Consider the following 56,551-nt stretch of genomic DNA (forward strand, 5'->3'; position numbering starts at 1 on the left):
GCGAATAGTTTAACGGTCTTGATATTGGTGATCGTGTCGACAACTTGCCCGGACACCATCGCGCGGGCGCCTGCCCGGGCCGCCGAGCGAATTCGAATGCGCGGCAAATACCAGCGCACCAGCAGAAAATACACCACCAGCCAGGCCGCGAACGGCAACATCACCAGCGGATGAATAGACCCTAACAAAAGTAAAGACCCCGCAAGTGAGGCCAAGGCAAACACGATCGCACTGATTGTCTCGGACACCACCGACGCCATCGCATTGGATGTTTGCATCTGCTTCTGCGCAATGCGACCGGCGAAATCGTCGTCGAAATAGGTGACCGACTGACCCAGGGTCCACCGGTTCAACTTGGCCAGAACCAGCGGCGTGATGTTGGGCATGACGATGTAGTTGTTGGTCAGCGACGAAAGCCCGAACAGGGCCGGACGCAGTAGCATGAAAAACGCAACGACACCAAGGATCATCCACACGTTTCTAGCAGTCAAAAAATTGCCGGGTCCGCTGGTTGTTGCCGCGTCAATGACCAGACCTAACATCCATGCTGTACCGGCTTCCATCGCGCCAGCCGTGGCCGAAAAGAAAGCAGCAACGAAAATCATTGGCCATGCACCCGACAGGCACCAGCGAATGAACGCCCCCAGCGTTTGCGGCGGGGGCGTTTCGATGTTTCTGAACGGATTTATGAGGTCGGCAATCCTCATTCAGCGGCCTCCGGATTCAGGAAGCCCCCAGATTGCCGTGCCCAGAACTGGGCGTAAAGCCCACCTTGCGCCAACAGTTTGGAATGGCCGCCTTCTTCGACGATCCGACCGCCATCCATGACCAGAATACGGTCCATCTGCGCGATGGTACTTAGCCGGTGGGCAATGGCGATCACGGTTTTACCTTGCATCATGCCGTAAAGAGTTTCCTGAATTGACGCCTCGACCTCGGAATCTAGGGCAGATGTCGCCTCATCCAACAGCAAGATTGGTGCATCTTTCAGGATCACCCGCGCCAGCGTGACGCGCTGCCGCTGACCGCCAGACAGCTTCACGCCCCGCTCACCCACATGCGCGTCGTAGCCGGTGCGCCCCTCGGGATCTTGCAGATCAAGAATGAACTCATGGGCTTCGGCCTGCTTGGCGGCGGCAATCATCTGCTCTTCTGTGGCTTCGGGACGGCCATAGAGGATGTTGTCGCGCACCGAACGATGCAGCAGAGCGCTGTCCTGTTGAACCATACCGATATGGCTGCGCAAACTATCCTGCGTGACCTTGGCGATGTTCTGTTCATCAATCAGAATCGCACCCTGCTCGACATCGTAGAACCGCAAAAGAAGCTTAACCAGGGTCGATTTTCCCGCACCGGATCGCCCGATCAAGCCGATCTTTTCGCCCGGTTGGATAGTCAGATTGATGTGATCCAGACCACCGGTTTTGCGACCGTAGTGGTGCGACAGATCGCGAATGTCGATCTGACCGCTGGTCAGTTGCAACGGCTTGGCATCCGGAGCATCCAGCAGGTCAATGGGCTGCGCAATCGTCTGCATCCCCTCGGCCACAACACCAAGCTGGCGGAAAAAGCTGGTCAGCGCCCACATGATCCAGCCAGTCATTGCATTCAGGCGCAAGGTCAATGCGGTTGCTGCCGCGACAACACCCACCGATGCGCTGCCCTGCATCCAAAGGGAAATGGCCCAACCCACAACCCCAACGATCAGCAAACCGTTCAGCGTGACCAAAACCGCGTCCATGATCGTGAAAATCCGCATCTCGACCTGGAAGGTGCGGCGCGTTTCCTCAATAGCTTCGCGGGCATAGTCCAGTTCCTGCGCGCCATGAGCGAACATCTTGACCGAGTGGATATTGGTATAGCTGTCCACCACCCGGCCCGTGACAGCCGAACGTGCATCCGATGCCGCCTGCGAGGCCGGGCCAACCCTTTTTACCGTCCAGCGAACCAGAACCGCGTAAAGCGCAAACCATGCCAGCAGCGGCAACAGCAACCGTGGATCGGCCGCCATCAACAGGACGGCGGCACCAATCAGGTACGCTATTGAGAATGAGATCGCATCAAACACCTGAAACACGGCCTCACCCGCAGCGGGTGGTGTTTGCATGATCCGGTTGGCAATGCGACCGGCAAAGTCATTCTCGAACCACCCCACGGATTGGCGTAGTACATGCTTATGCGCGCGCCAGCGGATCAGGGTGCCAAAATTCGGCAGGATCGTATTGTTCAAAAGCAACACGTCGACGACATGCAGCAGCGGGCGCAGGAACAGTACAAACAGTGCCAGCAGGATCAGTTCGGTCCCGTGGTCCTGCCATACTTCGGTGGGCGTACCGGATAACAGGTCAACTACGCGACCCATATAGTAGATAAGGCCAACCTCAACCGCCGCAACGACGACGGAAATCAAGCCAGCCCAGAAGAACACCCGCATGAATGGCTGCGAGTAGTCCAACATGAACGGCCACAACCGCGTCGGCGGTGTGTCGGTTTCCTTGTAGGCAACAAAAGGGTCAACGAGGTTTTCGAAATAGCGAAACATGGAGAGTGCTCCGGTTGAGCAGAAAATTAGTCATGCGAAGAAAGATGGCGTCAGAACACCACCCTTACGGGTCAAAGTGTTCCAGCCTTAGCTGTCCCAGATCCCGTAATACATTCGCATCCCTCCATTCATGTGACAGGGGCAAGTAACCATAAACTTATTTACTTGTCATCCCCTTTTGAGACTTCCTTTATTCACCTAGCAGGTCTTCGCGACCCAGCGTGAAGCCCGAGGCAATCCACTGCGCCTCAAGCTCAGCCAGTTTCTTGCCCAGCGCGGGGCCGGTGAATTCAGGGATCAGATCTGTTGCCTTGACCGGAAAGATCGCAGCGGCACCAGCGTGAAGATCGCGTTTGATAGTGTCTGACCAGGGCTGCTCCAGAAAGGCACAACGCAAAAGCGATTCATGCAGCCCGTCTGTTTCGCCGTATCGAAACCCCAATTCGGCAAAGCTGGCCGGGCTGGATGCTTCATCGCGCATACGGGCCAGGCGCTGCAATTGTGCACGACTAAGACGCAACGATTTCGCGACCTCGGGCGGCGCAATGGCCGCCAGTCGCCGCACCGTTTCCGGATCGGCGCCGGCCTGCTGTTCCAACGCGATCAATGGTGCCAATGCACGATCGTCTGCGCCCGGCAATAGTTGCACCATAACTCCGGCACTGCGCATCGCTGCAACGGAGGGCGCGGGATCAGGTGCCCCCAACAGTTTCAATAGCTCGGCCCCAACGCGTTCGCGGGATAAACCCGCCAGACCGTCCAGGTTGGACGCAATGGCCGCCAGAGCGTCGGGATCAAACCCAGCCTCGGCATCCCCATACCAGGCGTGAAAGCGGAAATAGCGCAGCGACCGCAGGTAATCCTCACGAATTCGGTTCGCAGCAGTGCCGATAAACCGGACGCGACGCGCCTGCAGATCAGGCAAGCCATTCAAAGGGTCCAGAACGATACCGTCAGGCCTCGCATAGATCGCATTCATCGTGAAATCGCGACGTGCGGCATCCTCTTCGACTTTGCCCGAAAAAGCGACGACTGCGCGACGGCCATCCGTTTCAACATCACGGCGAAAGGTAGTGATCTCATGCGGGATACCCTGACTAACCACGGTGATTGTGCCGTGATCAATCCCGGTGGGTATGGCCTTAAGCCCCGCTTTCTGCGCCAGCTCGACCACTTTTTCAGGCCGCGCGTCGGTAGCGATATCGATATCTGATACCGGAGATCCCAATAGCGCGTTGCGGACACATCCGCCGACAAACAAAGCCTGGAAACCAGCGTCGGTCAGGGCGGCGCAAACCCGTTGCGTTGCAGGTTCGGACACCCAGTCTTCTGTGATGTGAGTCATTCGTTAATCCGTGCTGCCAATCCCCGCAAAATTCGGGCTGTTGCACCCCAGATGTAATAGGGGCCGAAAGGTACCGTGAAATAATACCGCCTTTGTCCGCGCCAGCGACGCGATTCAACGATATAATTCGCAGGGTTGAGCACATGTGCAAGAGGAACTGAAAACACCTCGGCCACTTCGCCCGGCTCGGGCGCGGATTGAAAAGTTTCCCGCAAGATTGCAACTACAGGCGTTACGGTGAAAGACGTCACCGTTTCATGCGTCGGCAAGTGGCCAAGAATTTCCGGCAACTCCTGTGGAAGGCCGATTTCTTCCTGGGCTTCGCGCAAAGCGGTGGCGGTTACATCCGCATCGCCTTTGTCCTGTTTGCCACCCGGAAAAGCAATCTGTCCGGGGTGATGTTTAAGGGCCGAAGATCGTTTTGTAAGGATCAGGCGGGGCACACCACCTACCAGCGAAATCGGAACCAAAACTCCGGCGGGACGGAGTTTGCGGCCTTCGGGAAGAACAAAATCGGGGTTCAGGTCGAAATCGCTTGAACCTTCGCCAGGGCGGCGCAAGGCCGCCCGCAGCTGATCAGTTGGATCAGGCGTTGTCCGCATCAAACCCAACCGTAGAAGGATCAAGCACGTAATGCGCACCACAGAACTGGCAATCGGCGGTCACGTCACCCTCGGGCGTGGTCATCTTCTCGATGTCCTTGGCCGAATAAATCGACAGACTTTGCCGCACACGATCTTCGGAACATGTGCACCCAAATTGCACCGACTGCGCATCGTAGACCCGAGGCTGTTCTTCGTGGAACAGACGGATCAATAAATCCGTGGGTGCAATTGACGGGCCGATCAGTTCCAGGTCATCGACCGTGTCCAACAACACGTTGACGCGACCCCAATTTTCGCCTTCTTCACCATCGACAAGATCATTTGCAGTCAGGATGTTCCCTTCGCCCTCACCGGAGGCCACAAAGGGCGAAGCTTTTGGCATGTGCTGCAGCATGACCCCACCTGCACGCCAGTGTTCGCCTACGCCCGGCTCGGTCGATTTGCCAAAGCTTAGCGAAAACCGGGTCGGTAACTGTTCTGACTGGGCGAAATACGCCTCGGCACAAGCGCTAAGCGATCCTCCGTCCAGAGGGGTGATGCCTTGATAAGGTTGGGTTCCCTCACCCTGATCAATCATGATGGCAAAATACCCCTCGCCCACCTGATCGAACGGAGCACCGTCTGTCAGGCGGTCGCGGTCAAAGCTGGCATAGGCACGAATACGGGCCGGCTCACCCTCGGTCTTTGGGGCATAGTAATCGGTCGCAATCATGCGCACAGCACCCTTGGACTGAACCTGCAGAGACAGCTTCCAGCGCAGCGCAACTGTCTGGCCGATCAGCGCAGTCAGAAGGGCCATTTCGGCCACCAACGCCTCGACCTTTTCGGGGTAGTCATGCTGTTTCAGGATGCCGTCAAGCACACCATCCAGACGGGCTACGCGGCCGCGGATGTCCGATACATCGAGTTGAAAGGGCAGGACGGTATCGTCCCACGCGATTTTTGTTCCAAGAGACATGGGGTTTCCTTACACGCCACAGGTTGGCATACCGCCAGCATATAGGTCGAACTATTCGGGTTTTAAGGGGCCATACATGATCAGACGGTTTGGTGAAACCCCTCAAGCCGGGCGGACATACACGCGCCGGGTGGGAGTTTATGCGTTGCTGCCCCGTGGCCAAAGCCTTTTGCTGACCTGCCAGACAGAACCCGGGCCTGATCTACAATTGCCCGGCGGTGGAATTGATCCGGGCGAATCACCGATCACGGCCCTGCACCGCGAAGTGTTCGAAGAAACCGGCTGGTTGATCGCATCGCCGCGTCGCATCGGTGCCTTTCGTCGGTTCACTTATATGCCCGAATACGATCTGTGGGCTGAAAAGATTTGCCACATCTATCGCGCCCGTCCTGTTCGGCGAATGGGACCGCCATCTGAACCGTTCCACGAAGCCCTGTGGATGCACACTGCCGATGCGGTTCAGATGCTGGGCAATGGCGGCGATCGCCACTTTGCCGCGCTGCATGAACAACGGCTTCAGTGACCATTATATTCAAAGAATACGGCCGAAATATCATCATCCATTCCCTGACCGGGCGACATGGCCTGCGTCAGCCGCCAGAACATATCGTCCAGGAATTCAGTTCCGCTTCGGCACGACCCGCAATCCAGTGCCATCTTTAGCAAGCCGTCCTCTTCCAGCAAGCCGCCATCGGCAAGACTGCATTCCGTAAAGCCATCGGAATACAGCAATAGCCGGTCACCGGGCTGCATATAAAACTCGGTCCGTTGAAAGGTGACGTCCGGCAGCAATCCGATGGGCAACCCGCCCTCACCCAGAAATTCAGTTCTTCCGTCCTGACATAGCAACAGCGGATGTGGGTGCCCTGCCTGCACCATTTTCACATGCCCGTTGCGCAGGTCCACGATGGCATAGACCATCGTAAAATACTCTTCGATCCCCGTGTCTGCCATCAGCCGCGAATTCAGAGTTTCCGCGACCTCTTCAGGTGGCAGCAACGCGTAAAATTTGTCGAACCGCCGCGCCATCGCAACGTTCTGATCAAAGTGATTGCTGGACAGGTAGCCCCCCAATCGCGCCGTCATCATGGCCGACGTGATGCCATGTCCGGATACATCGATACTGTAAAACCCCAGCCTGTTCACACCCGGAGAGAACATCCCCACCAGATCGCCTCCTATATGACCGCAGGGTTTCAGCAGCATACTCACCCGGGATTTACCAAACTCGCGCGTCAGTTCCGGGACCAGTGATTCCTGTATTTTTCGCGCCTGTATCAGGTCTTTGTCGATCGCATCGTGGGCAACGCGCAGTTCCTCAAGCGCAGATTCGATCAACTGGTTTTTCCTAGACAACTCGCGCTGCATATCAAGAATACGCGCACCCGCCGAGATGCGCGCCCGCAGTTCATCCGCCTCCAGCGGTTTGATCAGAAAATCATCCGCACCAGCATCCAGGCCGCGAGCCACTTCTTGCTTTTCACTTTTGGACGTCAGCAGAATAAAATAGCTGTATTGCTTGCTGTCCAGGGCGCGAAACGCCTTGCAAAAGTCCAACCCGCTCATTCCCGGCATGACCCAGTCACTAAGGACCAGATCCGGTGGATCCGACGCACACATTTCAATTGCGACGTCACCACTGTCGGCCTCAAGCACGTCAAAGCCCCACTTCTTGAGTGAAGCGACCAGAATTCGCCGCTGCAGGCGGCTGTCATCGACAACAAGCACCTTTTGGATCGCACCAAAGTCCAGTTCTGATCCGTTGTCTGCCTGACTGACCTCTGCCACCTTAACCCTCTACCCAGCAACGCTTATCGGAATGGGATGACCTTATCGCGAGGCTGTTTAACAATGGGTGAAAAGCGAAACCCTTGCCGCTTAACCCGCTCTTTACTCATTCTGCGCTACCAAATCCCCAAGCAGATACGGTGAGGATGGCATGATCAACTGGTCCAGGGTTCGACAGCTAAGGGACGAGGTCGGCGCCAGCGAATTTAATGAGGTGGTGCATATCTTTCTTGACGAAGTGAATGAGGCGCTTACCCGGCTTCGCAACGACTCCGCCCGCACAGAGCTCGAACAAAACCTACATTTTGTAAAAGGAAGCGCGCTGAGCCTTGGGTTCGAGACCTTAGCCAAGCTTTGTCAGGACGGGGAAAGGCAATCGGCACAGGGGGACGCCCAAGTGGTCGACGTTGCCAATATCCTTAGCGCATTCGAACACTCTGCCGTTGAATTCAAGGCAGGGTTAAGCAGTCTATTGCGGCCAGCGAAGCCGGTAGATTGACCGACGGGTTTCCGTTCATCGCTGTTCCAAAGTTCGCGTCAATCTGGCAACCTTGGCAACCCGATCAGTTCTGAGGTGGTTGATCTAGACCTACCCCAAGCCGAGCCACACGGTCAGATCACGAATTGGACAAGCGTTTCATCTTCGGTGATGTCGGTATAGGTAAAGCCCGCATCGTCAAGATGCGCAAAAAGGCGCACGAAGTTCTCGGGCTTTCGCGTTTCGATACCGATCAAGACCGACCCGAAATTGCGGGCCGACTTTTTCAAGTATTCAAAGCGAGCAATATCGTCCTCGGGGCCGAGGATGCCCAGAAACTCTTTTAGTGCACCCGGACGTTGTGGCAGGCGCAGGATGAAGTACTTCTTGACGCCGGAATAACGCTGCGCCCGTTCTTTAACCTCAGGCAATCGTTCGAAATCGAAGTTGCCGCCCGAGGTGACACACACAACGGTTTTTCCCCGGATAAAGCTTTGCACGTCGCCCACAGCCTCGACCGCCAAGGCCCCAGCTGGTTCCAGAACGATGCCCTCGACGTTCAGCATTTCAATCATGGTTGTACAAATGCGGTCTTCGGACAGCGCGATAACGTCGGACAGGTGGCGGGATTTCAACAACTCAAACGGCTTTTCCCCAATCCGGCCTACGGCAGCGCCGTCGACAAATGTATCCACATGGTCCAAAGCCACCGGATGCCCCGCCGCCAAAGCCGCCCGCAGACAAGCCCCACCCGCCGGTTCTACGAACAAACAATGTGTGCGATCCCCGAACCACGTTGCCACACCGGAAGACATGCCGCCGCCACCCACCGGTAAGATGACATGATCGGGCACCTGTCCCAGCTGTTCCTCGATCTCGACCGCCAGCGAAGCCTGGCCTTCGATCACATCTTCATCGTCGAACGGCGACAGGAAGTATCCACCTTGCTGGGCACACCAGTCCTGCGCCGCAGCCAGAGTATCGTCAAAATAGTCTCCGGTCAGGTGGATCTCGATATTGTCGCCACCGAAAATCCGGGTCTTTTGGATTTTCTGCTGCGGCGTCGTCACCGGCATAAAGATCACACCCTTCACACCCAGATGCTTGCACATAAAGGCCACACCCTGTGCGTGATTGCCCGCACTGGCACAGACGAACAGTTCCTGCCCCTGCTGCTTGCGCATGGCATTGAATGCGCCACGGATCTTGTAGGACCGCACCGGGCTTAGGTCTTCGCGCTTGAGCCAGATGTCCGCGCCATAGCGGTCGGACAGATGGGCATTCCGTTGCAACGGCGTCGCAGGAAACACAGAGCGCATTGCCTGTTCGGCAGCACGGGCGCGGGTCATGAAATCGGTCATGAACGCTTCACTGGCTTATCCCGACTAAAAGAGCAAGGAATACATATGTGTACGGCTCAAGAGAGCTCGCGTTTCTCGATATAGACGCCATAGATCGTGGTCAGGATGCTGACATTGATCAATGGGATTACCAGCATACTTGCAAACAACACGATCAAGACACCAATAACCGGGACAAAGAGCAATAGTGACGCCAGCAGTTGAAGCAACAACTGGAGGAGTATGGACAAAACGACCAAAAGCGCAATTGCACCACTGGCGCCCGAAGTTGCCTGCCAAGCCTCAGAAAGTTTTATTGGTTTTCCGATGGCTGCGCCGGGCAAAATAGGGGATGCCCGATAAAACCCGATAGTGAGAAAGATTACCAAAGCCACCCAGACCAAAATTCCCAACGCTGCTGAAGCTTGCGCCATCAATCCCATGACCAGCATCGCTGGTAACATTATCACAAGAGCTATGAGGCAAAGCATAAGAAGACGCCCAAAATAGGCGAGAACCCGGTCGAACCGGAAGGGTGGAACCAGCCCGGTCGGGTATTCCTCAAGCAGGACAAATCGGTGCCACGACACGATAATCCAAAGCATAACCCCCAAGACAACCACCATTAAACACAACATAAACCCTGTGAAGGAAGCCGCTGTTACACCTTCGGGGAAGCCGGTTGTTTCACTGTCGAATTCTTCAAAAGGGATGCCGAATAGAAAAAACAAAGCGATGGCCAGAAGACCACCGATAAGCGCAGGCACAACTGAAATCTGCAGCGCTTGTTTAAGGTTCCTTAGAACCATCTTCACCGAATGCACCAAAATCTCTAGTCCCAGCACGAAAACCGCCCTCTCAACCAATCCTTGTTCTCTTTCCGAACGTTTCACCCCAATTCCGGGCCTGCGTCAATCCACACAGCTTGCCCCCGCGTTCAAAACCCGCTAGGGGCCAGTCGTTCTACGCATAAAGGGAAGTCAGATGTCCGCGCCCAAGAAAGTTGTTCTGGCCTATTCCGGTGGCCTTGATACCTCGATCATTCTGAAATGGCTGCAGACCGAGTATGGCTGTGAGGTTGTGACCTTCACCGCCGATCTGGGTCAGGGTGAGGAACTGGAACCCGCCCGCCAAAAGGCCGAGATGCTGGGGATCAAGCCCGAGAACATCTATATCGAGGACATCCGCGAAGAGTTTGTCCGCGACTTTGTTTTCCCGATGTTCCGCGCCAACGCGCAATATGAAGGCCTATACCTGCTGGGTACCTCGATCGCGCGGCCGCTGATTTCCAAGCGCCTGGTCGAGATCGCTGAAGAAACCGGTGCCGACGCTGTGGCGCATGGTGCCACCGGTAAGGGCAACGATCAGGTTCGCTTTGAACTGGCGGCCTATGCTCTGAACCCAGAAATCAAAGTCATTGCGCCGTGGCGTGAGTGGGACCTGACCAGCCGGACGCGTCTGTTGGAATGGGCCGAAGCCCATCAGATTCCGATCGCCAAAGACAAGCGCGGTGAGGCGCCCTTCTCGGTCGACGCGAACCTGCTGCACACGTCGTCCGAAGGTAAGGTTCTGGAAGACCCCGCCGATATGGCACCCGATTATGTCTATCAGCGCACCGTCCACCCCGAAGACGCGCCGAACGAGCCGGAATTCATCGAGATCGGCTTTGAAAAAGGCGACGCAGTCAGCATCAATGGCGAGGCGATGAGCCCGGCCACCATCCTGACCAAGCTGAACGAATATGGCGGCAAGCACGGTATTGGCCGTCTCGATCTGGTTGAAGGTCGTTTCGTGGGTATGAAGTCGCGCGGTATCTATGAAACACCCGGCGGCACCATTCTGCTGGAAGCGCATCGCGGCATCGAATCCATCACCATGGACCGCGGCGCGATGCATCTGAAAGACCAGTTGATGCCGCAATATGCCGAGCTGATCTACAACGGCTTCTGGTACTCGCCCGAACGCGAGATGTTGCAAGCCGCCATCGACAAGTCGCAGGAACACGTTACCGGCACCGTGCGCGTGAAACTGTACAAAGGTCTGGCCTCGACCGTTGGTCGTTGGTCGGATCATTCGCTCTATTCCGAAGAGCATGTAACATTCGAAGACGATGCAGGCGCTTACGATCAAAAAGACGCTGCAGGCTTCATCCAATTGAATGCCCTGCGCCTGAAACTGCTGGCTTCGCGCGAGAAGCGTCTGTCCAAGTAATTCTTGCCATCGCTGCAACGACGAACCCCGGTGCCCGAAATGGTGCCGGGTTTTTCTTTATCTTCACTGGCCTGTTAGTTCCAGTAGCGTCACCCTTGCCAGTTTCGCCCTTTTGTCTTTACGCAAAGGTCAACAGGGAAAGGGTAAAACATGCTTCAGGACATCGCCGACGGGATTCAAAAAGGTCTGAGAGATAAGACGTTTGACGGCTCTCTCAAATTCGACTGCGGCGATGACGGGGTGATCGTGCTGATCGACAACCAAGCAACGACGCAGGATCAGGATGCCGACTGCACGATCCGAATTTCCCAGGAAAACCTTACGAAGCTGCTGACCGGCAAACTGAACCCGATGACCGGCGTGGCGCTGGGTAAGCTCAAAATTTCAGGCAACATGGGTGTCGCTATGAAATTGGGCCAACTGCTGGGTTAAGAGCTGATAAACTCGTCTCACCAGCGCGTGACAAACCATGTCAGCGGATTGCAACGGCAGAAAAGTCCGGGCAGCCTGATCTCAGAAGGAGATCTGCTATGACACGGACCGCATACCTCGATTTCGTTAAACCGTCGCTTCTGTTTGTCCTGATCACACTGGCGGCAATGCTGCGCGCCTTGCCCGCACCGGCTGCCGGCACCGAAACCCTGACCGTCGCTGGAGGGTGTTTCTGGTGTGTTGAATCCGATTTTGAATCCGTTCCCGGCGTGATCGGTGCCGTCTCTGGCTTTACCGGCGGCAAGACTGCCAATCCGACTTATGATCAGGTGACAAAGGGTGGCACCGGTCATTACGAGGCCGTGCAAATCACCTTTGATCCCGCGCAGGTTTCCCGTGAAACACTACTGAGTATGTTCTTCCGTTCCGTTGACCCAACTGATGCAGGTGGTCAGTTCTGTGACCGCGGCGACAGCTATCGCACTGCGGTTTTTGTCTCTAACGCGGGGGAAAAGGCGCTGGCACAGCAAGCTAAGACCAACGCGCAGAATGCCCTGGGTCAAAAGGTTGTCACACCTATTCTGCAGTCGGGCGCATTTTATCCGGCCGAGGCCTACCATCAGGATTACTACAAGGGCGATAAGCTGGTGCTCACCCGTTTTGGACCCAAGCGCCAGAAAAACGCATACAAAGCTTACCGCAAGGCTTGCGGTCGGGACGCACGCGTCAAACAGCTCTGGGGTAGCGACGCACCTTTCGCCGGATCCTAATCGAACCGGGCCTCCAGCACCTCTTTGAGGTCAGGAATAACATCCGCCGTACCGTGCCGCGTGACCATCAGGGCCGCGGCACGATTTGCTTGTGCAATCGCCTGCGGCATCGGCAACCCGCGTTCCATTCCAGCCAGAACATAACCGGTGAAGGTATCCCCTGCGCCAGTGGTGTCCACCGCATTCACCTTATGCGCTGAAATCTGTAGCATCTCGCCATCCTTGGGAAGATAGCGCGCGCCTTTGGATCCCAGCGTGACCAGAACATGTTTCACGGGCAAATCGGCGACGGATTGGCCGGTGCTTTCACAAAGCTGTTCCGCCTCAACCTCATTCAGGATCAGAAAATCCAAGTATGGCAGCACCGCCTGCACGGCATCCGCCTGAAACGGCGCGGCAGCGTAGCAGATCGTCAGACCCAGATCACGACCCATGCGGGCGGCTTCGACCTGGGAATTGGTTTCGTTCTGCATGACCAGCAGATCACCCCGAACGGCCTGCGACAGCGCCTGTCGCAGCTGATCCTCGGTGATGGCGTGGTTTGCGCCGGGATACAGAATAATCTGGTTCTCACCTTGCGCATCGACCGCAATAATCGCGTGACCCGTAGGCACGTCGACCTCAGCGGTGAACCGGGTGTCGACGCCATATTCCGTCATGCGATCCCGCGCCCAGCGCCCGTCTGGTCCGACGCCACCGATATGCGCCACACGCGATCCAGCACGCGCCGCCGCAACGGACATATTGGCGCCCTTGCCACCCAGAAAACGTTCAAAGTTCGTGGCAGCCAGTGTTTCACCGGCAGTGGGCAGATGCGGCAGGCCATAGACCATGTCCGCATTGATCGAGCCAAGGTTCCAGATCGTCACAGCTTATCCAATATCGCAAGCGGCCAGAATGGCCATGTTCAGGATGTCGTTTGCGGTCGACACGGTCGAGCAGATCTGGATCGGTTTATCGATTCCCGACAGAATAGGACCAATGACCGTTGCCTCACCCATTTCTTGCATCAGTTTTGTCGAGATTGAGGCCGAGTGGCGCGCCGGTACGATCAGGATATTTGCCGGACCGGTCAGGCGCGAGAACGGATAGGCCTCTTGTTGATCGACGTTCAGAGCGACATCCACAGTCATTTCGCCTTCGTATTCGAAATCGACACCGCGCTTGTCCAGAACTTCGGGCGCGACGTGCATCTTTTCGGCGCGTTCGGAGACCGGGTAGCCGAAAGTCGAGAAACTGACAAAGGCAACGCGCGGTTCAAGTCCCATGCTGCGCGCGACGGCCGCGGACCGCTCAGCGATGTTGGCCAAATCGTTTTCGTCTGGCCATTCATGCACCAGCGTATCACCGATCAGAACGATCCGTCCCTTGTGCAACAGAGCAGTCACGCCAACGGCACCATGTTCGGCATCTGCATCGAATACATGGTTGATCCGGTCCAGCACGTGCGCAGACTTACGCGTTGCCCCAGAAACCATACCATCGGCATGACCGTGGGCCAGCATCAGCGACGAGAACACGTGGCGGTCACGTGCTGCAAGGCGGTGAATGTCCTTACGGTCAAACCCGCGGCGCTGCAGGCGCTTGTAAAGGAAATCTTTATACGTATCGAGATGCGTGGTGTTGGCGGCGTTGACGACCTCGAGCTCACGCACGGCATCGCCCAAGCCGGCTGCTTCCAGCTTTTCTTTCACATCCTCGGCACGACCGACAACCAATGCTTTGCCGAAGCCCGAGCGCTGATACATGACTGCGGCGCGCAGAACGCGTGGATCGTCGCCCTCGGCAAAAATCATCCGACTTTGCGCGGCACGGGCACGGGCGTTCAGGCCGCGCAGGATGCTGGCCGTCGGATCCATACGGGATTTCAGGCTCAGCTCGTAAGCATCCATATCGATGATCGGACGACGGGCTGCGCCGGTGTCCATCCCCGCCTTGGCAACGGCGGGCGGAATACGGTGGATCAGGCGCGGATCAAACGGCGTCGGGATGATGTAATCACGGCCAAAAGTCAGCGTCTTGCCATAGGCCAGTGCAACCTCATCCGGCACGTCCTCGCGCGCCAGACGTGCCAGCGCGTGGGCACAGGCGATCTTCATCTCATCATTGATGGCGCGGGCGTGGATATCCAGCGCGCCGCGGAACAGGTAGGGGAATCCGAGTACGTTATTGACCTGATTGGGATAATCGCTGCGGCCGGTGGCAACGATCGCATCAACCCGAACCTCATGCGCCTCTTCCGGCGTGATCTCGGGATCCGGATTCGCCATGGCGAAGATCACCGGATTATCGGCCATGCTAGCGACCATATCCTGCGTCACAGCACCCTTCACCGACACACCAAGGAAGACGTCCGCGCCTTTCATGGCCTCTTCCAGAGTACGCAGATCCGTGGTGATCGCATGCGCCGATTTCCACTGGTTCATACCCTCAGTACGACCTTGATAGATCACACCCTTTGTGTCGCAGACGATGCAGTTTTCATGCTTTGCACCCATCGACTTGAGCAGCTCGATACAGGCGATACCTGCGGCACCCGCGCCATTGAGGACGATTTTCACGTCTTCGATCTTTTTGCCCGAGATATGCAGCGCGTTCAGCAGACCCGCCGCGCAGATCACCGCAGTTCCATGCTGGTCATCATGGAAGACCGGGATGTCCATCTCTTCCTTCAGGCGCTGTTCGATAATGAAACATTCGGGCGCCTTGATGTCCTCAAGGTTGATTCCGCCAAATGTCGGCCCCATCAAACGCACGGCACGGCAAAATTCATCCGGATCTTCTGTATCCAACTCGATATCGATTGAGTTCACATCAGCGAACCGTTTGAACAGGACCGATTTGCCTTCCATTACCGGTTTCGAGCCCAGCGCGCCCAGATTGCCAAGACCCAGAACGGCTGTGCCGTTTGAAATCACCGCAACAAGGTTACCCTTGTTGGTATAGTCATAGGCCGTTTCCGGCGCTTCGGCGATTGCTTCACATGGAACAGCGACACCGGGGCTGTATGCCAGCGACAGATCGCGCTGCGTGGTCATGGGAACGGTGGCCTGCACCTCCCACTTGCCTGGGGTCGGGTCGAGGTGAAAGGCCAGCGCCTCTTCTTTGGTGATCTTCGCTTTGGGCATGTGATGGGTCGTTTCTTTACATCTGCGGGACTTTTGCCTCATAGCGCAGGAGAACGCGCGCCTCAACGAGAATGAGTTTTCGGCTTTTACAGAAGATACGGGATTTGTAAGGTCGCGCTCGGAATACGCCAGAAGGGATCTGCCTTGTCCACAGTCACGCCGATGATGGCGCAATATCTCGAGATCAAAGAGGCCCACGCCGAAGCCCTGCTGTTTTATCGCATGGGCGACTTTTACGAGATGTTCTTTCAGGACGCCGTCAACGCCGCTGAGGCGCTGGACATCGCCCTGACCAAACGTGGAAAGCACAATGGAACTGACATTCCGATGTGCGGAGTCCCTGTGCACGCGGCCGAAGGCTATTTACTAACGCTGATCCGCAAAGGGTTCCGTGTCGCCGTCTGCGAGCAGATGGAAAGCCCGGCTGAAGCAAAGAAAAGAGGCTCAAAATCAGTCGTAAAGCGCGATGTCGTACGTTTGGTGACGCCCGGCACGCTGACCGAAGACGCCCTGCTGGAAGCCCGCCGCCACAACTTTCTGGCCGCATATGCCGAGGTCCGGGATGAGGCAGCATTGGCCTGGGCCGATATCTCGACCGGGGCGTTTCACGTGATGCCTTTGACCTCTGTCCGGCTAAGTCCCGAACTTGCCCGTCTGGCACCGTCCGAATTGATCGTGGCCGATGGGGTGCAAGACAAGCTGAATGAACCCGTGATGGATCTGGGTATCTCGCTCACCCCGATCGGGCGCGCAAGCTTTGACAGCACTGCGGCGGAAAAGCGCATCTGCGGGTTGTTCCACGTAGGCGCCTTGGATGCCTTCGGCAATTTTGGGCGCGCCGAGATTTCGGCCATGGGCGCATTGATCGACTATTTGGAGATAACACAGAAGGGCAAACTGCCCCTTCTGCAGACGCCTCTCAAAGAGTCCGAAGACCGCGTCGTCCAGATTGACGCTGCAACTCGGCGCAATCTGGAACTGACCCGGTCTCTTTCCGGCGGTCGGGCCGGGTCGTTGCTGTCCGTTGTGGATCGCACCGTTACACCGGGCGGTGCGCGACTGTTGGAGCAAAGGCTGTCCAGCGCTTCCCGCAATCTGGACGTCATCCATGGGCGGTTGGACGCGGTGAGTTTTGCGGCCGAAGACAGCCTAATTGCCGAAGACCTGCGCGAGGCGTTGCGCAAAACCCCTGATCTGGACCGCGCCCTGTCCCGCCTGTCACTTGATCGCGGCGGGCCCCGTGATCTGGCCGCCATTCGCAACGGCCTGACACAAGCAACTTCGATTGCCGAGCTTTGCGCAGATAAGGACTTACCCGTCCTTCTGGCGACCGCGTTGCAAAATCTGGTTGGTTTCGACGACCTGTTGAACCTGCTTGATGAAGCCCTTGTTGCCGAACCTCCGCTGCTAGCCCGCGACGGCGGATTCATCGCCCCGGGTTATGACACAGAGCTGGACGAAGCCCGCACCCTGCGCGACGAAGGCCGCTCGGTCATCGCAGGGTTTCAGCAGAAATATGCGGAACATACCGGAATCACGTCTCTGAAGATCAAGCACAACAACGTGCTGGGCTATTTCATTGAAACTACTGCCACCCACGCCGAGAAAATGCTGAACCCGCCGTTCAGCGAAACCTACATCCACCGCCAGACCACAGCCAATCAGGTGCGGTTCACTACAGTCGAGCTTTCGGAAATCGAAACCCGCATTCTGAACGCCGGAAATCTGGCGCTGGAGATCGAAAAGCGGCTCTATCAAAGGCTTTCTGATGAAATTCTGGGAAAAGCCGCCCGCCTGAACCAAGCCGCACGCGGGCTGGCCGAACTGGATCTGACCACCGCTCTGGCCGATCTGGCGCGCGGTGAGAACTGGTGTCGCCCACAAGTCGACGCCTCGCGCGCATTCGATGTTCAAGGCGGTCGTCACCCAGTTGTCGAACATGCCCTGCGACAGCAAAGCGGCGATGCCTTCATCGCCAACGACTGCGATCTCAGCGCGAATGATGGTGCGGCGATCTGGTTGCTCACCGGTCCAAACATGGCGGGTAAATCGACGTTCCTGCGCCAGAATGCACTGATCGCCCTGCTGGCTCAGATGGGCAGCTACGTCCCGGCAGAGCGGGCGCATATCGGCCTTGTCAGCCAGTTGTTCAGCCGCGTCGGAGCGTCGGATGATCTGGCGCGCGGACGCTCGACTTTTATGGTGGAAATGGTCGAGACCGCTGCCATCCTAAATCAGGCGGATGACCGTGCCCTCGTCATTCTGGATGAGATCGGCCGCGGCACAGCCACTTATGACGGGTTGTCCATCGCCTGGGCCACACTGGAACATCTGCACGCCTCGAACAAATGCCGGGCCCTGTTTGCCACGCATTATCACGAACTGACGGCGTTGGCGGGCAAGCTTGAAGGCGTCGAAAACGCCACTGTCGCAGTGAAAGAATGGGAAGGCGAAGTGATCTTCCTGCACGAAGTCCATAAAGGCGCGGCCGACAGATCCTATGGCGTACAAGTTGCCCAATTGGCCGGACTGCCGGCATCTGTGGTCGAACGCGCGCGTATCGTGCTGGATCAGCTGGAAAAAACCGAACGCGAAGGCGGTAAGCAAAAAGCCCTGATCGACGACCTGCCTTTGTTTTCGGCTGCGCCCCCTCCGCCACCACCTGCGCCCAAGGCATCACCTGTCACCGATATGCTCGATGAAATCCTGCCGGACGAGTTGACCCCACGTGAGGCATTGGATCTGATCTACAAACTGAAAGAGGCGGCCAGAACCTGACCGCCTCAATATTCGTTTGAACTGAAATCGTTCAGCTTGCCGGGGTCGAAGATACCCCAACCTGCGCCGGGCGCAGCAGGCGGTCGTGCAGCATGAAGCCTTCGGCCGAAACCTGAATGATGTCACCGGCGCGAGTACCAGGAACAGGTGCCTCAAACATCGCCTCATGCACATTCGGATCAAACCGGTCACCAACCTCGGGCGTGATCACTTCGATCCCGTGCTTTTGGAACACGTCTTTCAAAGCACGCATGGTCAGCTCAACGCCTTCCAGAAGTGGGCCTGCCACTTCTTTCTGCTCGTCAGTTGCGGCTTCGAGTGCACGTTTCATGTTGTCGTAAACCGGCAGCATGTCCCGGGCCAGTTTCGATCCGCCGTACTGCTCAGCATCCCGGCGGGCCTTGTCGCCACGCTTGCGCGCGTTTTCGGCATCCGCCAGTGCACGCATGAACTTGTCCTTGAAATCGTCCCGCTCAGCACGCAGCGCATCAAGTTCCAGCGCCTCTTCGCTGATCTCGGCAAATTCCTCGGCCAGCTCTTCCGCCTCGGCGGTTGCGATATCGTCCAGAAAATCTTCGTTCTTGGGCTCTGCCATCTCTTACCCTCTAGCTCCGGTCGGAAATCAGCTTGCCGACCAGTTGCGCCGTATAATCCACGATCGGCACGATCCGTCCATAATTTAAACGCGTGGGCCCGATGACCCCAACCGCACCGATTATCTTTCGATCAGCGTTCATATATGGAGACACCACCAAAGAGGAACCCGAAAGTGAGAAAAGTTTGTTCTCAGACCCGATAAAAATGCGCACACCCTCACCTTCCTCGGCCAATTCAAGAAATTCCGCTATGTCCTGCTTGCGCTCAAGGTCATCAAACAGCGTTCGGATTCGGTCCAGTTCCTCTGCTTCCCCTGGTTCCCCCAGTAGATTCGCTCGCCCTCGCACGATCAAACGGGCTGAGTCGGTGCCATCCCCATCCCAAGCAGCCATGCCACTTTCCACCATCTCGCGCGCCAACACGTCGATTTCCTGCCTACGCGCAGTGATCTGGGTCTGCATCTGACGACGCACTTCACTCAGCGTGCGCCCTTCGATAAGCGCATTCAGGAAATTCGCCGCTTCGCGCATCGAACTGGGTGTCTGTCCCGGCGGAGGCGTGAACAGGCGATTTTCAACATGACCGTCCGCAAAGACAAGAACGACCAAAGCACGGTCATGGGCCAACGAGACGAACTCGATATGCTTGATCTCGGACTCCTGCTTGGGAGTCAGAACCAGCGAAGCACCATGTGTCACGTGTGACAAAGCCGAGCCGATACGATCCAGCATTCCGCCCACATCGCCTGCGTTAGAGCCTAGTGTCTCGTCCAGTTTCTGCCGGTCGTCAGCACCCAGATCGCCAACTTCAAGCAATCCATCCACGAACATCCGCAACCCTTGCTGCGTTGGAATCCGCCCTGCACTGACATGAGGACTGTCGAGCAGGCCCAGGAACTCCAGATCCTGCATGACGTTTCGCACGGTCGCGGCGCTGACCTTCTCCGACAACGTACGCGTTAGCGTGCGACTTCCGACCGGTTCACCACTGTCCAAATAACTCTCGACGATCAGCCGGAACACTTCACGTGACCGGTCATTCATTTCGTCCAGAACTCTACTTGCTTTGCTCATCGGCAATCCTCTGCTGGATCGGCATTAAATCGCAGGCATATGAAAGGTCAATCGGGGTTGCATCCTAAGGCACGGGGACGTTATCCCCAACCCAGCAAACAAAGGATTTTCCATGCGACCCTCAGGACGTGATTTAAACGAAATGCGCGCCGTTTCAATCGAGACGGGCTTTACCAAACATGCCGAAGGTTCCTGCCTGATCAAAATGGGCGACACCCATGTTCTGTGCACCGCCACTATCGAGGATCGCGTGCCACCGTTCATCAAAGGCTCGGGCCTGGGCTGGGTCACTGCCGAATACGGCATGCTGCCCCGTGCAACCAACACCCGCATGCGGCGCGAGGCGGCCTCGGGCAAGCAAGGTGGTCGCACCGTGGAAATCCAGCGCCTGATTGGTCGCGCCCTGCGCGCCGGTGTGGATCGAGTTGCATTGGGCGAACGTCAGATCACCGTGGACTGCGATGTGATTCAGGCCGATGGCGGCACTCGCTGCGCCTCGATCACCGGCGGTTGGGTTGCGCTGCGTCTGGCGGTGAACAAATTGATGAAGGCTGGCGATGTGATCTCTGACCCGCTGGTCGATCCGGTAGCAGCGGTCTCTTGTGGCATCTATGCCGGTCAACCGGTGCTGGATTTGGATTACCCCGAAGACAGCGAAGCTGGCGTCGACGGCAACTTTATCATGACCGGATCAGGCAAACTGATCGAAGTGCAGATGAGTGCTGAAGGCTCGGTCTTTAGCCGCGCTCAGATGGATCAACTAATGGATCTGGCCGAAAAAGGCGTCGGTGAACTGGCCGCAGCGCAAAAGGCCGCCACCGCATGACCCGCAAGTTCGACGGTGACAGGCTGCTGGTGGCCACACACAACAAGGGCAAGCTTGACGAGATGAAACATCTCCTCGAAGCCTTTGGCGTGAAGGTTGTTGGTGCGGCAGAAATGAACCTGCCAGAGCCGGAGGAAACCGAAGATACGTTCGTCGGTAACGCCCGGATCAAGGCCCATGCCGCTGCCAAGGCCACCGGCCTGCCTGCCCTGTCGGACGATTCCGGGATCACCATCGACGCACTGGACGGCGCGCCCGGCGTATACACAGCCGACTGGGCCGAAACCGGTAATGGTCGCGATTTCCTTATGGCAATGACCCGAGCCCATGATGAGCTGGAGGCCGCACAAGCACCCCATCCACGCACCGCACAGTTTCGCTGCACTTTGGTTTTAGCCTGGCCGGATGGACATGACGAAGTGTTTGAAGGCGTGATGCCCGGACAACTTGTCTGGCCGATCCGTGGGGAAAATGGGTTTGGCTATGACCCTATGTTCCAACCGGACGGGCACGAACTGACCTGTGCGGAAATGGTTCCAGCAGAGAAACACAAAATCAGCCATCGTGGACGCGCCGTAACGGCCTTTGTTCAGGGTTGTTTCGGTGGATGACTGGCAGCATGGAGGCTTCGGCCTCTATGTTCACTGGCCTTTTTGCGAGGCCAAATGCCCATATTGTGACTTTAACAGCCATGTAACCAGGAATATTGATCAAAAACAATGGCTTAAGTCCTATTTGTCTGAACTGAATCGCGCGGCGGCCGAAACACCGGATCGGGTTCTGAACACAATCTTTTTTGGCGGCGGCACCCCGTCCCTGATGGCGCCGGAAACCGTCGCTGCCATTATCGACGAGGCACGCAAGCTTTGGCGCCCTGCCAATGACATGGAAATCACGCTTGAAGCCAATCCCGGATCGGTCGAGGCAGGCCGCTTTGCCGCCTATCGCGATGCGGGCGTGAACCGCGTTTCCATGGGCGTTCAGGCCCTGAATGACGAAGATCTGCGTCGGCTGGGCCGCATTCACACGGTCGCCGAAGCCCGCGCAGCGTTTGATATCGCCCGCAACTGTTTCGACCGCGTCAGTTTTGACATGATCTATGCGCGTCAACATCAAACCCCGGATGCCTGGCAAGCGGAGCTGACTGAGGCGCTGTCGATGGCTATCGACCACCTGTCGCTCTATCAGCTGACGATCGAGGAAGGCACCGCCTTTGGGGACCGCTATGCAGTCGGCAAGCTGCGCGGACTACCCGAAGACGACCACGCCGCCGATATGTATCTTGCCACGCAAGAGATATGCGAAGCCCACGGGCTGCCCGCCTATGAGGTTTCAAACCATGCACGACCAGGGGCGGAATCCCGGCACAACCTGATCTACTGGCGCTACGGAGATTACGTCGGTATTGGTCCCGGCGCGCATGGGCGCATTACGCTGAACGGCCAGAAAATTGCTACGGAAACCTATTTGTCTCCCAACGCCTGGCTTGCCGCAGTTGAACAAGGAAATGGCGAGAAAGAGAGATCATCGCTGGTCGCGCGAGATCAGGCCAGCGAATACCTTATGATGGGTTTGCGGATCACTGAAGGACTAGATGTTGATCGTTTCAATTCTCTTTCCGACCTCACACTGCCGGAAAACAGGCTTAGTAACCTAGAAGAAATTGGCATGATACGCCGGTCAAACGGCCGATTGATCGCCACAAAAGATGGCCGCGCAGTCCTAAACGCGGTCATCCGAGAGTTATTGGGATAAACGATGCAGTACCTCTGGGCCGCAATGGGATTGATCTGCGTCGGGCTTGCTGTTGTCGGCATCGTATTGCCACTACTTCCAACAGTCCCGTTTCTGTTGCTGGCCGCGTTCTTTTTTGCCCGATCTTCCTCGCGGTTACACACATGGCTGGTCAGCCATAAAACGTTCGGACCGATGATTCTGGATTGGCAACGCTCAGGCGCTATCCGTCCAGGTGCAAAAAAAGCGGCCACTATTTCGGTCGCCGCCGTTTTTGGATTATCCGTTTTACTCTCGCTTCCGAGCCATGTCCTGATCATTCAGGCGGTCGTCCTTAGCGGCGTAACGATCTTTATCTGGACTCGTCCTAACGGCTGAGTTTCGCGCAAAGATCATCCAGCTGGTCCAGGTTTTCATAGGTCAACACGACCTGCCCCGATTCTGATCCAGCTTTGTGGTTGATAGCAACTTTCATCGCCAGAATGGCCGAAAGATCCTTTTCCAACGCGCGTGTATCCGCATCCTTACCCGCATTCAGGTTTCTGGACCGTGGAGCCGCTTGCTGAGCATCGCCCTGCTGTTGTTTCTTCACCAGCGCTTCTGTCGCACGCACGGACAACCCGTCCTTGACAACGATCTTCGCCAGCTCCGAAGGGTCTTCGGCCGTAATCAGCGCCCGAGCATGACCAGCAGACAGTTTTCCTTCCACGACAAGCTTTTGAACATCCATAGGTAGCGACAATAAACGCAAAAGGTTCGCAATATGGCTGCGGCTTTTGCCCAGTGCTTCGGCCAGCTTTTCTTGTGTATGGCCGAAACGGTCCATCAACTGTTTGTACCCGGCCGCCTCTTCGACTGCGTTCAGGTCTGCACGCTGAATATTCTCGATAATGGCGACTTCCAGAACTTCTGTGTCGTCAAAATCCCGCACAATCACGGGAATATCATGCAACTGCGCCATCTGAGCTGCCCGCCAACGGCGTTCGCCCGCAACAATTTCATAGTCGCCGTCAGGAACCTCACGCACGATCAGCGGCTGGATGATACCCTTTTCCTTGACCGAAGCTGCAAGCTCGTCCAATTGCGCGGGCTGAAAGGTTCGGCGCGGCTGGTTCGGGTTAGCGCGCAGCTTTTCAATCGGGACCTTCATGTCCGGACGACGCGGCTCGGACGGCATAAGCCCTTCGGTATCCTGTGTCACATCCGCCATCAAAGCGGAAAGACCCCGGCCCAGACCTCTGGCTTTAGTTTTTTTGGCGGCCACGGTGCCCTCCTCACTGCCGCTTAGGCGGCTTTCTTGTTCTTGTGCATGACTTCCCGGGCCAAATGCCGATAGGCCATCGCCCCCAAAGACCCCGAGTCATATTGCAATACAGGCAATGCGTAAGACGGCGCCTCACTGACCCGCACATTTCTGGGTATCTTGGTTTTAAATACCATCTCACCCAGATTGTCACGCGCGTCTTTTTCGACCTGACGGGACAAATTATTGCGGTTGTCATACATGGTTAACACAACACCTTCGATTCTGAGGTCAGGATTGGCGGTTTGCCGTACCTCTCGAATGGTCAGCATCAATTGGGACAATCCCTCCAGCGCAAAGAACTCACTTTGTAAAGGTACCAGGACAGAATGCGCAGCAACCATAGCGTTGACGGTCAGCAAATTCAGAGACGGAGGGCAGTCGATCAGCACGAAATCCAGGTCAAACTTGTCAATTGCGGTTTGCCTTAGTGCATCATGTAGAAGATAGCTGCGTTTTTCGTTGGAAATAAGCTCAATATCCGCCGAACTCAGGTCCACAGTCGCCGGGACGACAAACAATCCTTCGATTTCGGTTTCCTGAACAACGGCCTCCAAAGGCGCATCGTCGAGTATCAGATCATAAGTCGTCCAATCCCGATCCTCGATTCCCAATCCAGTGGAAGCGTTTCCCTGCGGATCAAGGTCCACGACCAAAACCTTGCATCCGGCTTCAGACAGGCCAGCTGCAAGATTGATCGCCGTTGTGGTTTTTCCAACCCCGCCCTTCTGATTGGCTACGGCAATAATCCGGGGCCCTGAGGGACGAGACAAATCAACCACGTGATACTCCTTTGATTTTAAGGATAACGGCCTGAGGCTCAGTTAAACTTGTAATCGGGTCAACGTCGAATTTCCATTCTTCCTGTGCCTCTTCCAGCTCTTTTTTCCACCTTTCGCCTTTCGGCAACAGCGCGAGGCCTTTTTTACCCAAATGCCTGTCACAAAAGGACAATAAAGTGCGAAGATCGGAAAGAGCCCGCGCAGACAGGATATCTGCATTCAAAGGCTCGACCGCTTCGATTCGCTTGGAAACAACTGTGCATTTTGCACCGCATTCACGAGCAACGTTACGCAGGAAGGCCGATTTCCGTTGGTCACTTTCGACAAACGTAAAGCGGGCTTCCGGTGCATCTTCGATAGCCATTATGGCGCAAACCATCCCGGGGAATCCCCCTCCGCTACCCAAGTCCGCCCAGTTTTCAAAGGAACCTGCGCATCTGTAAACCTGAACGGAATCCTTAATGTGTCGATTCCAGATATCCTCGAGGCTTTTCCGCGAAACCAGATTAATCTTTGGATTCCAGCGTTTCACAAGTTCCACATACTGCGTGAGGCGCTTGAATGTTTCACGTGAAACATCCAGATCATCAAAAATCGCCTCTTTCATGCCCTGCGCACCTTTTGATCCCGGCGCAGTTTGGCCAGCAATAAAGTCAGCGCCGCAGGAGTAACGCCCTCTACGCGCCCAGCCTGTGCAATATTCTCGGGCTTTGCGTTCGAAAGCTTTTGCTTCATCTCCGAAGACAGCCCTTCCATCGAAAAGTAATCAAAGTCCCGCGGAATCTCATAGGATTCATCGCGCTTCATTGCCTCAACGTCTTTTTGTTGCCGGGCAATGTAATTTGCGTACAACGCGTCCCGCTCTACTTGAAGACGGATTTCGGGTTCAACATTCTGAATCTCAGGCAAAAGGGGGATAAGGTCGCCAAATTGAACATCAGGAAAGGCCAGAATAGCCATACCGTCTCGACGGTTTCCGTCCTGGTTGACGTTGATTCCGGCCGCGCGAACTTCCTTAGGTGTAAATGTCTGTTGGGTCAGCTTCCCTTTCGTGGCTGACAGTTTCTCCATCTTTTTGGCGAATTTGCCTTGCCGTTCGTCACCTACACAGCCGATTTCCAGACCAATTGGCGTCAGACGTTGATCCGCGTTATCCGCGCGCAGGGACAAACGGAATTCGGCTCGGGAGGTGAACATACGATACGGTTCTGCGACGCCTCGCGTGGTGAGATCATCGATCATAACACCGATATAGCTGTCAGCACGTGTAAAATGCAGGGGTTCCTGACCGCGCACTTTCAGCGCCGCATTCAATCCGGCAACCAAACCCTGAGCGGCTGCCTCTTCATATCCTGTAGTTCCGTTGATTTGCCCCGCAAGATACAGACCATCGACCTCTGGTAACGCGAGAAATGACGTCAGTACACGCGGATCGACATAGTCATACTCAATTGCATATCCCGGTTGCAGAATCTCAGCCGCCTCAAGACCTTTGATTGAACGCACGTACTCAAGTTGAACATCTTGAGGTAAAGAGGTCGAAATCCCATTCGGATAGATCGTGTGATCATTGACACCTTCCGGTTCCAGAAAGATCTGATGCGATTCCTTATCAGCAAAGCGAACGATCTTGTCCTCGATGGACGGGCAGTATCTGGGCCCCACCCCATCTATGTGACCGCCATACATTGCCGACCGAGACAAGTTTTTTTCAATTATTTCATGAGTTCGCGCATTTGTATGCGTAATTCCGCATGATATCTGAGGGGCGATCACCTCTGTTGACAGGAATGAAAACAAGGTCGGTTCATCATCCCCGTCTTGTCGTTCCAAATCACTCCAATCTATCGTTCGACCATCCAACCTCGGCGGTGTTCCTGTCTTCAAACGACCCAATGGAAGTTCAAAACTATCGAGACGTTCTGCCAGTTTGACCGACGGACGATCACCCATACGACCACCGGGACGAGATACATCCCCAATATGGATAACACCGCGCAAGAACGTGCCAGACGTTAGGATAACTGTCTGAGCCTTGATTTCCGAACCGTCTGCTAGTTTGACGCCAGAGACTTGGCTCCCAGTCATCAGAAAGTCGACAACCTCCCCTGTAACGACAAACAGATTTGGTTGCTTTTTCGTCTCTTTCTGCATTGCTGCGCGGTACAGCGCACGGTCAGCCTGAGTTCTGGGGCCTTGTACAGCCGGTCCTTTGCGTCGGTTGAGCAAACGGAATTGAATGCCGGCCTGATCGGCGACGCGCCCCATAACGCCGTCCAGGGCGTCTATTTCACGGACCAAATGGCCCTTTCCCAGGCCACCAATCGCTGGGTTACAAGACATGACGCCTATATCGGACGCGGACAATGTGACCAAGGCCGTCTTGACGCCCATACGCGCCGCTGCATGAGCCGCTTCAGTACCCGCGTGTCCTGCGCCGATTACAACTACATCAAAATCTGAATGTTTCACGTGAAACACTCCTTACTTACCCAGGCAAAAACTCGAGAAGATCTCATCCAAGAGGTCCTCCACACCTATTCTGCCGACCAAGGTTTCAAGTGCACGGATCGCCGTCCGCAATTCTTCCGCTGCGATATCATACAAGTCCGGGCCTGATTCCAGAACCGCCATAGCAGAACTCAGGGATTCGCATGCATTTATCAAAGCAACCCGATGTCTTTCCCGCGTCGCAATACCACTGCTTGTGGTTCGGTTACCAAGGACATCCGAAATCTGGAAAATGAGTTGATCAATTCCTTGCCCGGTTTTACCTGATATTCCACCTTCTGACGGATTTCGAAGGTCGGATTTCGGCAAAACCTGGATATCACCATTCATCATCTGAACCCCCAGTTCCTTTGGGTTATCAGTAAGGAATACACGCAGATCAGCTGACTCCGCTCGCTTTCTTGCCAGTTCTATTCCCAAGCTTTCAACGTGATCCTCGGTTTCCCGTAGACCGGCGGTGTCCAGCAAAGTGACGGGAAGCCCAGCAAGATCCATTCGAACCTCGATCACATCGCGGGTCGTTCCCGCATATTCCGAAGTGATCGCTGCCTCACGCCCTGCCAAAGCGTTCAGCAAGGTTGATTTGCCAGCATTCGGAAGACCAACAATCGCAACTTCGAACCCTGTTCGAATACGCTCTGCAATTTTAACGCCGTTTGCTTCCCGCTGCAGATCAGCCATTACGCCGGTCACAAGGGATTTAACCTCAGGTGTGACGTCAGTTGGGACCTCTTCATCTGCAAAGTCGATGACAGCCTCCAACAATGATGCAGCGCGGATCAAATCACGTCGCCACCGTTCGGCTAGAGCACCCAGATCACCGGCCAGGATTGTTTGCGCTTGTTTGCGCTGTGCCTCGGTTTCTGCATCAATCAGGTCAGCAAGCCCTTCGACCTGGGTCAGGTCCATCTTGCCGTTTTCCAGAGCCCTTCGGGTGAACTCGCCGGGTTCTGCCAACCGAAGCCCATCCATATCGGACAGGCACCGCATCACTGCATTCACAGATGCCGTGCTGCCATGGATCTGCAGCTCGGACACGTCTTCGCCGGTAAAGCTGGCAGGCGCCTGAAAGGTCAAAACCAACCCGTCATCCAACCGCGCACCATCGGCCGCGTACAAAGAACGGACCCGCATACCGCGCGTTGGCAACGGGCTTCCGGTCAAACCAGCAGCGGCGGAATGAGCATGAGGTCCAGAGAGGCGGATGACCGCCACCCCAGCTTTGCCTTGCGCGCTGGCCAAGGCGAATATCGTATCCATTCGAAGGCCTCGCGTCGTTTAAGACCTATGTCAGGTGTTCATCGAATCGAAGAACTCACCGTTTGTCTTGGTCTGTTTCAACTTGGACAACAGGAACTCGATCGCATCGGTGGTGCCCATCGGGTTGAGGATGCGGCGCAGAACGAAGGTCTTCGCCAGATCACCTTTGTCGACCAGTAGGTCTTCTTTCCGGGTGCCGGATTTGAGGATGTCGATCGCCGGGAACACACGCTTGTCTGCAATCTTGCGATCCAGAACGATTTCCGAGTTACCGGTGCCTTTGAATTCTTCGAAGATGACTTCGTCCATCCGGCTGCCGGTGTCGATCAGGGCCGTGGCGATGATGGTCAGCGAACCACCCTCTTCAATGTTCCGCGCGGCACCAAAGAAACGCTTGGGACGTTGCAGAGCATTTGCATCCACACCACCGGTTAGAACTTTACCCGAGGATGGGACCACAGTGTTGAAGGCCCTACCAAGTCTTGTGATCGAGTCGAGAAGAATAACAACATCTCGTTTATGCTCGACCAGACGCTTGGCTTTTTCGATCACCATTTCAGATACGGCCACGTGGCGCGTTGCCGGTTCGTCAAAGGTCGAGGACACAACCTCACCCTTCACAGAACGCTGCATGTCGGTCACCTCTTCCGGGCGTTCGTCAATCAGCAGAACAATCAGATAGCATTCCGGATGGTTCTGTTCGATCGAATGCGCGATGTTCTGCAGGATCACAGTTTTACCGGTCCGCGGCGGCGCCACGATCAGCGAACGCTGACCTTTACCAATGGGCGAAACCAGATCGATCACACGGGCCGATTTATCCTTGATGGTGGGATCTTCGATTTCCATCTTCAGACGTTCATCGGGGTACAGAGGCGTCAGGTTGTCGAACAAGATCTTGTGCTTGGCTTTCTCGGGCTCTTCAAAGTTGATCTTGGTGACTTTGATCAGCGCGAAGTAACGCTCGTTATCATCAGGTGCTTTGATTTCGCCTTCGACGGTATCGCCGGTACGCAGCGAGTGCTGGCGGATCATGTCCGGTGAAACATAGATGTCATCTGGACCTGGCAGATAGTTCGCCTCGGGTGAGCGCAAGAAGCCGAAACCATCTTGCAGCACTTCCAGAACGCCGTCACCGCCGACGGTCCAGCCTTCATCCGCGCGTTCGCGCAGAATCTGGAACATCATCTCGCCTTTTCGCATGGTCGAGGCGTTTTCGATTTCCAGCTCTTCGGCCATCGCCAGAAGGTCTTTGGGACTTTTGGCCTTCAGGTCGGCCAGATTCAAGGATTCAGAGGACATTATATATACCTTCGCCGCTGACTTTGCGGCACGAAGTGGAATTTCAGTACGGAAGATACGCCGCCCGGACGGGCGTGTTGATCCCTACATAAGCGCGACAGGCGTCGGAGTCAAACAGGCCCTCAGAACTTCAGAACGACCGCCAGAACGATAATAATCATCAAAACGGTCGGAACCTCGTTCATCCTACGAAACTGCCGCCCAGTGAGCTTATTTCGGCCTTCCAGGAAATCCTTACGTCTTGCCATCAGCCAATGATGAAACCAAGTCATACCAATTACGGCAGCACCCTTGACCCATGGCCAACTCCAGTCCCATCCGACAATACCGGGCGTGAACACCATGATCAGTCCGCAGATCCAAGCCACATACATTGCAGGACGCATGATCACACGAAGCAGTTTTTCTTCCATTTCAAAGAAAATGGTTTCTGCGCCTTCGACGGTTTGTGCTTTTTCTACGTGATAGACGAACAGCCTGGGCAAATAGAACAACCCGGCCATCCATGAAATCACAGCCATTATGTGTACTGACTTCACCCACGGGTAAATCGTGAAAAGAAGATCGGTCATTTTGGCTCCGGACGTTGCTCAGATCCTTCCCTAATAAAAAAATAAGAAAAGAAAAAGGAAGATGGTTTTGTAGGGTGCCTAAATTCCGTGGATTACTTTTTTACCCGCGTGTTTTCCCCAGGTGGACAGAATTACGACGGGATCACGTGATTCTGTTGATTTGAAATTTAAATGAATTTTTTCAACATCTTAAGTCATACCAGTTCGGATCAATCTGGGGATAACTTACTGGGTAATTTTGAACATCCCGGTTTTCCCGTGTTGCGAAGTTATCCTTGTCCCGAAAGGACGGTCTTCGGGCGACTCAGGGAAGTTTCAAGCGAAAATCGCGGGGTTGCGTGTCAACTGTAAAACCATACAAACCATCCCAGAACGCTCAACGATTTGCTCAGGGGGTTTTCCACATGTCTGTCCCCATCATCCTTGCCTCGGGGTCATCTATCCGCGCGCAGCTTTTGCGCAATGCGGGCGTGCCGTTCACGGTGCAAACTGCGCGGGTGGACGAAGACACCGCAAAGCGCGCCCTTTTGGCTGAAAACGCGCCGCCACGGGATATCGCAGACACATTGGCCGAGATGAAGGCTCGGAAGGTCAGTGACAAGAACCCTGGCGCAATGGTGCTGGGGTGTGATCAGGTGCTGGACTTCGATGGCCAGCTTATGTCGAAACCAGAAACGCCCGAAGACGCCCTGGTGCAATTGAAGGCGATGCGGGGTAAGCGGCATATGCTGCTGTCGGCGGCCGTGATCTATCAGAATGGTGAACCCATCTGGCGCCATGTTGGTCAGGTACGTCTGCGGATGCGCATGAGCTCGGACACCTATCTGCGCGACTATATTGACCGCAACTGGGACAGCATTCGCCATGCGGTTGGTGCTTATAAGCTTGAGGAAGAAGGTGTGCGCCTGTTCGCCACCATTGACGGCGACTATTTTAACGTTTTGGGTATGCCCTTGTTGGAGTTGCTGAATTTTCTGGCTGTTAAACGGGTGATTGATCAATGACGGACAACCGAATTCCTTTGGCCGGAGTGATTGGGCATCCGATTGGACATTCAAAATCCCCTAAACTGCATGGGTATTGGCTTAAAACATATGGGCTGGCCGGGCACTACGTTCCCATGGATGTTGCACCCGATGACCTGGAGACCGTTCTACGGACTTTGCCCAAAGCCGGATTTGTCGGTGCCAATGTTACCGTCCCTCATAAAGAAGCCGCCTTGCGAGTTGCCGATCACGTGTCAGACCGGGCAGCAATGATTGGCGCGGCAAATACGCTTGTCTTTCAAAGTGATGGTTCGATCCATGCAGATAACACCGACGGCTATGGGTTTATGGAAAACCTGCGCGCAGGAGCGCCTGATTGGAATCCGCAGGACGGGCCGGCCGTGGTCTTTGGTGCTGGCGGTGCTGCGCGCGCTGTTTTGCAGGCCCTGGTGGATGCCGGAGTGCCCGAGATTATGTTGACCAACCGAACGCGGTCCCGCGCGGATCAATTGAAGGAAGAATTCGGGCCGCGCACAACTGTTGTTGATTGGGTCAAGGCCGGGAATGTTATCGAGAACGCAGAACTGGTAGTGAATACTACGTCTTTGGGGATGCAGGGTCAGCCCGAATTGCGTGTGCCGCTGGACGGGCTGCAGCCGGGTGCAGTGGTCACCGACCTTGTCTACGTACCCTTAAAAACCAGGCTTCTGCAAACGGCTGAAGAGGCCGGGTGCACAACGGTCGATGGTCTGGGTATGTTGCTGCATCAGGCGGTTCCGGGTTTTGAGCGTTGGTTCGGCAAGCGACCGGAGGTAACGGACGATTTGCGCGCGACGGTGCTGGGATGAGCTTTGCTCTTGGTCTGACGGGTTCGATCGGAATGGGCAAAAGCACCACGGCGCAGATGTTCGTAGAGGAAGGCTGTGCACTGTGGGATGCGGACGCCGCAGTGCATCGGCTGTACTCCGCTGGCGGTGCCGCGGTTGACCCAATGCAAGATGCATTTCCCAATGCTATTGTCGATGGCGCGGTCAGCCGAGAGGCATTGAAACAAGCGATAGCTGCTGATCCTGCGACACTGAAAGCAATCGAAGGCATCGTGCACCCATTGGTGGCCGCCGACCGGGCCGAGTTTCGGCAAATCGCTTCGGCGGACATTCTCGTTTTCGACATTCCTTTGCTGTTCGAAACAGGAGGTGATGCGGCAATGGATGCTGTCGCCTGTGTTTCGATCCCAGCCGAAGAACAAAAGCGTCGCGTGATGGCACGTGGCACGATGACTGAAGCTCAGTTCGAACAGATCTGTGCCAAGCAGATGCCGAATGACGAAAAATGCGCCCGGTCAGATTTCGTAATCGTAACGGACACGATGGACCACGCCCGCGCGCAGGTGCAGAATGTGGTCAGGCAGATACGGGCGGAGATGGCAGATGCGTGAAATCGTACTCGATACTGAAACCACAGGGTTTGATCCCGAGAGTGGCGATCGGATCGTTGAAATCGGTGCGGTGGAGTTGTGGAACCATGTGGCCACAGGCGAGACATACCACGTCTATATCAACCCGGAACGGTCCATGCCGGACGAAGCATTCGGTGTGCATGGTATCGGCCCGGACTTGCTGGATTCTCCGCGTGCGCCGGAAAAGGGCGAGGTTACGCTAAAGGACAAGCCGGTTTTTGCCAAGGTTGGCCGGGGGTTTCTGGATTTCGTCCGCGATTCCAAATTGGTGATCCACAACGCCTCGTTCGATATGAAGTTCCTGAACGCGGAACTCAGATGGATGGGTTTACCGACGCTCCCGATGGACCAGGCGTTGGATACACTTGCGATTGCGCGCAAACGATTTCCGGGCTCGCCCGCATCGCTGGACGCGTTGTGTCGTCGGTTCAACATAGACAACACGAACCGTGTTCTGCACGGCGCGTTGCTCGACTCGGAAATTCTCGCTGAGGTGTATCTGGAGCTTATTGGCGGGCGACAGCCCGACTTTGGCCTGTCCACCAGTGCAGGATCTTCCGGTGATGCAGAGGACGATTGGCGGCCTGCCGCGCGCCCGACGCCGCTGCCGTCGAAAATCACCGCGGAAGAACGCGCGGCACATGAGGCATTTGTGGAAAAACTGGGCGAAAACGCCCTGTGGACCCGCGCCTGAGTCCCTGCCCGGCGCGGGTGTAACCGATTAAGCTTCGGTTTTCTCAGCTTCGGCCTGACGGCGCATCAACTCATTGCGGTACAGCGCAACAAAGTCGATGTTGTCCAGGTTAACCGGCGGGAAGCCACCGTCACGGGTGATGTCGCTGACAATGCGGCGCAGGAACGGGAACAGCATGCGCGGGCATTCGATCATCAGGAATGGGTGCAGTTGATCTTCGGCCACGCCTTCGATGTGGAACAGACCGCAATAGTCCAGTTCACACAGGAAGAGTACGTCGTCCATGCCTTTGGCCTTGGATGTCAGGTTAAGCTTGACGGCAACTTCATACTGATGCTCGGTCGGGCGCTTTTTGGCGTCCAGGTTCACCTGAACAGCAATCTCGGGCTGAACGTCGCCTGATACGCCTTTTTGCGCCATCACGTTTTCAAAAGACATATCGCGAATGAACTGTCCCAGAACACGCATCTGGATCTGAGGGGCGGTCTGTGCCGCGGTGTTTTCTGCAGGGCTTTCGTCAGCCATGGATCTACTCCGAAAATGAAATTCGCCACTGCTTAGCAAGTTGGACGCTGCACCTCAATGCTGAGGCGGACCTTCGACCCATTTGGATGGCTTTGAAGGGTTTTGACGGGGTCGTACTTCGGTAAATTCACCGTCGATCACGTCATCCTGATCAAATTGGGTAGGGCCGGATCTGAATTGTGCCCCGGTGCCCATCTGGAAATGGGTGATGGTAGCCTTGGACTTGAGATACCGAAACACCGCCACTCGAATACCGGGAATAAGCAATGCAAAACCAACGGCATCGGTGAAAAACCCCGGCGTCAAAAGTAATACACCCGACAACAAGATCATGGCACCGTGGGCCAGCGGCTCTGTCGGGTCATCCAGTTCAGAAAAGGATCTCTGCAAATTGACCAGTGCCATGCGACCTTGTGTCCTGACCATAAAGGTGCCGATTACGGCCGTCAGAACGACGATCGCCAGCGTGGGCCACAGGCCAATCAGGCCGCCGACCTGTATGAACAGGGCGATCTCGATGATCGGCACCAATAAAAATGCCAAGAACAAGTACATTTGCTTTATCCTTTCCCTTAGGCCGGGCTGTGGACTTGCCACGATCTGTCACCTACATAGTGGCATGAGGCTGCGTATACAAAGCCGCGGTCTGAAAAGAGGATGAAATGAACGAACCGATGATCCAGTTGCTGGTCCTGGCCGGAATTGCCGTTTTCCTGATCCTGCGCCTGAAAAGCGTGCTGGGTACGCGTGAAGGTTTTGAGAAGCCCCCTGTTCAGCAGCAACCCGACACAAGCAAGTCGCGTCGCGAGTTTGAAGTGATCGAAGGTGGCCCGGATCATGACATTACAGACCATGTCGCCGAAGACAGCGAGCAGGCGCAAACACTGGCCGCAATGAAACGGGTTGAGCCCAGTTTCTCGGTCAGTGAATTCGTGCACGGCGCACGCGGTGCCTATGAGATGATCGTCATGGGGTTCGAAAAGGGCAATCTGGATGAAATCCAGCCCTTCCTGTCCGAAGAGGTGTTCGACACATTTGTTTCAGTTGTGGCAGCCCGTGAAGATCAGGGCCTGACCATCGAGGCCGAGTTTATCGGCGTACGTGAAACCACACTGGCGGATGTGACCTTCGACAAAGACACAAACCAAGCCGAGATTACCATGCGGTTTGTGGGCGAGTTGACCTCGGTCGTGCGTGATCGTGGCGGCGACATTATCGAAGGCAGCCCGAACACCGTAAAACGCCAAAAGGACAGCTGGACCTTTGCCCGTGTGATGGGTGCTGATGATCCAAACTGGCTGCTTGTTGCCACGGACGCATGATTGGCGCGCTCCGGTCGCTATTTCTGGTGGCAGTCATGACCACTGCCGCCAGCGCTGAACCGACGCGATCAATTCTTTCCTTTGACGATCTGGATGGATGGGCTGCCGATGATCATGGGGTGGCCCTTTCGGTATTTCTGAACACCTGCGGCGATCTGGATAATCCGGATTGGCAGGCGCTGTGCAACGTGGCCCGAACATACAAGGCAGATGCGGCGCGGTCGTTCTTTGAGTTATTCTTTCGGCCGGTTCTGGTCGAGGACGGCGAAGACGCCCTTTTCACCGGTTATTTCGAACCGGAACTGGATGGGTCTAAAACCCGGACCGACCGGTTCAAATACCCGATTTACAAAATGCCGCCCGAAGCGCGGGCCGAGGGACCATGGCTCAGCCGTCGCGAAATCCTGACCGGAGACGCAATGCAGGGCCGTGGGCTCGAGATCGCCTGGGTGGATGATCCGGTCGAGCTGTTCTTTTTGCAAATCCAGGGTTCGGGACGTGTGCGCCTGCCAGATGGCAGCGCCCTGCGCGTGGGCTATGGCGGGGCAAACGGTCACCCTTATCGTTCCATTGGGGCCGAGCTGATCCGCCAAGGTGCGCTGGGCGCGCATGAGGTCAGTGCCCAGATGATCCGCTCATGGGTCCGCAAGAACCCCGAAGCCGGGGTTGAACTGCTGTTTCACAACCCCTCCTACGTGTTCTTCCGCGAAGTTTCGCGCGTTGCGCCCGAGCTTGGGCCGTTAGGTGCCATGAACCGATCAGTTACCACGATGCGCAGCATTGCCGCTGATCCGGCTTATACGCCGCTGGGCGCCCCTGTTTGGGTGGAAAAAGATGGCAAGACTCCGTTGCGGCGTTTGATGATTGCTCAGGACACGGGTGCTGCCATCAAAGGCGCGCAGCGTGCGGATATCTTCTTTGGCACTGGTGATGACGCCGGAAAGGCTGCCGGACGCCTCAGGGATTCGGGGCGTATGGTGCTGCTGTTGCCCATCCAGCGGGCCTATGCGCTGTTACCGGATGAATTCTGATGTCCCGGCGCAAACTGACGGCAGATGAGATCGAGCTGTGGCGTAAGGTCGCCAAACAGGCTGAGCGTATGCATCCCGAAATCCCCCAGTCGGTCCATCCGGTCACTTTGCCCAAACCCAAACCGACCAAACCTCCGAAGCCGCGGTTTGATGCGTTCGAGGTTGGACAAAACGCGTCGGGCAAACCTGCGCGACATGCGTTGAAACCTTCGATCAGTGAAAGTCTCCGGACCAGTCCGGTGCAGATGGACACCAAGGCGTTTGGACGCATGAAACGCGGTAAGATCAAACCCGAAGGGAAGTTGGACCTACATGGTATGCGCATAGACACCGCATATCCGGCGCTGATCCGGTTTGTTCTGACGGCGCAGGCATCCGGCAAGCGGCTTGTTCTGGTCGTCACTGGTAAGGGCAAAGATCGCGATGAACCCGGCCCTATCCCCACTCCGCGCGGAGTGCTGCGCAATCAAGTTCCGCAGTGGTTGGCTTTGCCACCGTTGGCGCAGGCCGTTTTGCAAGTGACCCAGGCCCATATCAGCCACGGTGGCGAAGGGGCCTATTACGTCTATCTGCGCCGAACGCGTTAGAATGCGCGCATCGCGCGCGAGATTCCTATCTTTGCCGACACGCAAACAAGGACAAAGAACCCTGCGACCCAGTAGAATTGCGTATCCAGCGATATGCCTGTGTCCAGCAGTACTCCTGTCAAGCCGGGGCCAATGGCTGACCCAAGTACCATGACCGCAGTCGCCATCGCCTTGATCGAGCCTATGTGCCGGGTGCCGTAGAATTCGGCCCAAAAGGCGCTGGGCAGGGTGCTGTTGGCTCCGACCGTCAGCCCCAGAAACACCATCGCGATCATGGCACCAGGGATTGAGCTGGTCATACCCGCGATCACAAAGCCAATCGCAATCGGTATTTGGTAGAACGGCATCAGCCGCGCAGTCCCCCATTTGTCCAGTGCCCAACCGGCTGCAAACATCGAAATTAGCGAAACACCGGTATAGACCGGGAAAAGCGCGACCAGATCAAAATGTTTCCAGCCTTTGACGTCGGCCAGATGAACCTGATGGAAGAAAAACGCGGTGATAAAGGCCGATGGAGCCAGCAAGGCCGGTGCCATGAACCAAAAAAGTGGATGAAACAGTGTTTCTTTGCGCGTCCAATGGCGCCCCATCATCCCGGTAGCCGAGTATTCAGTAGCCAGGCTTTGCGGTGTACGTTCTTGACGCAAAAGCCGGGTTAGAACCGGTATTCCCACTAGGGCAATTCCAGCGGACACCACCCATAACCATCGCCAGTCCAGAAACGCCATCGCGGCCACGAAAATCAGTGGCAGCAGCGCCTCACCAATGGCGTAGCCAACCGATGCAACTGAGAGGGCCTTACCGCGTGTAACAATGAACCAGCGCGCCATGGCGACTTGCGCCAAATGGATGCTCATCCCCTGTCCGAACAGCCGCAAGAAAAAGACCACCAGGGGCAATAGGACAAGCCAGCTGTTCACGGCCATGGCCATTGCAGCTATGGCGAGGCCCAATAACACAGCTGGCCCCAGAACCCGGACACGGAAAATATCCGTAAGCCCCCCGGCCCAGATCATTACAACGGCTGATACGGTGGTGCCCAGGGAATACAGACCACCCCAAGCGCCGTGACTAAGACCAAACTCTGCGCGGATGTTTCCGGCAAAGATCGAGATAAAGAAGGTCTGCCCAAAGCTGGACAGAAAGGTCAGCAAAACTCCCGCGCCCAACCAGGTGGCATTGTCCCGCAGGTACTGACGCAGGCTGAACTGCGTCACGGAGAGCTGACCTGCGCCTGTCCTGTTTCGGTTAGAACAATTTCGGTCGCACCGTCTGGATTGCGTTGGCTGGGCGGAACCAGAATGTCGATGCCCGGTCGATCTTCGCGCCCAAAGGTATTGTTTACGCGTCGCAACGAACTGAGGATCGATAAGAGTGCCGGAGAGGTGGCCGCAACGAAATGAGAGGACTCGGCGTCCTTGTTGAACGCGGTTGTATCGATCACGTTGATCGGAAATTCTTCAAGCGTTTCAACCGAGCTTATATTGCCCAATCTCTCGCCCTCGTCTGTTCCGCGGAGACGACCTGAAATGTTCAGGATCTTGTCCTTTTGCGACACCATAACGAGGAACGGATCGGGCGGGTTCTTGATACGCTTCATCTGCGAACGGAACAGGTCGACATCCAGATCCGGTGAAATCAAGACGACCCCTTCGATGTTTCTGTTGGCCCAGCCCGGTTCTTGCAGTTCAGCTTGTCGCATCATCTCCATTGACAGAGCGCCGCCCATGGAATGTGCCACCAGAATAACGCGCTTGACGCCCATGGCTTTCAGTTCACGGATCGTCTGCTCTAACCCGTCGCGGGCAAACAACATGCTGTCCAGATCATAAGCATAACCATACCCGGTTGCGCGGCTGGGCCAGGAATAGACCAGGGTAGAGCCCGGAAGACCAATATCGTGTGTCAGCTGAGCCGCGCGGAAAATCGTCTCGGTTTGGGTCGAGTTATAGCCGTGCACAAAGATTGTAACGTCGTCCTCGCCGCGCAGATGTTCGCGTAATCCTTTTGGCCCTCCCAGCTCGGTCACATCTGTCAGAACGAACTCTTTTTTCGGATTTGGATTTGCGTAGGAAAACTTCAGCGTTCCCGGTGTGTGCGTCGGTGGGATCGACACTGTTGTTTCCAGAAACTTCAGCGATTCTCCGCGCCGGAAACCGTAGGTTCCATCCGCTTCACGCGCTCGGGTCGTGCTTGCGAATATCTTTTCAGGCGTCCCAACGTTTACCGCTGAAGGCACGATCTCGGTCACCGTTCGGTCGACGCAGGCGCATAACGACAGAGATGTAATCAGAATCAAAAAATAGCGCAGCACGAGCCAGCCCTCAGGATGAATTGTGCTTACGCTATCGCATTCTCGCCCCGCGTCCAGCGGCGCAGGGCGGAATTAACGGCAAAAACCGGCTGGCAGTGTTACAAAACGTAACGGCTCAGGTCAGCCGATTTGGTCAGCTCACCCAGATTATCGTTTACAAACTGCGCGTCGACTGTGATTTGCGTTCCGGCCTGGTCGGGCGCGGTAAAGGACAGCTCTTCGAACACGCGTTCCATTACCGTGTACAAGCGACGCGCCCCGATGTTCTCGACGCTTTGGTTCACATCAGCTGCGATACGTGCCAGTGCGGCAATGCCATCCTCACTGAAGCTGACGGTCACCTCCTCGGTCCCCATCAGAGCGGTGTATTGCAGGGTAAGAGCGTTGTCCGTTTCGGTCAGAATACGAACGAAGTCCTCTTCGGTCAGGGCGCGCAGTTCCACGCGGATCGGCAAGCGACCCTGCAGTTCCGGCAACAGGTCCGACGGTTTCGCGATGTGGAACGCACCAGACGCGATGAAGAGGATGTGGTCGGTTTTGACGGGGCCGTGCTTGGTGGACACGGTCGTGCCTTCGATCAATGGCAGCAAGTCGCGCTGCACCCCTTCGCGGCTGACATCGCCGCCTCGGGCGTCTGTGCGGGCGCAGACCTTGTCGATCTCATCCAGAAATACGATGCCGTTCTGTTCCACCGATTCCAGCGCAACGCGGTTTACGGTTTCATCATCCAGCAATTTGTCGGCCTCTTCGCCGATCAGTGCCTCATAGCTTTCGGCGACGGTCATTTTGCGTTTCACAGTGCGTCCGCCAAAGGCCTTTCCGAAAATGTCACCCAGATTCATCATCCCCATCTGGCTGCCGGGCTGGCCGGGAATATCGAACATCGGCATCGGGTTCGAAGAGTCCGAGAGTTCCAATTCTATCACGGTATCGTCAAGCTCACCCGCTTTCAGCTTTTTGCGGAACATCTCGCGTGTGCCCTCGCGTGCATCGGTGCCTGCGATGGCTTCGATCACGCGATCTTCGGCGGCCTGATGTGCTTTGGCTTTGACGTCTTCGCGCATGAATTCGCGGGTTTGCAGGATTGCGGCATCAGCCAGGTCGCGCACGATCTGTTCCACATCACGGCCGACATAGCCGACCTCGGTGAATTTGGTTGCCTCGACCTTGATGAAGGGCGCGCGAGCCAGTTTGGCCAGACGGCGGCTGATCTCGGTCTTGCCGACGCCGGTGGGGCCGATCATCAGGATGTTTTTTGGATAGACCTCGTCCCGAATGTCATCGGCCAGTTGCTTGCGCCGCCAGCGGTTGCGCAGGGCTACGGCGACGGCCCGTTTGGCATCCTTTTGCCCGATGATGAAACGGTCCAGTTCCGAGACGATCTCGCGCGGGGTCAGGTCGGTCATGTGAGTTCTATCCAGTTGTTTCGCATCGGAACCTAATCATACGCGGCAAAAACACAAGCTGATCACAAAAAACTCACGCCAACACACGGACTGCACACGGAAAATCGTGGTGATGTGAATCGCCAGACATAGGAATCCCGCACATAGTCTGCGGCGACGGGCAAACTCGCCTGATCTTTGAAATGGAGACCCACATCATGATGACTCGTCGTTCGCTCTTTTTGAATGCCGCTGCAACGGGTGCAGCCCTGACACTGGCAAGCGCCAATGTCGCCGTTGCCGGTGGTGCCAAGAAAAAGGGCACATTCGAAGGCCGCTCGAAACATATAACCACCGGTTCGGTCAAAGTGGTCAAGGATGGCGAGCGTTACATCGTTGAGCTGGGTGATGACTTCTCGCTGGATAACGGCCCGGACCCGCGCGTAGCCTTCGGTAAGGATGGCACATACGACCCCAACTCGAAGCTGGGTGCTCTGCTAAACCTGACGGGCAAACAGAAATACGCTGTACCGCCGACCATGGATATCTCGGGCTACAACGAGGTTTATATCTGGTGTGAAGTTGCAGGCGTTCCGCTGGGCGTTGCAGCGCTTTCGTAACCCAACGACGAAATGCGCCAGGAGGCCGGTAAATTACCGGCCTCTAACAAGGCGTTAGGTGCCTTAGCACCTGTCTGTTACACTCACCCGAAGGAACCAGTTCCGAGGTGTGTATCATGACGAAGATTGCCAAGATTACATTGCTATTCGTGGTATTTGTGGATTTGATCGGACAGGGTCTGGTCTTTCCCATCATCAACTCTTTGATCATGGAAACAAAATCCGGGTTCCTGCCGGAAAATACGCCAATGGGGCGACGCCATTTCTACTATGGCCTCGTTATCGGTTGCTTCTTCCTGTCGTGGTTTTTGGGTGTGGTCTATGTCTCAAAGGTCTCGGACTCTATCGGACGCAAGAATGCCTTGCTGGTCTGTCTGAGCGGGGCTTTGGCCGGTTATGCCATCACCATCGCTGCGCTTTACCTCAACTCTTTGCTTCTGCTGATTATTGGTCGCTCGATCACCGGCTTTACCGCTGGCAATCAGCCTATCGCGCAAGCGGCGATGATTGACGGCAGCACGGATGCCGCCGATCGAGACCGTAACATGGGGTACATCATCACCGGGGTCAGTTTTGGCCTTGTCGGTGGCCCAATTATCGGCGCTGTTCTGTCTGACGCAGCAATTCTCGGCAGCTACGCGACGCTCAAGATGCCGTTCTATGGCGCGTTTGTTCTGGTGTTGATCGCCATCTTCCTAGTGAGCGTCTACTTCAAGGACACCCGCACGGAACGCGCGGCTTTCGTATTCCGTCCACGTGATATCACCGACAGCCTTATAGCAGTGCGCGAACATCCGATGGTTCTGAAAATCCTGCCCGTTTACGCATTGTTCATGATTGCCAACGTCACCTTCTACGTCTTCGTCGACAACTTCCTGACCAGCGCTTGGGGCTACGGCGTGATCGGCGGCAGCATGGCGATGGTGGTCATCGGCTTTGCGTTGGCGTTTTCCAGCACATTCCTTGTGAAACCGGCGCAAGAGAGATTCAGCAAGCATGCGATCATCCACACCTCATTGATTGTGATGGTGATCTGCGGCTTTGGCTTTGCGTTTAGTCCCAGCGGTGTGTTGAGTTATGTCCCGGTCTTCTTCTTCTATTTCTTCTTCGGTGTCGCCTATCCGACCCTGCTGGGCCTGTTTTCATCCAGTGTTGGAGAGGCGGATCAGGGCTGGGTCATGGGTGTGACCACGGCGGTCTTCTGTTTGGCCGGTGGTGTCATGTCCCTGATTGGCGGCGGATTGATGAGCATCGACATCCGCCTGCCCTATTACATAGTCATCGCAACCGCCCTGCTGGGGCTGGTCGGAATGTACCGGCGCTGGAAAGGTAAAGAGATCTCGGCGCTTTTGGCCTAGATCGTCTCGACCGTCAGGTTGCCATTGGTGTAAACGCAGATATCTGCGGCAATGGCCATCGCTTCGCGGGCGACCTCTTCAGCGGGTTTGTCGCTGTCCATCATCGCGCGTGCTGCGGCCAGGGCAAAGTTCCCGCCCGATCCGATGGCCGCCACGTTGTGTTCAGGCTCCAATACATCCCCAGCCCCAGTGATGACCAACAGGTCTTTGCCGTCGGTGACGATCAGCATCGCCTCAAGCTTTTGCAGATACTTGTCAGTGCGCCAGTCCTTGGCCAGTTCAACCGAGGCACGCGCCAATTGGCCGGGTGTCGCTTCCAGTTTCGCCTCAAGCCGTTCCAGCAGGGTAAACGCATCGGCGGTTGATCCCGCAAACCCGGCGACAACCTCGAATCCGCCCGGCGAAAGCCTGCGCACTTTGCGCGCGGTCCCCTTAATCACGGTCTGACCCAGGCTGACTTGCCCGTCCCCGGCAATGACGACATGCCCGCCCTTTTTGACACCAATGATGGTTGTCCCGTGCCATCCGGGAAAATCGCTGTCCGCCATGAAAGCCTCCGTGTTCTCAGGCGCTATATATGGGCCGGGCGCGGGATTGGCGCAACCCGTTGCAAAACTGCCCAAAAGATATGCACAAAACGCAATCCGGGGTTACCAGACCAGCAATTGTGAGTCACCGCCCGTGGGACTACATGAGGCTTACAACCGACAACGGGTCGGCTGTTTCAGAAAAAAGGACTGGGAACATGGCAACAACTGCAAACATCCATGCCCCACTCGGAGCAGCTACCATCCTGCACGTAGTGGACGCATTCATCAATGTCTTCGACTCCGCTGTTGAGCGGTACGAAAACCGCAAGACGCGCAAGATTCTGTCGGGTCTGACTGACGCACAGCTGGAAGATATCGGTCTGGAGCGCGCGGACATCGCAAATATCTGATCCCGCAATCAGAGCAGAAATTTGAAGCAGCCGCCCGGTAATCCGAGCGGCTTTTTCTTTGTCAGCTCTGTACGTATTTGCCGGCCTGATCCGGCAGGTACGCCTCAATCGCGGCTGTGGCGACGACGTGGCGCGTGCCCGCAGCGTCATCCACGACATCCAACCCGCCTTTGACGGCCCGCACTTCGGCGCGGCCCCTCGGCAGATCGGCGGCGACCCTGTCGCAGTCGACCTGATCAGGGTTTTGCACTGCAATCGTTACCTGCACCCGCATTTCCTTGTGGTCGATGCCAAGTTTGGAAAACAAAGTGATCGATGAATGATGCAGCGCGTCCTGTACGGCGCGGCAGGCGGCTTTGGTGTAGTCCTGACCATAAAGATCGTTGCCGGTACCCATTTCCAGAATGATGCGTTTTTCGGTCATTGGGCGGGCTCCATATCGAATGAAACGATGACGGCGGCGTTGGCGATCACGGTGCGGCCATCGGTGTGGGGTTTATCAATATCCAATCCGCCCTCGGTCACAGTGATGTTAGGCTGGCCATAGGGAAAGATCGCCTTCAGCGCCTCGGTGTCGACCTTGTCGGGCTGTTGCACACCCACTTCGGCGTCAATGATCATCGCCTCTTTCGGAAAGTCGAACAGCTCGGCCATGTTCACCGAGTTGTGCCACAGCGCATCCTTGATCGCCCTCAACGCAGCCTCGGTATAATCCTCGCGCCGCAGGGACGTTCCCATCCCAAATTCCACCAGAACCCGTGTTTTGGGCATGTCGCCTCCTGTGTCTTTTGCAGCCGTACTCTGCACGAGTTGACCGGAATTGAAAGAACCAGAAAAGCGATATGCATCCAGCCAATGCCTGGCGAACAGAAATTTGGTCTGTATCGGTGAAATCGACTAAAATCGCCGGATATTAGCGTGTTGTCAGAGAAGGATTTGATCCAATGAGGCCATTTCAACTTACTTCCATAGCAGTTGTGCTTGGGTTTGCGGCGACATGTGTGTCTGCTGAAGAGATAAAAGACAAAAAACAATTCACCGACTTGATCGTCGACAAAAAGCTTGTTCAGGGCGAAACCTGGGTGAAAATCCTGAAAGATGGTAAGGTTGAGGGCAAAGGCCCAAAAGGTGGTGACATCAGCGGTGCTTGGGAGTGGAGCGGCAAGCATTACTGCCGGAAACTGGTTATCGAAGGCGTCGCCCTACCCAATGACTGTCAGGTGGTCACAATCAATGATGGCACTGTCACGTTCACCCACAAGGAAGGTGCCGGTGTTTCAGTACGATGGATCATCGAATAGCTTTACCTGGCGACAGGGCTATTGAAGAAAAAAAGCGCCCCGAAACAGGGCGCTTTTGAGATTCAAAGATCTTTAGACCTTCAGATCGATTCATCAATCCAGCTTTGAAGGGCAGCTTTTGGTGCTGCGCCTGCCCGGTTCGAAACAACCTGACCGTCCTTGAAGATGAACAGCGCCGGAATGCCACGCACGCCCATGGCGGCTGCCGAATTCGGGTTGCTGTCCACGTCCACCTTGGCAATTTTCACCTTGCCGCCGTATTCGTTGGCCAGCTCTTCCAGAGCGGGGCCAATCTGTTTACAGGGGCCGCACCATTCGGCCCAGAAATCCACCACAACGGGGACATCGGAGTTTTTGACTTCGGCGTCAAAGGTATCGTCGGTAACGGCAACGGTCGACATATTCTGTCTCCTGAATGGGGTAAACTCGGGAACTGAACGTAGGGGCCCGTTAATCCAAGGTCAAGATATCTGGGTGCGCGACAATGCCTGCGTCACAAGATCGTGTGGCAGCCACATCAATTCTGCCGTTCTGGTCCATAGGATCGCGGTACGGATTTCGTGGTTCGGGTATATCTGCGATAGCGCCTGCGCGTACGCCCCCATTTGCCGCAACAGGCCCTCGGGACATGCCTGTGCACTGCCCGGAACCGTTGCATTTGTTTTGAAATCAATGACCTGAACCTCAGCGTCAGTGATGATCAACCGGTCGATCACCCCATGCATGCGGCGTCCGTTCAGGTTCGCTGTCACAGGCACCTCGGCCATTGCGGCGTCGACAAAGACAGGCCTAAGGTGATCCGCAGTCAAAACGTCGCATGCCTCATCCAGCAACTCTTGTCGCGCTGCGTCTTGCATATCGGGCAGAACCCGAGCGCAAAGCTGCGGCCAGTCCTCCTTGGAAACGGTTGGCAAGTGTTCCAGCAGCAAGTGGATCTGCGTGCCGCGCAGCTTTGCCGCCTCTTCGTCCTGACCCGCATCGCCGGGCAACGCTTTGGCCCCTCCCAGATCCGAAGGGCTGAGCGTTTCTACCTGAGGTTCCGGCGACGTGGCGGTGGACAGGAAAGGGGCAGGTAAATCCGTCGCGGTTATGGTGGCCTCTGTGGTCGCCGCAATCGGTGGCGCATCCCAATTCCCATGTGACAGCCGTAGCGTTTCCGTGCCCGGCAGTGCCACGGCCCCTGCCCGCTCCATTGCGGCCTGCACCATTTGATACCAGCTGGTTCCATCTTTACCGACATCGCCAGCAGCCCCCACAATCAGCCACTTTTCGGCCCGTGTTAGTGCCACATACAGCAAGCGAAGCCGCTCATTTTCTTCTCGTTCCCGGGCTTCGGCACGCGCGCGCGCAATCAATGCCGGAGAAGCATCTGCCGGAACTTTCCACAGCGGAGTGCCCTCGGCCACCATGATCTCGGCATCGCGCGGCGCTTGCCGTTTGCCCGTGTCCGGAAGGATCACAATCGGAGCTTCCAACCCCTTCGAGCCATGCACTGTCATCACCCGGATCATGTTTCCGACGCCGCTCATCTGCCGTTTAATTTCCAGATCATCGGTCTGCATCCACACTAGAAACCCAGTCAGGCTTGGGATATCCGTACGCTCGTAAGCCAATGCCTGCGAAAGCAATGCGTTTATTCCGTCCTCGGCCTCTGCCCCCAAGCGGCCCAACAATTTGCGACGCCCGTCATGGCGGGTCAGGATTCGTTCGATCAGGTCGTAGGGGCGTAGAAAGTCAATCTGACCGCGCAAGTCGTTCAGCACAGCAAGAGTGTCAGGAAATTCTTCAGCGCGCTGGCGCAGAGCGGCCCAAAGGAACTGTTCTTTGCGCCTGTGGGCAAGGTCGAACAACTGCTGTTCGCTCCATCCAACCAGAGGGGACTTCAAAACAGTGGCAAGCGACAAGCTGTCCTCGGGCGTGGCCAAAAAGCTCAACAGCGCTGCCAGGTCCTTGACCGCCAACTCCGCGCCGACCTTCAGCCTGTCGGCCCCGGCGATCGGTAAGTCAGCAGCCTTGCAGGCCCGAATAATCTCGGCAAACAGGTCTGAGCGCCGCTGAACAAGGATCAGGAAATCCCCTGGCCGAACCCTGCGTCGTACAAATGTGCCGGGGGTTTTTCCATCCTCGGGGATCGTTTCTCCACGATCGATCATCGCCTTGATCGACTGGGCCAACTGTTCGGCCAGAATGACGTTGTGATGACGCGCACCGGGTCGATCCACCGGATCCGTCCAGTCGCTATCATCATCGTCTTCGACCTTTTCAACCACCGGCCACAGGTCTACGCGGCCCGGCAGATCCGCCTTAAAGGCGCGGTGTTGGCTTTCCTTGTGAAATCCGGCATCGGCGCGGTTTTCAAACAGGATATCAACCAAAGCCAGAATCGCACTGGAGGATCGGAATGAGTATTCGAGCGTCGAATCCCACAATTTAGAGCCTGATTCAGTCAGCTTTCGGCCAAACTCTGCTTGCATCAGGTCAAACGCCTGCGGGTCTGCACCCTGAAAGGAATAGATCGACTGCTTCTTGTCGCCGACCACGAAAATCGTGCGCTCAACCCCGGATCGGGCCCCTTCCCCGCTGGTGAATTCCTGCGCCAGTTTTTCTACAACGTCCCATTGATCTGGACTTGTGTCCTGTGCTTCGTCCACCAGAATGTGATCAATTCCGCCATCCAGCCGATATAACACCCATTCCGCCACAGCTGGATCATTCAACACTTGCCGTGCACGCAAGATCAGGTCGTCGAAATCTAACCATCCGCGCAATTGCTTGCGACGCTCATATTCCGGCAAAAACGCAGTTGCGAACCGGTGCAGCACCAGTGTTTTGCGCGTGGCGACCAGCGCTAGTCGGTGTTCCCGCGCGGCCTCGATGCGCAGCATGAGCGCTTCTAGTTGAGGTATTTGGTCCGCCAGCGCGCCTTCACGCAGGGCTTTGGTGGGAAAACTGTTTATCTTGGCTGAAAAGGGTTCCTTGGCAGATTTTCCTGTCAGGAGCACGCTTTCCAGTATAGGCAAGCTGCTAACTTTGATCTCGGTAAATGCCGCAAGCTTGTCGGCGGCCTTGGCATTGTTTCCGCCGCTTTCGGAAAGTGCGGGCAAGATTGAACGGATCAACTCCAATTCGCCGCCCAAGAATACACGCTCTATCAAAGCGTCTTCGTTGAACCCGTCCGGCAGTTCAAAACGCCGCAACACATCAGCCCAGTTCAGCGGTTGAGCAAACAGGTTGCGTTTCTGGGTGATGGCCGCGGTAAGCTTGTCGAACCCGGTATCGGTTACAAACTGGGCGACGTCTTCGATAAGGGTGGATTGCGGACCTGCGGCAAAATCTTCGACAATTTCTTCACGCAACAGGGCTGCCGCACGGTCCTCCATCTCTGAGAACTGCGGACTGACCCCGGCCTCAAGCGGGAATCGCCGCAACAAAGAGGCACAAAACGAGTGGATCGTCTGTATTTTCAATCCGCCCGGAGTTTCGATCGCGCGAGCAAACAAGGTCCGGGCCTGTGCCAATCTTTCAGGGTCAATGACACCGGGAACACCCAGATCGGTCAATTGTTCCAGAAGCGGGTCGTCCCCCAGCATGGCCCATTCACCCAAGCGTTTGAACAACCGGTTCTGCATCTCACTGGCCGCGGCCTTGGTGTAGGTCAGGCAGAGGATATGCTGAGGCTGCACGCCACCCAACAACAGGCGCGCCACCCGATCGGTCAAAACCCGCGTTTTGCCCGAACCAGCGTTGGCAGCCAACCAGGTCGAAGCGTCTGGTCGCGCGGCCTGCACCTGCCGCTCAGTTGCATCGTTGCGAGGGCTCATGTCAGATCCTCGGGGTCTGTTTCATCCGTGCGATCCCATTCACCGAACCGCGCCAGCTGGTCGTAGTCACCAACATCCGAATCCTTGTGCAACATTCGTCGTGACGAAAACCCCTGTTCAGGCTCTAAATATGAAGAAATCAGCTCTTTCAACTCAGCCAGGACCTTGTCTGGCGGTTCTTTCGCCAAGGGCGCAGGCACTTCTTTATAGGTGCCGCCCATGCCAATAAACACGGCTTCGGCCACAGGTGATGGGTCAAATCCGTCGATACCGCCCCCTTCGGCCATTGCGGCTTCGATCAGCAACTGCTTGTCGAACTTGGATTGCTGGCTTTCCGTTGGCGGTGTTCCGGTCTTGTAATCGACGATCCGCAACGCGCCACGTTTATTGCGATCTATCCTGTCGGCCCGCCCCACGACGGAAAAATCCAAGGGTGACAGAACAAGATTCATCACAGCCTCAAAGGCAACCGGCCCTCCGTCGCCACGGCGCGCGATTTCAGCGGCCAGAAAATCGTCTGCGATACGTTCCAGCCGCGCCAACCACAATTTGCGCGCTGTGGGCCACGCAACATGTTGATCCAGCAGTGTTTCCGCGCGTTTCAAAAAGTTTTCACGGGTCAGTAACGCACTGTCCAGAACACTGTCTTTGACAAAATGCTCTAGGATCTCGTGGATCACGATCCCGCGCAACAATGCATCCGGCGCTTGCACCAAAGGGTCCAAAGGCTTCAGTCGCAGCACATGTTTGGCGTAAATCGCATAAGGGTCGCGGATCAGCCGTTTTATTTCCGTCACGCTCAGCCGATTTGGGCGCGAAGACACCGGCGGGCGCGGGGATGGGCGCTTTGCTGGTTCGATGTGCGGCGCAGCCTCAAGCTGTTCCGACCAGCGTAGCCATTGCTGGCCCCTGTCACGCATTCCCGACAGGGCCTCAGGGCCTCCCTGCCCCGGGAGGCCCTGTAAAAGGTTCGTCAAGCGGTTCAGCCAACGTGATGGCACGGTTTCAGCGTCGTCGGACTGGGTTGCGCGGGTCAACCAGACTTCGGGCGCGCCGATGGCTTGCTGAAAATCATGAGCCGACAGACCGATCCGCCGTTCCGGCAGCAAAAGCCCGGCCTTGTCGCGCATCTGACGGTTCAACCATGGGTCCGGTGCGGCGGCCTCGGGCCAGCTGCCTTCGTTCAGGCCGCCCAGAATCAGCAGATCGGCCCCCTGCACCCGCGCCTCGAGTGTACCCCAGATCATGATATGTGGATGTGGGGCGTCGCGGTCCCGAACCTCTTCACCTGCCAGTAATGCGCCCAACAAGTCGGCAAAATCGTGGGCGGTCATCGGGCCGCCATGTTCCGCTTCGGTTTCCAGCGCGGTCAGAACAGCCAGTGCCTTTTGACCTGCGTTCTTTTCCCAAAGCGTCCCAGCTTCCCCGGAACCGCCTGCGGAAATCGCTTCAGCCAGCGTCCGCAGCTTCGCGACCCAGTTCGTCAGCTGCAACTGGCCTGTGGTTTGCTGATCACAGAAATGGGTGGTCAGCCACCGCACCCAATCCTCGGGCACCTCTTTTCGGATTGCAAAGGCAGTCAGGCTGACACTATCCGGGAATGGCGGACCATGCCGACGCAAGTCCAGCTCAAGATCACGCGTGTGCAGCAAATGCGCGCCACGTTCACCACCATCGTGGCAGAGCGGGTGTTTCAGAAGGGTCAGAAGTGCTTCGCCATCAAGACGCCGTGCAAACAACCCCGAGACATGGCGCAGAAATCTGCCCGGCGGTGACAATTGCAGCGGTAGACCGGCGCTGTCATCGGGAAGGATGTTCCAGCGATCCAGCGCGGCGCTGACCTGGCGCGTCAGCATCCGATCGGGTGTGATCAGCGCTGCGGTTTGACCGATTTCGGCAGCTTGGCGCAGGCGTAGCGCGATGGCTAGGGCTTCGGATCGGGGTGATTGTGCCTCGACCAGTGTCAGGTCTTTGGCCGCACCATCCAGATCTGTCAGTTGCGGGCCTTCGGACATCCAGGCGTCTGTGATCGGCGCTGGTCGTAACGCAAGTGAAACCAACCGGTTACGGGCGAGTGATGGTGGCTGATTTTCTGTCCAAGGCTCGATTTGATCCGGTTTCAACCCGAGCTGTTTCATCAGCTTGCGGAACCGATACTGAGGGTGGTCTTCCGATGAAAGCGCGTCATCCAATCCGCGCCAAACGCGATCAGGCTGATCGAAATCATATCCCGGCAGGATCAACGCGCCCTGCGGCAGGCAGGCGACCGCCTCCATTAGCATCAGGGTGGTTCCGCGTGATCCGGTGGATCCGGCAAGGATCACCGGATGCTGAGGCGGAGAGGTTTGCCACCGTTCGATCAGGTTTTCCACCACAAGCCGCTGCCGTGCCTGAACATCCAGCGCGTCACGGCCAGAGTCTATGAAATGATCCGCAATCCCGATAAATGCCTGCGCACGGGCCCAGTGGCCGGACATATCGCTGACGTCCAATTGTCGGATTGCGTCTGGGGCTACACCTTCACCCTGCATTTCATCAATCAGTGCAGCCAAGCTGTCGGACAGATCAAACAGTGAGGATCGCGCGGCCAGATCTGGCTGTTGTTCCAATAGTTTGGATATCAGTTGTGTTAACTCCAGCCTGCGTCGCAACGGCGGAACGGCCGGCGGTATCTGCGCCAGATCGACACTTTCGCCCAGATCGGTGACCAGTGACAGGCGCGGCAACAGACAGGCCGGGCCTTGGTCGAACAAGTCGCGAACCCGCCGGGACATGCGCCTGGTATTGACGACCAGTTGAACCTGCGCCAGCGCCTCGGGCGGGTGCGCGGCGCTGCGATCTCGCAACCCCTTAACCAGCATTTTTGGGAAATCCGAACCGGGTGGAACGGCAAAAACGCGGGGTACCGTACTGGGTTCAAACATCGGCAATCAGCCCCTCGGCCAGCGCAATCCCTTCGGGGTGGCCGACATCGCACCAACGGCCGGGATAAGTCAGGGCAAACAGGCGATCTTGTTTTTGCATCCGGTCCCACAGCACATTCAGCGAAAATGCCTTTTCTGGGATATCCATCAACCCCTCGGTCTTCATGATCTGCGCACCGCCATAGATCAAACCACCACCGCGCACGATCCGACCGGTTTTATCTGCTGTGAAATCGCCTTTACCGGTGTGGCCGACAGTCTGATCCACCGGAACGCACATCAACAGCGCGTCCATGTGATCGGGATTCCACGCCTCGCGCAGCATCGTCAAAGGGTTCGGTCCTGACCAGATCGCGTCTGGGTTCAGGGTGTAAACCGGTTGCGATCCTAGCAGGGGCAAAGCGGCGCGTATTCCGCCACCAGTCTCAAGGATTTCCGACTTCTCACGAGAAAGCAGAACACCCTTCGGGGATAAATGAGCCTCAAGCTGGTCCGGCAAATAGTGCAGGTTGGCCACGACACGCGCGAGGCGCAGTTCATTCACGAGATCCAGCGCGTGGTCGATCAGAGGCCGACCCGCGACCTCGATCAGTGGTTTGGGCCGTGTTTTGGTCAATGCGCCCATGCGGGTGCCAAACCCGGCTGCAAACAACATGACGGCTTCGGGGTCTTGGGTCATTTCTGTCTGAGCCTGTCCAGATTTTCAGGGGTGGGCGCGGGCAGGGCGTCGCGCAGTAAGTCTGCGATGGTAACCAGTGCGGGATGTTCCAGATCCCGCATCAGGTGGGCCCAGGTTGCCGGGATCAGATCGACATAGCCGGGCTTGCCGCGCTCGGTCGCCAAGCGGGCAAAGACGCCCAGAATGCGCAGGTTTCGCTGAGCTCCTAAAACGGCATAGGCGGTGCGAAAGTCATGATCGTTCACCCCAGTCTCTGCGATATAGCGGTTCACCATCCGCATCTCGGTTCCGGGCGAAACATCTCGACGCACGTCCTGCAGCAGCGACACCAGATCGTATGCCGGATGCCCCAGCATGGCCGTTTGAAAGTCAAGCAAGCCGGCGCGCTGAACCCCGTCGCGATCCGGCAGCCAGATAAGGTTTTCAGCATGGTAGTCGCGCAGAACAACAACTTTGGTCCCGGAAGTTTCCCGGTGCAGAATATCCGAAAACCGGTTTTCGAAACGGTTTCTTGCATCTGCGTCGTGCGTGCCCAATACGGCTTGCGCGTATTTGGTAAAGGACAACGCGGCCAGTTCGGTCATCAAAGTCGGATCATAAGATGGCAAAGATAGGCTGGGAGCCTTGTGCAGGTCGACCAGGACATCCGTTGCGACCTCATAAAGTTCGCGTTCCATTTTGGGGTCCTGCGCCAGCACCCGAGCGAAAAGGTCATCGCCGAGGTCTTCAAGCAAAAGAAACCCGTAATGCGTATCTTCAGCATAAATTTCGGGCGCGCTAAGACCAATGGACCGCAAGTAGTCGGCCATGCGAGCAAAGTCCTCGACGTTTTCTGCCTTGCCCGGGGGCGAATCCATTAATACCGCTGTCTTGCCGGTTTCCGGATCGGTCAGCCGCTCGTAACGGCGGTTCGAGGCATCGCCAGCCAGCGGTGCGTGACGTGCGTTGGCCCATGCTGTCTGCGCAATCAGCGCTTCGGCCAATACCGCGCGGTTTGTCATGCCGGAATCCTTAGTTTTGCGGGCCACTTTGGATCTGACCACGTAAGTGTCAGATGGCGCTTTTCTGTCATGTTAGGGTCTGTTTCAAAGGATAGTGTCACCGCCGAATCCGGCATCAGGGGGCCTAGTTTGTCCGGCCATTCGATCAGGCAGATCGCGGTCTCAAAAGCCTCGGTCAGCCCCAGTTCCTCGACCTCTTCGACTGCGCTCAGGCGATACAGATCGCAGTGCCAGATTTCTCCGACCGGAGTGTCATAAGCCTGGACCAGCGTGAATGTAGGTGAGGGCACATCCTCGGGCTCGGCCATCAGTGATTGGATCAGACTCCGGGCGAAATGGGTCTTGCCGCTGCCGATCTCGCCCTCGAGCAACAGGATGTCACCGGGCAGCAGTTCCGCACCAATGCGCGCCGCGAACTCCGCTGTTTCCTCGGGTGAATTCAAAGTGATGGTGCAGGGCGATGTAGTCATGGCGCCACAATGGCCCCGTGCCCGGTTGGCTGCAACCCGCTTCAGGCGCTGATTTGCTGCGCCTCTTGCCGTATCACGATGTCTCGATCCACTGAGAAACGAACAATAGTGGCCCCATTCTGCATCGGGTTGACCGTGCATAGCGCCTGGATACCGTTTCGCAGATAAATCACGCCAGACCATTCAGCGCGATTTTCCCGCGCCTCAACAAACTCGCGAATTTCACCCAGGATTGGCGTAGCGGTGCAGTGTTCCTGCCAACCTTTGGTCACCTCGAGAACAGTGTCAGCCTCAAAGCCTGTGTCACCTGTGTCACCCCAAAGCTGTTGGTAGGCGAAATTGGTAAGAGCCAGCGTTCCGTCGTCACTGAAGACGGCGATGGCATCGGCCAGTTTGTCGAGAATGGATTGCATCAGATCCATTTCCGACCGGAACCGGCGGGTCAGCGTGATCTCGGCAGTGATATCTTCGAATAAAAATGCGACTGCGCCGTCCGGGTGCGGGCGTCCGCTGACGGAATAGACCGAGCCCGAGGGCAGGGACCATGTTTCCTGATAATTCCCGTCCTCTGCCGCTTCGAGAAGGTCATTCATCTGACTGCGCCAGCTTCGGTAATTCTTGGGTTCGGGCATCATATGCTGATCCCGCAGGCGATCGAAAAAGCTGGACAGGCTGGGTCGGCAGCTGAGGAAATCCGGGGGCAGGGTGGTCAGGTCGATCAGGGCTGGATTGAACAGCGCCAGTTGTCGGTTACGGTCAAAAATAGCTAACCCGATGGACAGTTGCGCAAAGGTCTTGGTCATAGTCTGAACAAATTTTCGCTGCGCTGTCTCCGCCTCGACGATTGCATTGATGTCCACTGCGTAAGACAGATGACCCTCCGGGTGATCAACCAATGTCAGATCGAACCACAGCTTATTTTCACTGTACTCCGAGGAAATTGAGACCCGGGCCTTTGCGCTTAATCTTTGGTCGTCATCCGGGACGGGAAACAAGGGGGCGGTCAGGTCTGTGTCCTGATCCCGTACTTTCCGAACTAATGAGACGTAAGCGGCATTGCACCAGCGTACATTGCCCTGATGATCCGACAGCCATACAGGGTAGGGTGCCTTTTCCATAGCAAGGCGGTTCGGGTCATTTGAAGTGCTCTGGACCATCGTCGGGCACACGGTCCGGTCGCGCAGTTGAACACGAACAATACCATCAACCCATTCGCAAAAAACGTCGCGTTCGACCGTGCAATCAATCGCTGGGATGACCAGATTGCCTTCACGCTGAACCCGGTCAGGTGTTTCTGGGAATGTTGGAAAGTCCCTGTGTAGCAGCCGGCATAAATCGGCCCAATCTCGAACTTGTTCGAAACCTTCCAATGCGATGTCCGAGTGGCTGATCAGCCGATCCCTATCAAACAGAAATACTGCATCAAACAGAGACGCGGGCGACGATAGACCGAAGTTGTCTCCGCGATCTCGCCGGCGGGGCAACAGCCACTGCACTGCAAGGCTTGCAGAAACAAGGCCGATGATGGCCAAAATAATCCAGTCGACCATGCGCCCTCCGGTGCGCGAAACCACTAGGCCGCACTATGTGCCTTAATGGTTAACGGGTTCTTAACCAGAGGGGGCTCGCGTCAGATCAGGTTTGGAAACGCTGGTTGACGCCCGAAGGCACGGGCGTGTCACCAGTTTGCGCATCCACAAGGTTACGCGGCCAAGTCACCTTGACGATCGCGCCTCGGCGTTCGGGATTATCCGACAAGGTTTGGTATGGGTCCGAGCCGTTGGCGAAATCCAGCTCTGCTCCGCTGCGTTCCAGAAGCGTTTTGGCTATGAAAAGACCCAGGCCCATGCCCTCATATTCCGGGCGAGCTCTTTTATCGGTTTCACTGCGACGACGGCGCATGAAAGGGTCGCCGATCCGGCCAATCATCTGAGACGGATATCCACGACCGTCATCCATGATGCTGACAGTGATTTGTTTGGCTGACCATTCGGCCTCGACCCAGACATTGTCGCGCGAAAAATCCACTGCATTTTGGATCAGATTGCGAAGGCCGTGGATGATCTCGGGCTTGCGCAGGATCGAGGGCTGCTGGACATCGCCATCCTCGGCAGGTCCTTCAAAAAAATGTACGGCCTTGCCCCGGTTAATATGCGGCTCGGCTGCCTCGTGCACCACAGTCGAAAGCGGGGCTTGCCGCAAGTGCAGATCGTCTTTGCCGGCCCGGCCCATGTCCCGCAGGATATCCCGGCAGCGGTTCGCCTGTTCGCGGATCAGGGCGGCATCTTCGATAAGGTCGGGTCGATCATCCAGTTCCTCGATCAACTCGGAACTGGCTAGTTTGATCGTTGCCAGAGGCGTGCCCAGCTCATGCGCGGCGGCGGCGACCACACCGCCCAGATCAGTCAGTTTTTGCTCGCGCGCAAGGGCCATATGGGTGGCGGCCAGGGCCTCGGACATGGACTGCACTTCTGAGCTGACGCGATGCGAATAGGCGCCCAGAAAGACGATTGCGATGACAATAGCAGCCCAGTTCCCGAACAGCAGAATATCGGGGATGTCCAGCTCGGCACCCAGTGCGGTCCGCAATGGCAAGTGGAATTCGGCCAGAAGCGTTGTCAGGGCAATGGCCACGCCGCCTATAATCAGCGTAGATCGGGTGCTCATGACGCTGGCGGAAATAGTGACAGGACCCACCAACAGCAGTGCGAATGGGTTGTTCAAACCGCCGGTCAGGTACAGCAAAATGGTCAGCTGCAACAGGTCGAACAACACCATCAGAAAGTTCTCAAATTCGGA

At 56.3% G+C, this 56,551-nt stretch carries 56 protein-coding genes (2 of these 56 only partly in view); 21 read left to right on the forward strand and 35 right to left on the reverse strand.

The features are described from left to right. The 5 genes from ACR0AK_RS20840 to hslO all read right to left on the reverse strand — a co-directional run. Positions 1-707, reverse strand: the beginning of a protein-coding gene (locus ACR0AK_RS20840) for an ABC transporter ATP-binding protein (protein ID WP_480794827.1). 1,126 nt of this gene lie to the left of the window's left edge; 707 of the gene's 1,833 nt are visible here — the first part of the coding sequence; it begins with the start codon at positions 705-707; its stop codon lies beyond the left edge, outside the window. Further along, positions 704-2,542, reverse strand: a complete 1,839-nt coding sequence (locus ACR0AK_RS20845) for an ABC transporter ATP-binding protein (RefSeq protein WP_480794828.1) — start codon at positions 2,540-2,542, stop codon at positions 704-706. Before ACR0AK_RS20845 ends, ACR0AK_RS20840 begins: the two co-directional genes overlap by 4 nt. 190 nt (positions 2,543-2,732) lie before the next feature. Further along, on the reverse strand, positions 2,733-3,887 hold the full coding sequence (locus tag ACR0AK_RS20850; protein ID WP_480794829.1) for a CCA tRNA nucleotidyltransferase: 1,155 nt from the start codon (positions 3,885-3,887) through the stop codon (positions 2,733-2,735). Then, positions 3,884-4,489: a CoA pyrophosphatase gene (locus ACR0AK_RS20855; protein ID WP_170564091.1), complete on the reverse strand. Its 606-nt coding sequence runs from the start codon at positions 4,487-4,489 to the stop codon at positions 3,884-3,886. The genes ACR0AK_RS20850 and ACR0AK_RS20855 overlap by 4 nt, the downstream gene beginning before the upstream one ends. Further along, the gene (gene hslO / locus ACR0AK_RS20860; RefSeq protein ID WP_170564088.1) at positions 4,473-5,450 is read right to left on the reverse strand and encodes an Hsp33 family molecular chaperone HslO; all 978 of its coding nucleotides are present in this window, start codon (positions 5,448-5,450) and stop codon (positions 4,473-4,475) included. The genes ACR0AK_RS20855 and hslO overlap by 17 nt, the downstream gene beginning before the upstream one ends. A 76-nt stretch (positions 5,451-5,526) precedes the next feature. On the opposite strand from hslO, the gene ACR0AK_RS20865 reads away from it, so the two are divergent. Next, positions 5,527-5,973, forward strand: coding sequence for an NUDIX hydrolase (locus ACR0AK_RS20865; RefSeq protein WP_480794830.1), 447 nt, complete (start codon positions 5,527-5,529; stop codon positions 5,971-5,973). Here the strand turns inward: ACR0AK_RS20865 and ACR0AK_RS20870 are convergent. Next, entirely contained in the window at positions 5,967-7,238 is a 1,272-nt protein-coding gene (locus ACR0AK_RS20870) for a PP2C family protein-serine/threonine phosphatase (protein ID WP_480794831.1), read from the reverse strand. The two genes, ACR0AK_RS20865 and ACR0AK_RS20870, sit on opposite strands and share 7 nt — an antisense overlap. A gap of 151 nt (positions 7,239-7,389) precedes the next feature. On the opposite strand from ACR0AK_RS20870, the gene ACR0AK_RS20875 reads away from it, so the two are divergent. Further along, complete coding sequence (locus tag ACR0AK_RS20875) at positions 7,390-7,737, forward strand: Hpt domain-containing protein (RefSeq protein WP_480794832.1); 348 nt, start codon at positions 7,390-7,392, stop codon at positions 7,735-7,737. A gap of 113 nt (positions 7,738-7,850) precedes the next feature. Here the strand turns inward: ACR0AK_RS20875 and ilvA are convergent, their stop codons facing one another. Further along, positions 7,851-9,077, reverse strand: coding sequence for a threonine ammonia-lyase IlvA (gene ilvA, locus ACR0AK_RS20880; protein ID WP_480794833.1), 1,227 nt, complete (start codon positions 9,075-9,077; stop codon positions 7,851-7,853). Positions 9,078-9,133: 56 nt separating this feature from the next. Beyond that, complete coding sequence (locus ACR0AK_RS20885; RefSeq protein WP_480794834.1) at positions 9,134-9,922, reverse strand: hypothetical protein; 789 nt, start codon at positions 9,920-9,922, stop codon at positions 9,134-9,136. 118 nt (positions 9,923-10,040) lie between these two features. Here ACR0AK_RS20885 and ACR0AK_RS20890 point away from each other — a divergent pair, with 118 nt between their 5' ends. The 3 genes from ACR0AK_RS20890 (at position 10,041) to msrA (ending at position 12,469) form a co-directional block, all read left to right on the forward strand. Next, positions 10,041-11,267, forward strand: coding sequence for an argininosuccinate synthase (locus ACR0AK_RS20890; RefSeq protein WP_480794835.1), 1,227 nt, complete (start codon positions 10,041-10,043; stop codon positions 11,265-11,267). Positions 11,268-11,417: 150 nt separating this feature from the next. Then, positions 11,418-11,699, forward strand: a complete 282-nt coding sequence (locus tag ACR0AK_RS20895) for an SCP2 sterol-binding domain-containing protein (RefSeq protein ID WP_170564071.1) — start codon at positions 11,418-11,420, stop codon at positions 11,697-11,699. 98 nt (positions 11,700-11,797) lie between these two features. Continuing rightward, positions 11,798-12,469, forward strand: a complete 672-nt coding sequence (gene msrA / locus ACR0AK_RS20900; protein ID WP_480794836.1) for a peptide-methionine (S)-S-oxide reductase MsrA — start codon at positions 11,798-11,800, stop codon at positions 12,467-12,469. Here the strand turns inward: msrA and ACR0AK_RS20905 are convergent. Together ACR0AK_RS20905 and ACR0AK_RS20910 are read right to left on the reverse strand one after the other, a co-directional pair. Continuing rightward, positions 12,466-13,338, reverse strand: coding sequence for a ribokinase (locus ACR0AK_RS20905; RefSeq protein WP_480794837.1), 873 nt, complete (start codon positions 13,336-13,338; stop codon positions 12,466-12,468). The two genes, msrA and ACR0AK_RS20905, sit on opposite strands and share 4 nt — an antisense overlap. Before the next feature lie 3 nt (positions 13,339-13,341). Continuing rightward, positions 13,342-15,597, reverse strand: a complete 2,256-nt coding sequence (locus tag ACR0AK_RS20910) for an NADP-dependent malic enzyme (RefSeq protein WP_170564062.1) — start codon at positions 15,595-15,597, stop codon at positions 13,342-13,344. Between the two features lie 162 nt (positions 15,598-15,759). On the opposite strand from ACR0AK_RS20910, the gene mutS reads away from it, so the two are divergent. Next, on the forward strand, positions 15,760-18,375 hold the full coding sequence (gene mutS, locus ACR0AK_RS20915) for a DNA mismatch repair protein MutS (RefSeq protein ID WP_480794878.1): 2,616 nt from the start codon (positions 15,760-15,762) through the stop codon (positions 18,373-18,375). A 31-nt stretch (positions 18,376-18,406) separates the two neighbouring features. On the opposite strand, the gene ACR0AK_RS20920 is transcribed toward mutS, so the two are convergent. Beyond that, positions 18,407-18,970 (reverse strand): nucleotide exchange factor GrpE, encoded by a 564-nt coding sequence (locus ACR0AK_RS20920; protein WP_170410868.1) that lies wholly within the window; start codon positions 18,968-18,970, stop codon positions 18,407-18,409. A gap of 10 nt (positions 18,971-18,980) precedes the next feature. Then, positions 18,981-20,045, reverse strand: a complete 1,065-nt coding sequence (hrcA, locus tag ACR0AK_RS20925; RefSeq protein WP_480794838.1) for a heat-inducible transcriptional repressor HrcA — start codon at positions 20,043-20,045, stop codon at positions 18,981-18,983. A gap of 112 nt (positions 20,046-20,157) precedes the next feature. Here hrcA and rph point away from each other — a divergent pair, with 112 nt between their 5' ends. Genes rph through ACR0AK_RS20945 form a run of 4 tightly spaced genes read left to right on the forward strand, consistent with a single transcriptional unit; the run spans position 20,158 to position 22,983 of the window. After that, positions 20,158-20,871, forward strand: coding sequence for a ribonuclease PH (gene rph, locus ACR0AK_RS20930; protein ID WP_170412685.1), 714 nt, complete (start codon positions 20,158-20,160; stop codon positions 20,869-20,871). Beyond that, positions 20,868-21,482, forward strand: a complete 615-nt coding sequence (rdgB, locus tag ACR0AK_RS20935; RefSeq protein ID WP_480794839.1) for an RdgB/HAM1 family non-canonical purine NTP pyrophosphatase — start codon at positions 20,868-20,870, stop codon at positions 21,480-21,482. Before rph ends, rdgB begins: the two co-directional genes overlap by 4 nt. After that, positions 21,475-22,626, forward strand: a complete 1,152-nt coding sequence (gene hemW / locus ACR0AK_RS20940; RefSeq protein WP_480794840.1) for a radical SAM family heme chaperone HemW — start codon at positions 21,475-21,477, stop codon at positions 22,624-22,626. The genes rdgB and hemW overlap by 8 nt, the downstream gene beginning before the upstream one ends. A gap of 3 nt (positions 22,627-22,629) precedes the next feature. Further along, positions 22,630-22,983 carry a YbaN family protein gene (locus tag ACR0AK_RS20945; protein ID WP_480794841.1) on the forward strand — a complete coding sequence of 118 codons (354 nt, stop codon included), beginning with the start codon at positions 22,630-22,632 and terminating at the stop codon, positions 22,981-22,983. Here ACR0AK_RS20945 and ACR0AK_RS20950 read toward each other — a convergent pair. The 7 genes from ACR0AK_RS20950 to ACR0AK_RS20980 all read right to left on the reverse strand — a co-directional run bounded on the left by ACR0AK_RS20950 (position 22,973) and on the right by ACR0AK_RS20980 (position 30,335). Next, entirely contained in the window at positions 22,973-23,869 is an 897-nt protein-coding gene (locus ACR0AK_RS20950; RefSeq protein ID WP_480794842.1) for a ParB/RepB/Spo0J family partition protein, read from the reverse strand. The two genes, ACR0AK_RS20945 and ACR0AK_RS20950, sit on opposite strands and share 11 nt — an antisense overlap. A gap of 20 nt (positions 23,870-23,889) precedes the next feature. Then, positions 23,890-24,690 (reverse strand): ParA family protein, encoded by an 801-nt coding sequence (locus ACR0AK_RS20955; RefSeq protein ID WP_170564042.1) that lies wholly within the window; start codon positions 24,688-24,690, stop codon positions 23,890-23,892. Continuing rightward, positions 24,683-25,297, reverse strand: a complete 615-nt coding sequence (rsmG, locus tag ACR0AK_RS20960) for a 16S rRNA (guanine(527)-N(7))-methyltransferase RsmG (RefSeq protein WP_480794843.1) — start codon at positions 25,295-25,297, stop codon at positions 24,683-24,685. The genes ACR0AK_RS20955 and rsmG overlap by 8 nt, the downstream gene beginning before the upstream one ends. Then, positions 25,294-27,162 (reverse strand): tRNA uridine-5-carboxymethylaminomethyl(34) synthesis enzyme MnmG, encoded by a 1,869-nt coding sequence (gene mnmG / locus ACR0AK_RS20965; RefSeq protein WP_480794844.1) that lies wholly within the window; start codon positions 27,160-27,162, stop codon positions 25,294-25,296. The genes rsmG and mnmG overlap by 4 nt, the downstream gene beginning before the upstream one ends. Before the next feature lie 12 nt (positions 27,163-27,174). Then, entirely contained in the window at positions 27,175-28,461 is a 1,287-nt protein-coding gene (mnmE, locus tag ACR0AK_RS20970; RefSeq protein WP_480794845.1) for a tRNA uridine-5-carboxymethylaminomethyl(34) synthesis GTPase MnmE, read from the reverse strand. A gap of 30 nt (positions 28,462-28,491) precedes the next feature. Beyond that, positions 28,492-29,763, reverse strand: a complete 1,272-nt coding sequence (rho, locus tag ACR0AK_RS20975; RefSeq protein WP_170564031.1) for a transcription termination factor Rho — start codon at positions 29,761-29,763, stop codon at positions 28,492-28,494. 122 nt (positions 29,764-29,885) lie between these two features. Then, positions 29,886-30,335 (reverse strand): CopD family protein, encoded by a 450-nt coding sequence (locus tag ACR0AK_RS20980; protein WP_480794846.1) that lies wholly within the window; start codon positions 30,333-30,335, stop codon positions 29,886-29,888. 404 nt (positions 30,336-30,739) lie between these two features. Between ACR0AK_RS20980 and ACR0AK_RS20985 the strand changes: the two genes are divergently transcribed. Genes ACR0AK_RS20985 through dnaQ form a run of 4 tightly spaced genes read left to right on the forward strand, consistent with a single transcriptional unit; the run spans position 30,740 to position 33,474 of the window. Next, positions 30,740-31,339, forward strand: coding sequence for a Maf family protein (locus tag ACR0AK_RS20985; protein ID WP_480794847.1), 600 nt, complete (start codon positions 30,740-30,742; stop codon positions 31,337-31,339). After that, a complete protein-coding gene (locus tag ACR0AK_RS20990) occupies positions 31,336-32,169 on the forward strand; it encodes a shikimate dehydrogenase (protein WP_480794848.1) in 834 nt (277 codons plus the stop codon). The genes ACR0AK_RS20985 and ACR0AK_RS20990 overlap by 4 nt, the downstream gene beginning before the upstream one ends. Then, a complete protein-coding gene (gene coaE / locus ACR0AK_RS20995; RefSeq protein ID WP_480794849.1) occupies positions 32,166-32,759 on the forward strand; it encodes a dephospho-CoA kinase in 594 nt (197 codons plus the stop codon). Before ACR0AK_RS20990 ends, coaE begins: the two co-directional genes overlap by 4 nt. After that, a complete protein-coding gene (gene dnaQ, locus ACR0AK_RS21000; protein ID WP_480794850.1) occupies positions 32,752-33,474 on the forward strand; it encodes a DNA polymerase III subunit epsilon in 723 nt (240 codons plus the stop codon). The genes coaE and dnaQ overlap by 8 nt, the downstream gene beginning before the upstream one ends. A 27-nt stretch (positions 33,475-33,501) precedes the next feature. Here dnaQ and secB read toward each other — a convergent pair whose 3' ends face one another. Both secB and ACR0AK_RS21010 read right to left on the reverse strand, forming a co-directional pair. Continuing rightward, the gene (gene secB, locus ACR0AK_RS21005) at positions 33,502-33,999 is read right to left on the reverse strand and encodes a protein-export chaperone SecB (RefSeq protein ID WP_170564015.1); all 498 of its coding nucleotides are present in this window, start codon (positions 33,997-33,999) and stop codon (positions 33,502-33,504) included. A 54-nt stretch (positions 34,000-34,053) separates the two neighbouring features. Continuing rightward, on the reverse strand, positions 34,054-34,554 hold the full coding sequence (locus tag ACR0AK_RS21010) for an FxsA family protein (protein ID WP_480794851.1): 501 nt from the start codon (positions 34,552-34,554) through the stop codon (positions 34,054-34,056). A gap of 107 nt (positions 34,555-34,661) precedes the next feature. Between ACR0AK_RS21010 and ACR0AK_RS21015 the strand changes: the two genes are divergently transcribed. Genes ACR0AK_RS21015 through ACR0AK_RS21025 form a run of 3 tightly spaced genes read left to right on the forward strand, consistent with a single transcriptional unit; the run spans position 34,662 to position 36,939 of the window. Continuing rightward, positions 34,662-35,321, forward strand: a complete 660-nt coding sequence (locus ACR0AK_RS21015; RefSeq protein ID WP_170564010.1) for a Tim44/TimA family putative adaptor protein — start codon at positions 34,662-34,664, stop codon at positions 35,319-35,321. Beyond that, positions 35,318-36,352 carry a murein transglycosylase A gene (gene mltA, locus ACR0AK_RS21020; protein ID WP_480794852.1) on the forward strand — a complete coding sequence of 345 codons (1,035 nt, stop codon included), beginning with the start codon at positions 35,318-35,320 and terminating at the stop codon, positions 36,350-36,352. The genes ACR0AK_RS21015 and mltA overlap by 4 nt, the downstream gene beginning before the upstream one ends. Next, complete coding sequence (locus ACR0AK_RS21025; protein ID WP_480794853.1) at positions 36,352-36,939, forward strand: Smr/MutS family protein; 588 nt, start codon at positions 36,352-36,354, stop codon at positions 36,937-36,939. Before mltA ends, ACR0AK_RS21025 begins: the two co-directional genes overlap by 1 nt. On the opposite strand, the gene ACR0AK_RS21030 is transcribed toward ACR0AK_RS21025, so the two are convergent. From ACR0AK_RS21030 to hslU, 3 genes are all read right to left on the reverse strand, one after another. Further along, positions 36,936-38,156, reverse strand: coding sequence for an MFS transporter (locus ACR0AK_RS21030; RefSeq protein ID WP_480794854.1), 1,221 nt, complete (start codon positions 38,154-38,156; stop codon positions 36,936-36,938). The genes ACR0AK_RS21025 and ACR0AK_RS21030 overlap by 4 nt on opposite strands. Further along, a complete protein-coding gene (locus ACR0AK_RS21035) occupies positions 38,153-39,253 on the reverse strand; it encodes an alpha/beta hydrolase (protein ID WP_170563997.1) in 1,101 nt (366 codons plus the stop codon). The genes ACR0AK_RS21030 and ACR0AK_RS21035 overlap by 4 nt, the downstream gene beginning before the upstream one ends. Before the next feature lie 98 nt (positions 39,254-39,351). Beyond that, complete coding sequence (hslU, locus tag ACR0AK_RS21040) at positions 39,352-40,659, reverse strand: ATP-dependent protease ATPase subunit HslU (protein ID WP_170563994.1); 1,308 nt, start codon at positions 40,657-40,659, stop codon at positions 39,352-39,354. A 182-nt stretch (positions 40,660-40,841) separates the two neighbouring features. Between hslU and ACR0AK_RS21045 the strand changes: the two genes are divergently transcribed. Together ACR0AK_RS21045 and ACR0AK_RS21050 are read left to right on the forward strand one after the other, a co-directional pair. Further along, positions 40,842-41,258, forward strand: a complete 417-nt coding sequence (locus ACR0AK_RS21045; protein ID WP_480794855.1) for a DM13 domain-containing protein — start codon at positions 40,842-40,844, stop codon at positions 41,256-41,258. A 116-nt stretch (positions 41,259-41,374) separates the two neighbouring features. Continuing rightward, positions 41,375-42,616: an MFS transporter gene (locus ACR0AK_RS21050; RefSeq protein ID WP_480794856.1), complete on the forward strand. Its 1,242-nt coding sequence runs from the start codon at positions 41,375-41,377 to the stop codon at positions 42,614-42,616. Here the strand turns inward: ACR0AK_RS21050 and hslV are convergent. Next, positions 42,613-43,164, reverse strand: coding sequence for an ATP-dependent protease subunit HslV (gene hslV / locus ACR0AK_RS21055; RefSeq protein ID WP_480794857.1), 552 nt, complete (start codon positions 43,162-43,164; stop codon positions 42,613-42,615). The genes ACR0AK_RS21050 and hslV overlap by 4 nt on opposite strands. A 197-nt stretch (positions 43,165-43,361) precedes the next feature. Between hslV and ACR0AK_RS21060 the strand changes: the two genes are divergently transcribed. Beyond that, complete coding sequence (locus tag ACR0AK_RS21060; protein ID WP_170563985.1) at positions 43,362-43,556, forward strand: DUF1127 domain-containing protein; 195 nt, start codon at positions 43,362-43,364, stop codon at positions 43,554-43,556. Between the two features lie 61 nt (positions 43,557-43,617). Here ACR0AK_RS21060 and ACR0AK_RS21065 read toward each other — a convergent pair whose 3' ends face one another. Both ACR0AK_RS21065 and ACR0AK_RS21070 read right to left on the reverse strand, forming a co-directional pair. Then, positions 43,618-43,980: a Lin0512 family protein gene (locus tag ACR0AK_RS21065; protein WP_170563982.1), complete on the reverse strand. Its 363-nt coding sequence runs from the start codon at positions 43,978-43,980 to the stop codon at positions 43,618-43,620. Further along, on the reverse strand, positions 43,977-44,327 hold the full coding sequence (locus ACR0AK_RS21070; protein WP_480794858.1) for a Lin0512 family protein: 351 nt from the start codon (positions 44,325-44,327) through the stop codon (positions 43,977-43,979). Before ACR0AK_RS21070 ends, ACR0AK_RS21065 begins: the two co-directional genes overlap by 4 nt. Before the next feature lie 173 nt (positions 44,328-44,500). Between ACR0AK_RS21070 and ACR0AK_RS21075 the strand changes: the two genes are divergently transcribed. Further along, positions 44,501-44,857, forward strand: a complete 357-nt coding sequence (locus ACR0AK_RS21075) for a hypothetical protein (protein WP_480794859.1) — start codon at positions 44,501-44,503, stop codon at positions 44,855-44,857. 80 nt (positions 44,858-44,937) lie between these two features. On the opposite strand, the gene trxA is transcribed toward ACR0AK_RS21075, so the two are convergent. From trxA to regB, 8 genes are all read right to left on the reverse strand, one after another. After that, positions 44,938-45,258, reverse strand: coding sequence for a thioredoxin (gene trxA / locus ACR0AK_RS21080; RefSeq protein WP_170410773.1), 321 nt, complete (start codon positions 45,256-45,258; stop codon positions 44,938-44,940). A 60-nt stretch (positions 45,259-45,318) separates the two neighbouring features. Continuing rightward, positions 45,319-48,678: a double-strand break repair helicase AddA gene (gene addA, locus ACR0AK_RS21085; protein ID WP_480794860.1), complete on the reverse strand. Its 3,360-nt coding sequence runs from the start codon at positions 48,676-48,678 to the stop codon at positions 45,319-45,321. After that, a complete protein-coding gene (gene addB, locus ACR0AK_RS21090) occupies positions 48,675-51,602 on the reverse strand; it encodes a double-strand break repair protein AddB (protein ID WP_480794861.1) in 2,928 nt (975 codons plus the stop codon). The genes addA and addB overlap by 4 nt, the downstream gene beginning before the upstream one ends. After that, the gene (locus ACR0AK_RS21095) at positions 51,595-52,281 is read right to left on the reverse strand and encodes a nucleotidyltransferase family protein (RefSeq protein WP_480794862.1); all 687 of its coding nucleotides are present in this window, start codon (positions 52,279-52,281) and stop codon (positions 51,595-51,597) included. The genes addB and ACR0AK_RS21095 overlap by 8 nt, the downstream gene beginning before the upstream one ends. Beyond that, positions 52,278-53,282: an aminoglycoside phosphotransferase family protein gene (locus ACR0AK_RS21100; RefSeq protein ID WP_170563966.1), complete on the reverse strand. Its 1,005-nt coding sequence runs from the start codon at positions 53,280-53,282 to the stop codon at positions 52,278-52,280. The genes ACR0AK_RS21095 and ACR0AK_RS21100 overlap by 4 nt, the downstream gene beginning before the upstream one ends. Beyond that, positions 53,279-53,752 (reverse strand): tRNA (adenosine(37)-N6)-threonylcarbamoyltransferase complex ATPase subunit type 1 TsaE, encoded by a 474-nt coding sequence (tsaE, locus tag ACR0AK_RS21105; protein ID WP_170563963.1) that lies wholly within the window; start codon positions 53,750-53,752, stop codon positions 53,279-53,281. Before tsaE ends, ACR0AK_RS21100 begins: the two co-directional genes overlap by 4 nt. Before the next feature lie 41 nt (positions 53,753-53,793). Beyond that, on the reverse strand, positions 53,794-55,302 hold the full coding sequence (locus ACR0AK_RS21110) for a PAS-domain containing protein (RefSeq protein ID WP_480794863.1): 1,509 nt from the start codon (positions 55,300-55,302) through the stop codon (positions 53,794-53,796). A gap of 85 nt (positions 55,303-55,387) precedes the next feature. After that, positions 55,388-56,551 carry the 3' portion of a sensor histidine kinase RegB gene (gene regB, locus ACR0AK_RS21115; protein WP_170563958.1) on the reverse strand. Its footprint extends 234 nt past the window's final position, so the window shows 1,164 of its 1,398 coding nt (coding positions 235-1,398); its start codon lies beyond the right edge, outside the window; the stop codon is at positions 55,388-55,390.

Source organism: Ruegeria sp. BI12 (assembly GCF_056537985.1).

Bases quoted from the DNA above. Each gene is read 5' to 3' on its own strand.
- hslU (WP_170563994.1), bottom strand. From the start codon at position 40,659: ATGACCGACCTGACCCCGCGCGAGATCGTCTCGGAACTGGACCGTTTC.
- hslV (WP_480794857.1), bottom strand. From the start codon at position 43,164: ATGGCGGACAGCGATTTTCCCGGATGGCACGGGACAACCATCATTGGT.
- ACR0AK_RS21025 (WP_480794853.1), top strand. From the start codon at position 36,352: ATGTCCCGGCGCAAACTGACGGCAGATGAGATCGAGCTGTGGCGTAAG.
- rsmG (WP_480794843.1), bottom strand. From the start codon at position 25,297: ATGAAAGAGGCGATTTTTGATGATCTGGATGTTTCACGTGAAACATTC.
- hrcA (WP_480794838.1), bottom strand. From the start codon at position 20,045: ATGAGCAAAGCAAGTAGAGTTCTGGACGAAATGAATGACCGGTCACGT.
- ACR0AK_RS20895 (WP_170564071.1), top strand. From the start codon at position 11,418: ATGCTTCAGGACATCGCCGACGGGATTCAAAAAGGTCTGAGAGATAAG.
- mltA (WP_480794852.1), top strand. From the start codon at position 35,318: ATGATTGGCGCGCTCCGGTCGCTATTTCTGGTGGCAGTCATGACCACT.
- ACR0AK_RS21110 (WP_480794863.1), bottom strand. From the start codon at position 55,302: ATGGTCGACTGGATTATTTTGGCCATCATCGGCCTTGTTTCTGCAAGC.
- mnmE (WP_480794845.1), bottom strand. From the start codon at position 28,461: ATGGATACGATATTCGCCTTGGCCAGCGCGCAAGGCAAAGCTGGGGTG.
- ACR0AK_RS20990 (WP_480794848.1), top strand. From the start codon at position 31,336: ATGACGGACAACCGAATTCCTTTGGCCGGAGTGATTGGGCATCCGATT.
- rdgB (WP_480794839.1), top strand. From the start codon at position 20,868: ATGACCCGCAAGTTCGACGGTGACAGGCTGCTGGTGGCCACACACAAC.
- ACR0AK_RS20890 (WP_480794835.1), top strand. From the start codon at position 10,041: ATGTCCGCGCCCAAGAAAGTTGTTCTGGCCTATTCCGGTGGCCTTGAT.
- rph (WP_170412685.1), top strand. From the start codon at position 20,158: ATGCGACCCTCAGGACGTGATTTAAACGAAATGCGCGCCGTTTCAATC.
- secB (WP_170564015.1), bottom strand. From the start codon at position 33,999: ATGGCTGACGAAAGCCCTGCAGAAAACACCGCGGCACAGACCGCCCCT.
- ACR0AK_RS20985 (WP_480794847.1), top strand. From the start codon at position 30,740: ATGTCTGTCCCCATCATCCTTGCCTCGGGGTCATCTATCCGCGCGCAG.
- ACR0AK_RS20855 (WP_170564091.1), bottom strand. From the start codon at position 4,489: ATGCGGACAACGCCTGATCCAACTGATCAGCTGCGGGCGGCCTTGCGC.
- addB (WP_480794861.1), bottom strand. From the start codon at position 51,602: ATGTTTGAACCCAGTACGGTACCCCGCGTTTTTGCCGTTCCACCCGGT.
- ACR0AK_RS20910 (WP_170564062.1), bottom strand. From the start codon at position 15,597: ATGCCCAAAGCGAAGATCACCAAAGAAGAGGCGCTGGCCTTTCACCTC.
- ilvA (WP_480794833.1), bottom strand. From the start codon at position 9,077: ATGACCGATTTCATGACCCGCGCCCGTGCTGCCGAACAGGCAATGCGC.
- ACR0AK_RS21015 (WP_170564010.1), top strand. From the start codon at position 34,662: ATGAACGAACCGATGATCCAGTTGCTGGTCCTGGCCGGAATTGCCGTT.
- ACR0AK_RS21070 (WP_480794858.1), bottom strand. From the start codon at position 44,327: ATGCCCAAAACACGGGTTCTGGTGGAATTTGGGATGGGAACGTCCCTG.
- ACR0AK_RS20920 (WP_170410868.1), bottom strand. From the start codon at position 18,970: ATGGCAGAGCCCAAGAACGAAGATTTTCTGGACGATATCGCAACCGCC.
- msrA (WP_480794836.1), top strand. From the start codon at position 11,798: ATGACACGGACCGCATACCTCGATTTCGTTAAACCGTCGCTTCTGTTT.
- ACR0AK_RS21045 (WP_480794855.1), top strand. From the start codon at position 40,842: ATGGAGACCCACATCATGATGACTCGTCGTTCGCTCTTTTTGAATGCC.
- ACR0AK_RS20865 (WP_480794830.1), top strand. From the start codon at position 5,527: ATGATCAGACGGTTTGGTGAAACCCCTCAAGCCGGGCGGACATACACG.
- addA (WP_480794860.1), bottom strand. From the start codon at position 48,678: ATGAGCCCTCGCAACGATGCAACTGAGCGGCAGGTGCAGGCCGCGCGA.
- ACR0AK_RS21075 (WP_480794859.1), top strand. From the start codon at position 44,501: ATGAGGCCATTTCAACTTACTTCCATAGCAGTTGTGCTTGGGTTTGCG.
- tsaE (WP_170563963.1), bottom strand. From the start codon at position 53,752: ATGACTACATCGCCCTGCACCATCACTTTGAATTCACCCGAGGAAACA.
- ACR0AK_RS21060 (WP_170563985.1), top strand. From the start codon at position 43,362: ATGGCAACAACTGCAAACATCCATGCCCCACTCGGAGCAGCTACCATC.
- ACR0AK_RS20845 (WP_480794828.1), bottom strand. From the start codon at position 2,542: ATGTTTCGCTATTTCGAAAACCTCGTTGACCCTTTTGTTGCCTACAAG.
- ACR0AK_RS20945 (WP_480794841.1), top strand. From the start codon at position 22,630: ATGCAGTACCTCTGGGCCGCAATGGGATTGATCTGCGTCGGGCTTGCT.
- ACR0AK_RS20850 (WP_480794829.1), bottom strand. From the start codon at position 3,887: ATGACTCACATCACAGAAGACTGGGTGTCCGAACCTGCAACGCAACGG.
- hslO (WP_170564088.1), bottom strand. From the start codon at position 5,450: ATGTCTCTTGGAACAAAAATCGCGTGGGACGATACCGTCCTGCCCTTT.
- ACR0AK_RS21010 (WP_480794851.1), bottom strand. From the start codon at position 34,554: ATGTACTTGTTCTTGGCATTTTTATTGGTGCCGATCATCGAGATCGCC.
- coaE (WP_480794849.1), top strand. From the start codon at position 32,166: ATGAGCTTTGCTCTTGGTCTGACGGGTTCGATCGGAATGGGCAAAAGC.
- rho (WP_170564031.1), bottom strand. From the start codon at position 29,763: ATGTCCTCTGAATCCTTGAATCTGGCCGACCTGAAGGCCAAAAGTCCC.
- mutS (WP_480794878.1), top strand. From the start codon at position 15,760: ATGATGGCGCAATATCTCGAGATCAAAGAGGCCCACGCCGAAGCCCTG.
- ACR0AK_RS21065 (WP_170563982.1), bottom strand. From the start codon at position 43,980: ATGACCGAAAAACGCATCATTCTGGAAATGGGTACCGGCAACGATCTT.
- ACR0AK_RS21050 (WP_480794856.1), top strand. From the start codon at position 41,375: ATGACGAAGATTGCCAAGATTACATTGCTATTCGTGGTATTTGTGGAT.
- ACR0AK_RS20875 (WP_480794832.1), top strand. From the start codon at position 7,390: ATGATCAACTGGTCCAGGGTTCGACAGCTAAGGGACGAGGTCGGCGCC.
- ACR0AK_RS21100 (WP_170563966.1), bottom strand. From the start codon at position 53,282: ATGACAAACCGCGCGGTATTGGCCGAAGCGCTGATTGCGCAGACAGCA.
- dnaQ (WP_480794850.1), top strand. From the start codon at position 32,752: ATGCGTGAAATCGTACTCGATACTGAAACCACAGGGTTTGATCCCGAG.
- trxA (WP_170410773.1), bottom strand. From the start codon at position 45,258: ATGTCGACCGTTGCCGTTACCGACGATACCTTTGACGCCGAAGTCAAA.
- ACR0AK_RS20980 (WP_480794846.1), bottom strand. From the start codon at position 30,335: ATGACCGATCTTCTTTTCACGATTTACCCGTGGGTGAAGTCAGTACAC.
- ACR0AK_RS21095 (WP_480794862.1), bottom strand. From the start codon at position 52,281: ATGACCCAAGACCCCGAAGCCGTCATGTTGTTTGCAGCCGGGTTTGGC.